This is a genomic window from Shewanella waksmanii ATCC BAA-643, assembly GCF_000518805.1.
Lineage (GTDB): Bacteria > Pseudomonadota > Gammaproteobacteria > Enterobacterales > Shewanellaceae > Shewanella > Shewanella waksmanii.
The window spans coordinates 127,739-185,409 of record NZ_KI912497.1; the positions used below are offsets into that span (position 1 = coordinate 127,739).

42 protein-coding genes and 2 pseudogenes (2 of these 44 running past the window's edge) are annotated in these 57,671 nt (G+C 45.5%); 16 read left to right on the top strand and 28 right to left on the bottom strand.

Annotated features, from left to right (window positions below; translation table 11 throughout):
* The 5 genes from L865_RS0120680 to L865_RS0120700 form a co-directional block, all read right to left on the bottom strand.
* Positions 1-359, bottom strand: partial view of a hypothetical protein gene (locus L865_RS0120680; RefSeq protein WP_028774968.1) — the 5' portion only. The gene continues 49 nt to the left of window position 1, outside the view; the window shows 359 of its 408 coding nt (coding positions 1-359); the start codon lies at positions 357-359; its stop codon lies off the left edge, out of view.
* A gap of 218 nt (positions 360-577) precedes the next feature.
* Positions 578-2,710: a bifunctional 2',3'-cyclic-nucleotide 2'-phosphodiesterase/3'-nucleotidase gene (locus L865_RS0120685; protein ID WP_028774969.1), complete on the bottom strand. Its 2,133-nt coding sequence runs from the start codon at positions 2,708-2,710 to the stop codon at positions 578-580.
* A gap of 1,039 nt (positions 2,711-3,749) precedes the next feature.
* On the bottom strand, positions 3,750-4,493 hold the full coding sequence (locus tag L865_RS0120690; RefSeq protein WP_028774970.1) for a pseudouridine synthase: 744 nt from the start codon (positions 4,491-4,493) through the stop codon (positions 3,750-3,752).
* A 74-nt stretch (positions 4,494-4,567) separates the two neighbouring features.
* Complete coding sequence (locus L865_RS25685; RefSeq protein ID WP_157577690.1) at positions 4,568-4,708, bottom strand: hypothetical protein; 141 nt, start codon at positions 4,706-4,708, stop codon at positions 4,568-4,570.
* A 262-nt stretch (positions 4,709-4,970) separates the two neighbouring features.
* The gene (locus L865_RS0120700; RefSeq protein ID WP_028774971.1) at positions 4,971-6,230 is read right to left on the bottom strand and encodes a serine hydrolase domain-containing protein; all 1,260 of its coding nucleotides are present in this window, start codon (positions 6,228-6,230) and stop codon (positions 4,971-4,973) included.
* Positions 6,231-6,445: 215 nt separating this feature from the next.
* Between L865_RS0120700 and L865_RS25950 the strand changes: the two genes are divergently transcribed.
* The 3 genes from L865_RS25950 (at position 6,446) to L865_RS0120715 (ending at position 11,185) form a co-directional block, all read left to right on the top strand.
* Entirely contained in the window at positions 6,446-8,725 is a 2,280-nt protein-coding gene (locus L865_RS25950) for a winged helix-turn-helix domain-containing protein (protein ID WP_028774972.1), read from the top strand.
* A 392-nt stretch (positions 8,726-9,117) separates the two neighbouring features.
* Positions 9,118-10,092 carry a DUF1852 domain-containing protein gene (locus tag L865_RS0120710; protein ID WP_028774973.1) on the top strand — a complete coding sequence of 325 codons (975 nt, stop codon included), beginning with the start codon at positions 9,118-9,120 and terminating at the stop codon, positions 10,090-10,092.
* A gap of 49 nt (positions 10,093-10,141) precedes the next feature.
* A complete protein-coding gene (locus L865_RS0120715; protein ID WP_028774974.1) occupies positions 10,142-11,185 on the top strand; it encodes a methionine synthase in 1,044 nt (347 codons plus the stop codon).
* Positions 11,186-11,315: 130 nt separating this feature from the next.
* Here L865_RS0120715 and L865_RS0120720 read toward each other — a convergent pair whose 3' ends face one another.
* On the bottom strand, positions 11,316-12,146 hold the full coding sequence (locus L865_RS0120720) for a sulfite exporter TauE/SafE family protein (RefSeq protein WP_028774975.1): 831 nt from the start codon (positions 12,144-12,146) through the stop codon (positions 11,316-11,318).
* A 283-nt stretch (positions 12,147-12,429) separates the two neighbouring features.
* On the opposite strand from L865_RS0120720, the gene L865_RS0120725 reads away from it, so the two are divergent.
* The 3 genes from L865_RS0120725 (at position 12,430) to L865_RS0120735 (ending at position 16,113) form a co-directional block, all read left to right on the top strand.
* Positions 12,430-13,314 carry a LysR family transcriptional regulator gene (locus tag L865_RS0120725; RefSeq protein ID WP_028774976.1) on the top strand — a complete coding sequence of 295 codons (885 nt, stop codon included), beginning with the start codon at positions 12,430-12,432 and terminating at the stop codon, positions 13,312-13,314.
* 144 nt (positions 13,315-13,458) lie between these two features.
* Positions 13,459-15,144: a SulP family inorganic anion transporter gene (locus tag L865_RS0120730; protein WP_028774977.1), complete on the top strand. Its 1,686-nt coding sequence runs from the start codon at positions 13,459-13,461 to the stop codon at positions 15,142-15,144.
* A 405-nt stretch (positions 15,145-15,549) separates the two neighbouring features.
* Positions 15,550-16,113, top strand: coding sequence for a lactoylglutathione lyase family protein (locus L865_RS0120735; RefSeq protein WP_211237715.1), 564 nt, complete (start codon positions 15,550-15,552; stop codon positions 16,111-16,113).
* Between the two features lie 62 nt (positions 16,114-16,175).
* Here the strand turns inward: L865_RS0120735 and L865_RS0120740 are convergent, their stop codons facing one another.
* Positions 16,176-16,433, bottom strand: coding sequence for a hypothetical protein (locus tag L865_RS0120740; RefSeq protein ID WP_028774979.1), 258 nt, complete (start codon positions 16,431-16,433; stop codon positions 16,176-16,178).
* Between the two features lie 382 nt (positions 16,434-16,815).
* Here L865_RS0120740 and L865_RS0120745 point away from each other — a divergent pair, with 382 nt between their 5' ends.
* The gene (locus tag L865_RS0120745) at positions 16,816-18,771 is read left to right on the top strand and encodes a methyl-accepting chemotaxis protein (RefSeq protein WP_028774980.1); all 1,956 of its coding nucleotides are present in this window, start codon (positions 16,816-16,818) and stop codon (positions 18,769-18,771) included.
* Between the two features lie 83 nt (positions 18,772-18,854).
* On the opposite strand, the gene L865_RS0120750 is transcribed toward L865_RS0120745, so the two are convergent.
* The 8 genes and pseudogenes from L865_RS0120750 to L865_RS0120795 form a co-directional block, all read right to left on the bottom strand.
* Positions 18,855-19,457 carry a DUF1240 domain-containing protein gene (locus L865_RS0120750; protein WP_028774981.1) on the bottom strand — a complete coding sequence of 201 codons (603 nt, stop codon included), beginning with the start codon at positions 19,455-19,457 and terminating at the stop codon, positions 18,855-18,857.
* Between the two features lie 5 nt (positions 19,458-19,462).
* A complete protein-coding gene (locus L865_RS0120755; protein WP_028774982.1) occupies positions 19,463-20,386 on the bottom strand; it encodes a hypothetical protein in 924 nt (307 codons plus the stop codon).
* Positions 20,387-20,871: 485 nt separating this feature from the next.
* Complete coding sequence (locus tag L865_RS0120770) at positions 20,872-21,561, bottom strand: zinc metallopeptidase (RefSeq protein ID WP_028774983.1); 690 nt, start codon at positions 21,559-21,561, stop codon at positions 20,872-20,874.
* Between the two features lie 265 nt (positions 21,562-21,826).
* Positions 21,827-21,970: pseudogene (locus L865_RS25315) on the bottom strand (IS4 family transposase); the annotation flags it as partial.
* 229 nt (positions 21,971-22,199) lie between these two features.
* Positions 22,200-23,690, bottom strand: coding sequence for a hypothetical protein (locus tag L865_RS0120775; RefSeq protein ID WP_028774984.1), 1,491 nt, complete (start codon positions 23,688-23,690; stop codon positions 22,200-22,202).
* A 183-nt stretch (positions 23,691-23,873) separates the two neighbouring features.
* Positions 23,874-25,024: pseudogene (locus L865_RS24295) on the bottom strand (IS3 family transposase).
* Positions 25,025-25,578: 554 nt separating this feature from the next.
* Complete coding sequence (gene groL, locus L865_RS0120790; RefSeq protein ID WP_028774986.1) at positions 25,579-27,234, bottom strand: chaperonin GroEL; 1,656 nt, start codon at positions 27,232-27,234, stop codon at positions 25,579-25,581.
* A 51-nt stretch (positions 27,235-27,285) separates the two neighbouring features.
* Positions 27,286-27,576, bottom strand: a complete 291-nt coding sequence (locus L865_RS0120795) for a co-chaperone GroES (protein WP_028774987.1) — start codon at positions 27,574-27,576, stop codon at positions 27,286-27,288.
* Between the two features lie 233 nt (positions 27,577-27,809).
* Between L865_RS0120795 and L865_RS0120800 the strand changes: the two genes are divergently transcribed.
* Together L865_RS0120800 and L865_RS0120805 are read left to right on the top strand one after the other, a co-directional pair.
* Positions 27,810-29,174, top strand: a complete 1,365-nt coding sequence (locus tag L865_RS0120800) for an MATE family efflux transporter (RefSeq protein WP_028774988.1) — start codon at positions 27,810-27,812, stop codon at positions 29,172-29,174.
* A gap of 30 nt (positions 29,175-29,204) precedes the next feature.
* On the top strand, positions 29,205-29,855 hold the full coding sequence (locus L865_RS0120805; RefSeq protein WP_028774989.1) for a Qnr family pentapeptide repeat protein: 651 nt from the start codon (positions 29,205-29,207) through the stop codon (positions 29,853-29,855).
* Positions 29,856-29,980: 125 nt separating this feature from the next.
* Here the strand turns inward: L865_RS0120805 and L865_RS24675 are convergent, their stop codons facing one another.
* Positions 29,981-30,883 (bottom strand): polysaccharide deacetylase family protein, encoded by a 903-nt coding sequence (locus L865_RS24675; RefSeq protein ID WP_051484724.1) that lies wholly within the window; start codon positions 30,881-30,883, stop codon positions 29,981-29,983.
* A 103-nt stretch (positions 30,884-30,986) separates the two neighbouring features.
* Positions 30,987-31,931 carry a LysR family transcriptional regulator gene (locus L865_RS0120815; RefSeq protein ID WP_028774990.1) on the bottom strand — a complete coding sequence of 315 codons (945 nt, stop codon included), beginning with the start codon at positions 31,929-31,931 and terminating at the stop codon, positions 30,987-30,989.
* Between the two features lie 200 nt (positions 31,932-32,131).
* On the opposite strand from L865_RS0120815, the gene L865_RS0120820 reads away from it, so the two are divergent.
* The 3 genes from L865_RS0120820 to L865_RS0120830 all read left to right on the top strand — a co-directional run bounded on the left by L865_RS0120820 (position 32,132) and on the right by L865_RS0120830 (position 36,974).
* Positions 32,132-33,214, top strand: a complete 1,083-nt coding sequence (locus tag L865_RS0120820; protein WP_028774991.1) for an efflux RND transporter periplasmic adaptor subunit — start codon at positions 32,132-32,134, stop codon at positions 33,212-33,214.
* Positions 33,215-33,341: 127 nt separating this feature from the next.
* Positions 33,342-36,416, top strand: coding sequence for an efflux RND transporter permease subunit (locus L865_RS0120825; protein WP_028774992.1), 3,075 nt, complete (start codon positions 33,342-33,344; stop codon positions 36,414-36,416).
* 201 nt (positions 36,417-36,617) lie between these two features.
* The gene (locus tag L865_RS0120830) at positions 36,618-36,974 is read left to right on the top strand and encodes a DUF6677 family protein (protein ID WP_037471711.1); all 357 of its coding nucleotides are present in this window, start codon (positions 36,618-36,620) and stop codon (positions 36,972-36,974) included.
* An 84-nt stretch (positions 36,975-37,058) separates the two neighbouring features.
* Here L865_RS0120830 and L865_RS0120835 read toward each other — a convergent pair whose 3' ends face one another.
* The 4 genes from L865_RS0120835 to L865_RS0120850 form a co-directional block, all read right to left on the bottom strand.
* The gene (locus tag L865_RS0120835) at positions 37,059-37,361 is read right to left on the bottom strand and encodes a hypothetical protein (protein ID WP_028774994.1); all 303 of its coding nucleotides are present in this window, start codon (positions 37,359-37,361) and stop codon (positions 37,059-37,061) included.
* Between the two features lie 352 nt (positions 37,362-37,713).
* Positions 37,714-40,116, bottom strand: coding sequence for a zinc-dependent metalloprotease (locus L865_RS0120840; protein WP_028774995.1), 2,403 nt, complete (start codon positions 40,114-40,116; stop codon positions 37,714-37,716).
* 219 nt (positions 40,117-40,335) lie between these two features.
* Positions 40,336-44,031 (bottom strand): response regulator, encoded by a 3,696-nt coding sequence (locus tag L865_RS0120845; protein WP_028774996.1) that lies wholly within the window; start codon positions 44,029-44,031, stop codon positions 40,336-40,338.
* A 361-nt stretch (positions 44,032-44,392) separates the two neighbouring features.
* Positions 44,393-45,787 (bottom strand): PhoH family protein, encoded by a 1,395-nt coding sequence (locus L865_RS0120850; RefSeq protein WP_028774997.1) that lies wholly within the window; start codon positions 45,785-45,787, stop codon positions 44,393-44,395.
* Between the two features lie 424 nt (positions 45,788-46,211).
* Here L865_RS0120850 and rapA point away from each other — a divergent pair, with 424 nt between their 5' ends.
* Both rapA and L865_RS0120860 read left to right on the top strand, forming a co-directional pair.
* Positions 46,212-49,118: an RNA polymerase-associated protein RapA gene (gene rapA, locus L865_RS0120855; protein WP_028774998.1), complete on the top strand. Its 2,907-nt coding sequence runs from the start codon at positions 46,212-46,214 to the stop codon at positions 49,116-49,118.
* Between the two features lie 123 nt (positions 49,119-49,241).
* A complete protein-coding gene (locus L865_RS0120860; RefSeq protein WP_028774999.1) occupies positions 49,242-50,093 on the top strand; it encodes a DUF3530 family protein in 852 nt (283 codons plus the stop codon).
* Positions 50,094-50,118: 25 nt separating this feature from the next.
* On the opposite strand, the gene L865_RS0120865 is transcribed toward L865_RS0120860, so the two are convergent.
* Positions 50,119-50,619, bottom strand: a complete 501-nt coding sequence (locus L865_RS0120865) for a YqhA family protein (RefSeq protein WP_028775000.1) — start codon at positions 50,617-50,619, stop codon at positions 50,119-50,121.
* Positions 50,620-50,754: 135 nt separating this feature from the next.
* Entirely contained in the window at positions 50,755-51,561 is an 807-nt protein-coding gene (locus L865_RS0120875; protein WP_028775001.1) for a crotonase/enoyl-CoA hydratase family protein, read from the bottom strand.
* Positions 51,562-51,923: 362 nt separating this feature from the next.
* Here L865_RS0120875 and L865_RS0120880 point away from each other — a divergent pair, with 362 nt between their 5' ends.
* Positions 51,924-52,919: a response regulator gene (locus L865_RS0120880; protein ID WP_028775002.1), complete on the top strand. Its 996-nt coding sequence runs from the start codon at positions 51,924-51,926 to the stop codon at positions 52,917-52,919.
* 13 nt (positions 52,920-52,932) lie between these two features.
* Entirely contained in the window at positions 52,933-53,895 is a 963-nt protein-coding gene (locus L865_RS0120885; RefSeq protein WP_028775003.1) for a GGDEF domain-containing protein, read from the top strand.
* 36 nt (positions 53,896-53,931) lie between these two features.
* Here L865_RS0120885 and rraB read toward each other — a convergent pair whose 3' ends face one another.
* The 5 genes from rraB to L865_RS0120910 form a co-directional block, all read right to left on the bottom strand.
* Complete coding sequence (gene rraB / locus L865_RS0120890) at positions 53,932-54,345, bottom strand: ribonuclease E inhibitor RraB (protein WP_028775004.1); 414 nt, start codon at positions 54,343-54,345, stop codon at positions 53,932-53,934.
* Between the two features lie 24 nt (positions 54,346-54,369).
* Positions 54,370-55,101: a 1-acylglycerol-3-phosphate O-acyltransferase gene (locus tag L865_RS0120895; RefSeq protein WP_028775005.1), complete on the bottom strand. Its 732-nt coding sequence runs from the start codon at positions 55,099-55,101 to the stop codon at positions 54,370-54,372.
* Between the two features lie 184 nt (positions 55,102-55,285).
* Positions 55,286-56,077: a metal ABC transporter permease gene (locus tag L865_RS0120900; RefSeq protein ID WP_028775006.1), complete on the bottom strand. Its 792-nt coding sequence runs from the start codon at positions 56,075-56,077 to the stop codon at positions 55,286-55,288.
* Between the two features lie 53 nt (positions 56,078-56,130).
* A complete protein-coding gene (locus L865_RS0120905; protein ID WP_028775007.1) occupies positions 56,131-57,045 on the bottom strand; it encodes a metal ABC transporter solute-binding protein, Zn/Mn family in 915 nt (304 codons plus the stop codon).
* Positions 57,029-57,671: the 3' portion of a membrane protein gene (locus tag L865_RS0120910; RefSeq protein ID WP_028775008.1), read on the bottom strand. 566 nt of this gene lie beyond the right edge of the window; only the last 643 of its 1,209 coding nucleotides appear in the window; its start codon lies beyond the right edge, outside the window; the stop codon is at positions 57,029-57,031. Before L865_RS0120910 ends, L865_RS0120905 begins: the two co-directional genes overlap by 17 nt.

Sequence of the window (57,671 nt, forward strand, 5' to 3'; positions counted from 1 at the left end):
TTACGCTCAACCAGATTGCCCTGTGGATCAAATAGCAACAACTCCGCCGAACCAGCGCGATGTTTCGCCATTAGCTCCTGCCCTTCTGGTGTGCCAATACGTGCCAACAAGAAGTGCACATTATCGCCCAAATGGGCTCTAGCCTCGTTCATCTGTTCGGTCTGACTGTTACTAATAGTCAACGCCGGGTCGTACACAAACACCAGTGCCGGTTTGCCCGTACCTATCTGCTCATGGGTTGCCTTAAAACCTTTTGGCATCACATTCATTAAAATGGTTAAAAACAACACAATTGAAGCGATAACAGCTAATGTAACCCAAGGCTTGCGACGAGTTGAAGTTGAATCAGGTGTCCCCATGGTGACAAATCCCTCTTAGTAACAGTTAAACAGCACGAATATGTATCTCATTGTAATCGTAAAGTCTGAGGATTAGCTTAAAAATTATTAAGCGCATTGGTTCAAGCAGTAGGTATCGATCTTGAGAGGCTAACGGCAGATAGAAAAAAGCCGACTTGATCAAATCAAGTCGGCTCTATAACACTCGGCTTACTTATCAGTTAGTGCACTGTGGTCGCTTATTTAGCTTCACAGTTAAATTCACCATTGTAATCAAAGTTGAAGTGGTACTCAGTGAATCCTTGAGTGCCTTCTTTGGTGGTTTCTTCGCCTTCAGTAGACAGGCCGGTGATTTGATTAGTTGCACAGCGGAAGCCTTCTTCAAGGGTTGCCGATGCAAAAGCCACGCTAGCGGTATTTGGCGCTTCTAGCTCAAACACTTTAGCATTTGGGAAACTCAATGTGGTTCCTTCCTGCTCAGCTAGGCGGTCAGCCAAATAGAACTGCACTAATTCACGGTTGTTGAATGCAAACTCTTCTTTAACCATAACCGCATTATCGACACCCGGCATACCTGAATTTGAAGCGCGGTAATTGTTGGTAATGACATAGATTTCAGCATCGTCAGCAATCTCAACACCGTTATAAGTCAGCTCAACTAACTGCTCATTGTCTGTTTCGGTATAACGGAAGCCATCAATGTCGGTAAATCTAGAGTCATTTTCAACATTGACCTTGTACTTCAGTAAACCTTCACCGCTATCGCTAAACCCACCGAAGAAAGCATCGAAGTTATAACCAGGGAACTCTTCAACTAAGAAAGTTTCACCTGCTGAAAGCGGCAGACTGCGATAGGCATTTGAATTGACCCACTCAATCCAACGCTTCATCTCAGTACCGGTCATCTTCAATACTGCTGGGGTGTTGTTATCAAATACATAGATATCAGCAACCGATGCGTTAGTTAGCTCACCTTCTTGAATGTTGGTGTAGTCTTGACCACCGTTACGACCCGATTTAAATGGCGCCGATACTGACAAGAAAATAGCATCGTCTGATGCGTCAGCAAACTCACCTTCAGCTTTCCATTTATTAAGTTGGTGCAACTGCGCTTCATTCACCACTTGGATTGATAAATCTGGCACCACTTGTGGGAAGAAGCTGTTCATGTTGACGTCGATATCGGCAATAGAATCTGCCATATATTCAACCGTACCGACGTGCTCGGTCTCAACTAAATCTTCAACTGCAGCATCAGAACCTTCAACCAATGAACGTAATTCAGCGGTTGATTGCGTGTGGTCAACGGTCCAAGTTTTACCGCCATCACTAGAGTTAAGTTTTAAATCGATAACCCCGAGTTTGGCGCCCCAGTAGCCAGGCATCACCGCAGGAATACCATTGATAAGCCCTTTTTCGGCATCAACATTAGGAATATCGCCATACTCACCGGTCGAGTTAGGGAAATCACGGTGATCATGACCAAACATAATGGCATCGATACCGTCAACATAACCTAGATGGAGTGAGGCATTTTCTGCAAACTCATCATCATTGTTGTTTAGGCCAGAATGTGGAATAGCCACAACGACATCTGCACCTTCTGCTTTCATAATAGGTACATAATGCTCAGCTGTTTTCTTAATATCCGACACAACCACATTACACACTAAGTGCGCAGCATCCCAGCCCATGATATCGGGTGGTGTAAATCCAATCACACCTACTTTTACAGTGTGAGCTTTGCCGTCATCACCGATAAACTCTCTCTCTAGAATCACATATGGGTCATACATATGCTCAGCGGTGTCGTAGAAATCTTCTGTGATACGCACTTCACACTCTTCGACCGCATCGCTCACTTTTTCCAAAGAATCGTCGGCTTTCCAAACATTGGCGCCAACGTAAGGAAATTCAGAACCTTTCAAGGCTTCATCTAGATACTCAAGCCCATAATTGAACTCGTGGTTACCTAAGTTGGCAGCATCATATTCAAGGTAGTTCATGGCTTTATATACAGGGTGAGTATCGCCTCTTAAGTGCTCAGCACCTAGCGCAGCCATATAGTCTCCCATTGGACTGCCTTGAATCAGGTCGCCATTATCAAACAGCATACTGTTGGCCACTTCTTTACGCGTTTGTGCAATAACTAAAGAGGTACGTGCTAGCCCCCAATCAGGTAGATTAACTTCATTGTGCTCAGCACTTTCGAAGTAATTGTAAGGCATGACATTGGTGTGAATATCAGTCGTTTCCATTAAACGAAGATCAATACTAATTGAATCATTCTTGTCGTCTGATGAGTTACTGCACCCAGCCAGTGCCGCCGCAATGCTCGATACCAGCAGCAGCTTTTTAGCATTAAATTTCATTCTTACTCCAAATGGATAGTGTTATTGCAATCACTTGCATCAATACCGCTCACTAGAGGCTCACCCTGAAAGCAGTAAAGTATTTAATTAAGTTTCATCACCTAAGAGGCGACGCCAAATTAATTAAAAGCAAACAATAAGTAAAGGCAGCAAGAAAACAAAAAAACACAATTAACAAATGCAAATAAATAAAACTTACGTAATTAAATTAAGAGGTAGTGAAACAAAACAACTTAACCGACTTATAAATGAGCAATTAAAAATCATGAAAATATGACAAGAATATGAAAGGCGAAGATATTTAACAGGAAAGACAAATTGAATTGAGTAAAAGCTAACTGAACATTAATCTAAGAACATGCGAGTAGAAAGGACAAAAAACCATTAAAGCTATTACTCTAAATTTTACAAAAAGAACAAGGGTGACCAACACCTGCAAAAATAATTAAAAATCAAAGCGGTAACACAAAACAATCACTAAAATACAAAACCACAAAAAGCACCCAAAACAGCATAATAAACTTAATCAAAACCAAGATACTGCAACATTAATCTGCATTGGGTGATAAAAACCTCTCATGTCACTCACTTTCAACTTTGATGAAAAACCACGCGCGATACAAGGCCAGCCAAGCCTAAAAACTATATACAACTTTACTTAACAGCTAAATTTAAGCAACTTTCAGCAAACATTGAGCGCCGCAAAAAAGTACAAAAACAAAACATAACACCAAAATAAAAAACACAGTAAAATAGCAGCCAGACAAAGCCTATCCACAGTGCTTATATAGCATCAATGGCTAACCCCATAGTATTACATTAATACTAAGTTATCATTAATAATTAAAGACAATTAATCTTAGAGAGCATATAAAATATATTAAGCAGGGATTTATCAGGACAAATCAATTAAACTGTGCTTTAGCATACCAATTAATAGAGGGGGGGATGTTGGCTATCCCCCTACCAATATCGATTAGCCTGCCGTATTGAGCTGGTCTATGCTGAACTGGTCTATGCTGAACTGGTCTAGGCTGAGCTAGTCTAGGCTGAGTTGTTCCACGGTAAACGAATTCACTTCATCGGCACTCAAATAGCGCCACTCACCAACCGGAATATCTAAAGTCACCGCACCAATTGATTCTCGATGCAGCCCATTGACCCGATTGCCTATGGCGGCAAACATCCGCTTTACTTGATGGTAGCGTCCTTCTTGTATGGTCAGATGCACTTCATTGATGCCACCAGCACCACAAGAAACGGCCTCCAGTTTGGCCGGTAAAGTCAGCTTAGCTTCCCCTGGTAAAGCAATCCCTTTGGCAAAACGTTCAACAAGTTGCTCAAATTGCGATAGGACTATCGCATCACGCAATGTCACTCGGTAACGTTTGCTGCAAAGATATTTAGGGTTGATGATATTAAATGACCAGCGCCCATCGTCGGTGATCAGCATTAACCCAGTCGTATCAGCATCTAAACGACCGGTAATGTGTAGGTCACACACCTTATCAAACCCAGCCTGAATAAGAATATTCATCACTGATGGGTAGTCACCATCCACATTTGAGCTCAAAGTGTGCAATGGTTTGTGCAGCATCATGTAACGAGATGGCCTTAGCGATAATGGGCTGCCAGCTAACAAGATGCTATTGTCTTCATGGACTTGAGTTGCAGGCTCCAAAATTACTACGCCATTAACCGTGACTTGTGCACTATCAATTTCAGCTATGGCTTGCTCGCGAGTTAAGTCCGTACTCTTACAGATGAATTTATCTAGGCGCATGACGTTCCAGAGCGATTACAGTGCGGCTATTATCGCAATTGAACTCGCCAAAGCAACTTAACCTTCTCATCAGTTCAGCGGCCATATTTATGAATAACGACATAGACCAAGGCTAAATATAGCCCGATTAAGCTTAACCATTTAACCCCATAATACACCCATTCCACTACATCTAGTGCCGCTGCAGTCTCTACCATCGCTTGCTGCCACCTCATTTAAGCTCACCAATTCACATCAGCAAAAACCATCATAATTAATGACTGAAATACTATAGGAAGCGACTAAGCAAGCCGATGAATTAGAGATATTCAAATTTGCTTTAGGCTACTGACACCAATCCAACTGGCGCTGTAGCTCTAAACAACCTTTATAGACGCTACGTGAACTGCGAAGTGCTTATTTGTTGCGATAGCGCAGGAAGATTTATGGCAACAAAGCCGGCAACTTATGCCGGCAGTTCATATTGTAATAGGTAACTTATTGGTTGCTCGCTAACCTGTTAGCTTGCCCAACAAAAGCGGGGAGAATTCGCTCAGCAATAAGCTGTTGTGTGGTGTTTTCCCTATCATGGGCGGTCACTACGACCATCAAATCTAGCTCCTTAATCAACAAGATATACATGCCGCCACCACCTTGGGCAGAGGTAGTCGCATAACTTTTGCCGTTATAAGTTAAATCGCTCCCCCACCAATAGTAGCCATAGCCCTGATTAGATACCGCATCACCGCCACCAAAAATCTCAGCTTCAGGGTAAATCAGCCTGTCGGTTGCTTGGGTAATAAAGTCGACGGGCACCAACTGCTCGCCATTCCATTTACCGTTATTCATCGCCAGCTTGCCAAACTTGAGCATCGCCCTCGATGTCATGCTGGCAGAGCCCGGTAGCCCGGTGACTTTATGGGTTTTCCAGCCGTAATTGCTGATCTCCAGCTTATCGAGCAGTTCTTGCTTAATGAACGCTTGTGCTGAACCTGGCACCACGGCCTCTATCACTTGCATCACCAACATAGGATCGTTTTGATACTTGAATGCTTGCGACTCAGCCGTTATTGGCGCACTTGCTTCAAGGTAGGCCTGTACTAAACCTTGACCTTTTAATGCGGGTGAGCTTTGCTCGAACCCTTGTGCATCCGCTTCGCTGATCCGAATGCCTGAGCGCATCATCATTGCTTTGCGCAGAGTAATTTTCTCCGCTCCTTTGGTGAAACGACTCTGATCTAACTCGGTGAGAAAGCTAACTAACGGCTTATCCAGATCAGCCATAGTAAGGTGGCCCAATTGAATCGCTCGGCCAAGTACGGTACTCACGTAAACCTTACTGGCTGACGATTGTGGGTGAGGTAAATCAATACGGCCCCGAGAGAAATAGGACTCGAATAGCAACTTGTCTTTATGGGCAATCAGTAGACTATCAAACTCGCCATGTTTTCCCGCGGCGATCTCTTTTGCCAATGCTACAATCAACTTTTCATTGCCAGCATCAACGCCTAGCTGACCCACATCAATGCCATCGTCATGTGCAGAAGGCGATGTATCAATATAAGCACTTTTCAATTCGCTGATATCGGTGAATCTAAGCTCGCTATTGGGCACCCGCCAGTGTTTTATCTTCGCTTCCGCTGCGGTGGCCTTGGGCGCGTTGTTTTCACTGGTTCCGGCATTTGCTATCGGTAAACTAACAATCGCGCCAAGCGTAGTGGTAAAAAGTAGTCTCTTTAATTGTGTATTTAAACCCATTGCTATTCTCCATGCTGTTGCGAGGGATCCTCGCTGCAATAACTCCTCGTAATCGAGTTCAAGGTTATCTCGCTTGGGGAAAAACACATGAAGTCATGCTGATTTTTTGCTGATTTCTCACTGAATCTTTAGCGAGTCATTAATTAGCAATTGGTAACTCGGCTTTTTTAGGTTTTAATAGAGATAGTTATCGACAGGGGGTGAGTGAGAAGTTAATGGAAGAGCAATATTGGGTTGGCGATTTTTTTATTGATTTAACCCGTAACCAACTCACCCAAAGACAACAAAGCCAAACGCTGCCACCAAAGGCCCTTGCGGTGCTGACCTGTTTAGCAAAAAGTAAAGGCAAAGTCGTCAGTCAGGATGAGCTGCTGGCAAATGTCTGGCCCAATACGGTGGTATCGCCAAACACATTGCAGCGCTGTATCGCCCAACTAAGAAAAGCCCTCGGCGATGATGGCAAAGTTCAGCACTATATCAAAACTCATGCTAAACAAGGCTATAGTCTTGAAGCTGATGTACAGTGGCAAGTGTCACCACAACATAGTACCGAACAGGCACAAGAGTACCGCGCCGAGCAAGCACTAGCGCAAACCGATAGCCACACCAAGCTGACAGACGCGGTAACGAAAACAGAGGCTAAAACAGCAGCTCACTCTGACATTCACACTGATACTGATACACGCAATAGTACTAATACGGCAACCAATCCATCGGTTGCCGACAAAGCAGAAGCGGGCAACGGAAAACAGCGCCAATACCTAGGCATCGCCGCCATTGTCGTATTACTGTTTGTTGTTGCTGTTATGGGCTACCAACCAAGTGACTCAGCCGGGCAAAAGCCACTGGTTATCAAAGCAATTAAACCTCTGACCTCAACGGATAATAGGGAGCTGGCCAGTATCTACTCCCCCCATGGCCAATACGTCATCTTCCAACGCTTTCCCGAGGTACTGTGCACCAGCAATCTTTGGGCTAAAAACCTCAACACACAACAAGAGTTCCAACTAAGTGATCAATTGGGTGCTTATGGCAATCTTGCCTTCTCTAACGATGGCAGCACCTTGGCCTATGTTCAGCAAGATAGCTGCGGACAAGCGGTGACACAAAAGTCGTGTTTTAAATTACAAAGTATCGACTTCCAACAAGCGCTCAAATCACCGCAAATACCCGATACCATCATGGAGTGTAATAACTCAGAGATCCGCTCAGTGAAATGGCTTAATAACGAAGAAATTACCTTAATGCAGAAGCACGAACAGCGATGGCAACTGATCCGCTACTCGATGACCGACCACAGCAGCGAGACGATTTTCTCCCTAGCCGACGGTAACATTTTTGCCTATGACTACTCACCGAGCCAAAATCTTATCGCACTCACCAGTATTCACAGTGATGGCGAACGCTACATCGAAACCCTCACTCCCCAAGGGAAATTACTTGGCAGCTACCCAATCACCTACCCCGATGGCATCCCTAAATATCGCCCTATTTATGCCAACTTTTCCTCAGTAGACAATCAGTTGATTTTCAGTACAGGTAAACAGCTTTACACCCTGTCCTACCAAGGCGAGATTCAACCTGTCAGCCTGCCATTGGTTGATGCGATTGGCTCGCCAGTATTTCATCCCGATGGTACCCGCATGCTAGCGATTAAAGGTCACTATGACAGCGACATTATTGCCGTACCACTATCGCAATTTGACGCCAATACCGCTGAAAAATACCAGCCTACAAGCCTTAACTATCAAGTCATTGCACGCTCAACTTTTGGCGAAAACCAACCCAAATTTCGCCCGTCTGTAACTGATAACTCGCCCGCTGCCGCAATCGCGTTTAGCTCTAAACGCTCTGGCAATTCGCAGCTTTGGTTAACGGATAATGCCACCACAAGGCTGAGTGATTTCACTCAAGGCAGTTATATTTATAATTTCGCTTGGGCAGAAGATGGCAATAGTCTACTGGTTAATGTGTCGTCAGAACTAAAGCAGATCTATCTCGATGGGCGCAGCGAGGATGTGAACCTTAGCTATCCGGTCACTAAGCTATTTCATTGGCATAGCAATCAACACGCTGTTTTGGCCATGGTGATGATTAACGGAGTAGAGAAGTTTGCCGAAATCAATCTTGCCAGCGCCGATATACGCATCCTTAACCACAAACGAGTGACTTGGGCACGTTACAGTGACAATGGTCAGTTAATCTATATGGATCATATGGATAGAATTTGGCAGCCCAAAGGAATCGAAGATCAGCTGATCACGCCGTTAGTCGGCCAAGGCAGCGACAAACGCTTCGTTATCAATAACAACATCATTTACGGCATCAATGATGATTTTCAGCTCTGGTCCTATGGGATTGAAAGCCAGCAATTTTCGCTTATGGCTCAACTTCCCGACACGGTTGATGACATCACCGATGCCAATCAACATACCCTGTTAATGACTATGCGCATCGCCGCCAGAAAAGATGTGGTTGAGCTAACGTTGCAATAAACAGTGCTAACGATAAGCAGTGCTAACGATAAGTTGATTTGCCTGCCCCTACCGAATAACTAACAACTAGCATCACTAGCAACACCGTTATCAGCGATAGCGGCGCCTTTTAGCTCAGTCTATCGTGACCATTCTCAAGCCTCTATATGCCCACTTGAAATCTAACTCATGAGCATTGTTCATCTATTGATGAAGTAATATCAATTTTTTTCATGAAACGATCCAAGTATAAATCATTCTAGGCATTCACTTTGGGCATTAGCGCAGTGAGCTTTTGATTTAACCACTAGGTAAATCAAAAACACCGCAGCAGGTGATTGGAATGATCACTCGCCTTGAAAGCGTCAATCATCACTTAAGGTTTATCTAACGGAATTGGATACGAGATCACTATGCAAAACGAATTCACATTTACCATCAAAAACATCAGTTTCGATGAGAACTATCATCCATCTGACAACACACGAGCAACCACCAATTTTGCAAACTTGGCCAGAGGTAACAGCCGTCAGCAAAACTTGCGCAATGCATTAAAAATGATTGATAACAGCTTTAATGCGTTAGCCCATTGGGATAACCCGAATGGCGATCGTTACTCGGTTGAGCTAGAAATTATCTCTGTGGATATGGATATCCAAGCCGATGGTCAATCATTCCCATCAATTGAAATACTCAAAACCAATATTGTCGACCATAAAACTGATAAGCGTATCGAAGGCATAGTGGGCAATAATTTCTCTTCTTACGTGCGAGATTACGATTTTAGTGTGCGCTTACTGGGTCATAACAAAGGCCAAGCCAAATTCACTATTCCTGAAGATTTTGGCGACCTGCACGGCAAGCTATTTAAGTATTTTGTTAATTCAGATACTTACAAGCAGCACTTCAAAAAGCTACCCGTTATCTGCCTCAGTGTGTCAGATAACAAGACCTATCACCGTACTGAAAACCAGCACCCAGTTTTGGGCACCGAATACCTGCCAAACGAATCTTCACTCACTGAGCAGTATTTTAAGAAAATGGGCTTACAGGTACGTTATTTTATGCCGCCTAACAGTGTGGCGCCGTTAGCTTTTTACTTCTTTGGCGATTTACTTTGTGATTGCACCAACCTAGAGCTGATCGGTACCATCAGCACTATGGAGACCTTCCAAAAAATCTATCGACCCGAGATCTACAATGCCAATGCGGCGGCAGGTAAATGTTATCAGCCAAACTTGAAAAACCTCGATCATTCGCTGACACAAATTGTCTATGACCGCGAAGAGCGCAGCAAACTAGCGGTTGAGCAAGGTAAATTTGCCGAAGAGCATTTTATTAAACCTTACCAAACTGTGCTTGATCAATGGGCAGCCAATTACGCCTAACCAAACATTAAGTTTAGCGAAAACATATTAAGTATAGGTAGCACAGCAAATGACAACCCCAGCACAAAAGAGATTATTACCCACATCGACCGCCGGTAGCTTGCCTAAGCCCTCTTGGCTGGCACAGCCAGAAACCCTATGGTCGCCTTGGAAATTACAAGATGATGAGCTGATAGCAGGTAAACAAGATGCCCTACGTATTGCACTGCAAGAACAACAGCAAACCGGCATTGATATCGTCAGCGATGGCGAGCAAACACGCCAACATTTTGTCACCACCTTTATTGAGCACCTTAGCGGTGTTGATTTTGAAAAACGTAAAACTGTTCGCATCCGCAATCGCTACGATGCCAGCGTCCCCACGGTGGTGGGGCCCGTTAGCCGTCAAAAGCCGGTATTTGTTGACGATGTGAAATTCCTGCGCCAGCAAACCAATCAACCCATTAAGTGGGCACTGCCCGGGCCCATGACCATGATAGACACCCTCTATGATGATCATTACCAGAGTCGAGAAAAACTGGCTTGGGAGTTTGCCAAAATTCTTAATCAAGAAGCCAAAGAATTAGAAGCGGCTGGCGTGGATATTATCCAGTTTGATGAGCCCGCATTTAACGTGTTTTTTGACGACGTAAATGATTGGGGCATCGCCTGCTTAGAACGAGCCATTGAGGGGCTCAAATGTGAGACCGCAGTGCATATTTGTTACGGCTATGGCATTAAAGCCAATACCGATTGGAAAAAGACCTTAGGCTCAGAGTGGCGCCAATACGAAGAGGCCTTTCCTAAACTGCAGCAATCTAACATCGATATTATTTCGCTAGAGTGCCATAACTCTCAGGTGCCAATTGAATTGCTTGAGCTGATCCGCGGTAAAAAAGTGATGGTAGGTGCCATTGATGTGGCTAGCGAAACCATCGAGACCCCTGAAGAAGTGGCGCAAACCCTCAGGCAGGCACTGCAGTTTGTTGATGCCGACAAGCTCTACCCTTGCACCAACTGCGGCATGGCACCACTGCCGCGTCACATTGCCAGAGGTAAATTAAATGCTTTGAGTGCGGGCGCGCAAATCGTCAGACAGGAGCTGTGCAGCTAAGGCTGATGGCCCTAAGGTGACTGATATTGATAAGTCAGTCACCTTCAACCTTCACCTTAGCCTTAGCCTTAACGCGACAATGTCATTATCCGCGGCAACCTTTTTATGTATTACGCAGATCTAACACTATCTAAAAGAAAACTTGCCCCAACATACGCAGCCCAGTCACTAATAGCACCAGCGCAAATACCTTTTTGAGCATAGCCGCATCCAGTCTTGCCGCCAAAGCCGCACCCACAGGGGCGAACAGCACCGTTAACGGCACAATACAGACAAAGCCAAGCAAATTCACCAGCCCAAATGTCCCCGCTGGCGCGTCCAATGGTGTGCTCCCCAGCATCAACATAGTAAATGCACCGGGCAATGAGATAATTAAACCGATTGCCGCAGCAGTGCCAACCGCTTTATGGGCAGGATAGTTGTACAAGGTCAACAAAGGCACCGAAATCGTGCCACCACCAATGCCGACCATGGCACTAAAAAAGCCTATTGATGTGCCCATCACGCTTTGTCCCGTACGCCCAGGTAACTGGTTAAACAGCGCTGACTTACCCGTTCTAAACAACATGTTTAATGCCGATAAGCTGGCGATCACGCCAAATAGTGTGGTGAGTATATTGCCGTTAATGCGGGTCACTAACCAGCTACCGACCAATACCCCCACCAGAATAAATACCCACCAACGCTTTAATAGCTCAACATCCACATTACCTTTTTGTTTATGGGCTCGGATCGAGCTGATTGATGTCGGTACTATAGTGGCCAATGAAGTCGCCGTCGCCACCAGCATGGCTGATTGCGCTGAAACGCCAAACCCCTGAAACAAGAAAAACAACACGGGCACAATGACAATGCCGCCTCCCACTCCCAGTAAGCCCGCTAAAATGCCAGCCAGTACGCCCGAGCTTGCCAATACCATAATGGTGAGCAAGTTATTGATTACAAATTCGATGATGTTCATTGATGGTGACTTCTATGTGTAAAATATTAAGGCCGTCTCGACCCGGCGAAGGTTACAACTAGCGCATGTTGGCCCATAAAACGTAACAGCGGCTTCTAAGCTATTGATGCTGGCATAAATCCAGTCTGTAATGGATTATCTAATCAGCTAATTTATATAACTTTTTAACCCTACAGATTCCCAAATGGTATTGTAATGAATCTTATTCCATGAATAAAAATGATATAATTTCATTATTCAATGAACGTCATTCATCAGTAACAAACACGACGGGAGTTAACGGGTGTTAGAAAGGATTCATTTAGAAATACTCACAGCCATTAAAGAACATGGAACGCTAACTAAAGCCGCTGATTCGCTGCATTTATCTCAATCTGCACTCAGTCACAGCATCAAAAAGTTAGAGGGCCAACTTGATACGCCGATATGGAAAAAAGAGGGCCGAACTCTGCGTTTGACCACAGCAGGTGAGCGTATTCAAACGCTAGCTAATCGGGTGTTACCGCAGTTTTTGCACACCGAACTGCTACTCAACCAAATTGCCCAAGGTGAACTAGGTTCGCTGCGCATTGGTATGGAGTGCCATCCCTGCTATCAATGGCTGCTTAGGGTTATCGCCCCCTATCTCGACCAGTGGGCCGATATTGATATCGACGTAAAGCAAGAGTTTCAGTTTGGCGCTTTAGGCGCGTTGCTGAGCTATGAGATTGACGTTCTCATTACCCCAGATCCGCTGTTTAAACCTAAAATCGACTACATCCCAGTGTTTGACTATGAGCACCGACTGGTGGTTTCAACCTCGCACAAACTAGCCGAACAAGGGTTTGTGCTGCCCGAACAGCTCAGTGAAGAAGTGCTATTTAGCTATCCGGTTGAACCGATGAGGCTGGATATTTTCAGCCAATTTCTTAACCCTGCAAAATGCGCCGTCAAGAAACACAAAATTATTGAAACCACCGAAATCATGCTGCAGATGGTCGCCGCAGGCCGTGGAGTCTGTGCCCTGCCCGGTTGGCTTGTGGATGAGTACGCTAAAACCATGCCAATTAAAAGCATTAGATTTGGACAACAAGGGATTAATAAACAAATATTTATTGGTATTCGCCGCGGCGAGCAGCAAATTGACTATTTGAACGATTTCATCGAACAAGCGAAGAAAACCAAATAATCAGTTTAGCTCGCTATTCACTGGCATCGCACTTAAATACACACTTAACAAACACAACTGCATTTGTGACATTGATCCCACCCGTATAAGCGCTATACAATGCTGCAAATTTTGTGTTGCAAACGTTTTAAGGTGGTAATCGCTTTGTTTAAACAACGCTTTCAAGATGTCAGTCTTAAGGGAGATATATTTGGTGGTGTCACCACTGCCATTATTTCATTGCCACTGGCCCTCGCCTTTGGTGTGGCATCCGGAGCCGGTGCAGAAGCGGGTTTATGGGGCGCTATTTTAGTTGGTTTTTTTGCCGCATTATTTGGCGGTTCTTCAACACTAATTTCAGAACCCACCGGTCCGATGACGGTGATCATGACCGCCATCTTAACTACCATGGTGGCCAAATACCCAGAATCTGGGGTCGCGATTTCCTTCACCATTGTGATGATGGCTGGAGCGTTCCAGTTTTTACTGGGTATGCTCAAACTCGGTAAATACGTCACGCTAATGCCCTATAGCGTTGTATCTGGCTTTATGTCAGGTATCGGGATTATCTTAATTATTTTGCAACTCTCGCCCTTGTTGGGTCACGCTGCACCCGCAGGTGGGGTAATGGGCACCCTAGGTGCCATACCCGACACTTTAGCCAATATCGATTTTAAAGAGCTGTTTTTAGGCATACTCACCTTAGTGACGCTATTTTTGTTCCCACAAAAATACCGCAAATACGTGCCCGCACAGCTCGTCGCGCTTATTGCCGTTACCTTGTTATCGGTCATCGTGTTCGATACTGATAGCATCCGTCGCATTGGCGAGATTCCAGCGGGTTTGCCTTCATTGGTTATCCCGCATATCAATGCCGAAATCTTTACCACCATGATTATTGATGCCTTGGTGCTGGGCACATTAGGTTGTATTGATACCTTACTCACCGCGGTAATTGGTGACTCGTTAATCCGAAAAGAACACGACTCCGACAAGGAGCTGCGTGGCCAAGGCCTAGCAAATATGATCTCTGGCTTGTTCGGCGCACTACCTGGTGCTGGTGCCACCATGGGCACAGTGACCAACATTCAAGTCGGTGCACGCTCGCCCGTATCAGGCATGACCCGCGCCCTGGTATTAGCGCTAGTGGTATTAGTCGCAGGCGGTTTGACCGAACCTATTCCTATGGCTGTACTTGCCGGTATTGCGGTATATGTTGGTTTTAACATTTTAGATTGGAGTTTTATTCAACGCGCCCACAAAGTCAGTGTATCTGGCATGGCCATTATGTACGGCGTCATGCTGCTCACGGTATTTGTTGACCTGATTGTTGCCGTTGGTTTAGGGGTATTTATCTCTAACATCATTATTATTGAACGCCTCAGCCGCGAGCAAGCTCGCCAAGTAAAAGCCATTAGTGATGCTGACCAAAATACGGTACCGCTGACCCAAAGCGAAAGTGACTTGCTGGACCAAGCCAAAGGTAAAGTGCTGTTTTTCTACTTATCAGGGCCAATGATCTTCAGCGTATCAAAAGCAATCTCACGCCAGCATAATAGTATTAACGATTACGAAGCGATGATTTTGGATTTAACCGACGTACCTATGATTGATGTCACCGTGGGCTTAGCGTTAGAAAATGCCATTAAAGATGCGCAAGATGCACACTGTGAAGTATTTTTACTCTGCCCTAATCAGCAAACTAAAGAGCAGCTGAAAAAGCTTCATGTGATTGACTCACTGCCACAAGAAAACACCTTCTTGTTCCGCTTTGAGGCACTACAAGCCGCGCTTTCCCATGTTGGGTTGAATAAACAGCCAAACACAGATCTTAAATTGCCGGGCCAATAACTGACAGCATTAGCTGAGATGCTAAAAGCTAATTCAAACATCAATAGAAAAGCCTCGATATAGCGACGTATCGAGGCTATTACCTAGCAAATTATAAAATTGCCGACACCTAGGCTAGGTGTATCGGGCAAGGTCACGCACATTGCTACTATTGACCCCAAAAGGGTTATCTCATACCGCCAACATAGATAAAACTTTATTATTAAAATTATAAATATTGATAATTTTTTATTTGCACACACTCGCTATAAACTTCGCTCCATCAAATGATGAAAGCTTGAGCTGGAGAGTGTCATGAGCAAGATTGAACAAAATATCGATTTAAATCTAGAACGTAGAAATGTACTTAAAACCGTTGGTATGGGCGTTGCGGCCGCAGTGGCGGCATCGACTGCACCGGCAGTAATGGGCGCCACTCGCGCACCAGCAGATAACGCCAATAATGTGGATGTTGAGCGATTCAACACCAACACCCCTTACCCACGTACTTTCTCACATATTGGTATTTCGGTACCTGATTTAGAAAAAGCCGTGAAGTTCTATACAGAAGTGCTTGGTTGGTATGTGATTATGGAGCCGACTGAGGTCATTGAAGATGACAGCCCAATTGGCGTGATGTGCACTGATGTATTTGGCCCGGGTTGGGAACGGTTTAAAATCGCCCACTTATCAACGGGTGACCGTATTGGGATTGAGTTATTTCAATTTAAAAATCAACAAAATCCGAAAGATAACTTTGAGTACTGGAAAACCGGAATATTCCACTTCTGCGTTCAAGACCCAAATGTTGAAGAGCTAGCAGAAAAAATTGTTGCTGCAGGTGGTAAAAAGCGTATGAAAGCACCGCGTTATTACTTCCCTGGTGAGAAGCCATTCCGTATGATCTATATGGAAGACCCATTTGGCAACATCCTTGAAATTTATAGCCACAGCTATGAACTCCAATATGCCAGCGGCGCTTATAGCTAAAGCGCTATAAGCAACTAGGGGCCAAATCTGGCCCCTAAAATGTTGACTCGTTCAGGCTGCCATTATCTGCGGTTGTTGGGGATATCCCTTGCACCAGCAAGCCTACCAAAAAATTGGCTAAGCCCAATCCCCTGCCTAATACGTTCTGCCCAAAAACCGCCAATAATAAAACCCACGACTCCCCAAGCTGCAATGCTAAGCGAATTTAGCTGACCAGATTGCAAACTCAACATCGCCCCAATAAAGATACCTAACAGCGTAGGTGATGCGGCAACCGCTAGCCACTGTAATGCATGTACAAATAGACTCACTACTCTCATCGGCTCTCCTTAACCTAAAAACGTCGCCATTTATAAATTACCGCTCAAACAGCCATGCGACATATTATGTCATACAGCTACTTATGTCGAACTAAACCTTAGCTATATGGCGCACACCTGCCTTAGCAATAACATTAAGAAACCCGAAACAGCGAGCTGTCTCGGGTTTGATATAGAAAATTAGTTGGGGACTTCAAAAGCGGTTTCGTTACGCACTACAGCGACTTATCCGATAAAGCGGCAAAAATTAAAGTTCTACTATACTGAGTATTACGACCAGATTTTTCCTACCACTAAGTATTAGCTCGGCTTACCTCCATACAGTTAACCAAAAGTCACTGTAGTAATAGCCAAATTCAATATAAAAACCAGGTATAACAGTATGTTACAAAAACTAAAACTCAATATGCAGCTGTATGTTTCTTTTGGCCTAATTCTAACATTACTTCTCATCTCATCGTTGATCGCCTACCAAGGCTTATCCAGCACTTATAGTGGATTTGTTGAATATCGTGGCCTAGCACGAGATACCAATTTGGCGGGCCGTGTGCAAGCTAACATGTTAATGATGCGGCTATCTGTCTTAAGTTTTTTAAATACTCGCTCCAATACTGCAGTTGAACAATTTACTGAACGTAAAGACAAGATGGAGACTTTTCTCGCTGAAGCGAAAGTAGAAATTCAAGCCCCGCAGCGAGCAGCGTTAATCAGTGAAGTAAATACCGAAGTCGGCGATTATATAGAGGGGTTCAAACAGGTTGTGTCGCTATTTGCTAAGCGCAACCAAATTGTATCAACAGAGTTAGATCCCTCAGGGTTAGCCATGCGCGAAGCAACGACAGCTATCATCAATGGCGCCTACAATGACGGTGACCCTGATACGGCTTATTATGCCGCGCAAGTTCAAGAGCACTTGTTACTGGGCAGGCTTTATGTCACCAAGTACTTAGTGACCAATGCCGAATCTGATGCGCAGCGAGCAAAGGAAGAACTCGGCGAGAAGATATCAATAGCGCTAGCGGATCTCGATAGCCATATTACCAATGCTAATCAACAATCATTGCTAACACAGGTTAAAAGTAACCTTACACAATACCTCGCCGCTTTCAACAATGTGCAAAGCACTATTACTGAGCGTAATACTCTAATAACAAACAACTTAAATACCCGTGGGCCATCGGTTGCGGGCAAAATTGAACAGGTCAAACTTTCAGTAAAAGATGACCAAGACTTGCTCGGCCCTCAAGTACAAACCCATGCCAACAGCGCCAAAACCTCTGTGGCAATCATCTCGCTCATATCCTTGCTTTTAGGCATCATCATCTCAGTCTTTATGGCTAAAATAATTCGCAAACCTATCGGCGGTGAGCCCGCAGAGATAGCAAAGATATCCAACCGGATTGCAGAAGGGGATTTGAGTACAGAGTTAACAATCAGCGAAGAAGACAGCGGTATCTATCGCTCTGTGGCTGAAATGTCTCAAAAACTGAGCCAACTAATCCGTTCAATCAAAGAAACCAGTACCAACCTAATAGATTCGGCAAATAACAGCTCAGAAATCGCCTTACAAAATACCGCTTCTATTATGGAACAAAAAGAGATGACCGATATGGTGGTCGTTGCTATCGAGGAGATGTCGATAAGTATTCAAGAAGTGGTGCGTTACGCCGCCGATTCTGCCGAAAAATCTGAAATCGGCCTTGAAGAAGCAAACAAAGGTCGCAGTGCGGTAGAGTCTACCGTCGAATCAGTCAACGAGTTGGCCGATGAGTTAAGTAACTCAATGTTAGTCATCAAAGAGCTAGAGCAACACAGTGAAAAGATAGGTTCAGTCATTGAAGTTATTCAAGGGATCTCAGAGCAAACCAACCTGCTGGCATTAAATGCCGCCATTGAAGCCGCCAGAGCTGGTGAGCAAGGACGCGGATTTGCGGTAGTTGCAGAGGAAGTAAGAACACTGGCGCAGCGAACACAAGATTCCACCACTGAGATTCAGTCTATCATCAACAATCTACAACAAGGCACAGCCAAAACGGTCTCTGTGATGGAAAGAAGCACCCTCAAAGCCAATGCCACCGTTGAGCAATCAACTGAAACGGACTCGGTGCTTGCCAACATTCATGGCGTCATCAATGAGATATCATCAATGAACATGCAGGTCGCTTCAGCACTGGAAGAGCAAGCGAGTGTGGCATCTGAAATTACCGCCAATATGTCATCGATTCAGGAGAGATTAGAAACCACCACCGCAGCCACTCAGCAAGCTCAAGAAGCCAGCGCGCAAGTCAATGATATGGCTGAGCAGCTCAATACCATGGCCGCAAGCTTCAAGGTTTAATCGCGAATTTCAAGGGGAATGGACTCCCCAAAATCTAACTTGCCATGCTCACTTTTTACAGGCCTATCACGGCCTCATGCCCTTTAGCGACCATTGATATAATCTTCCCGAGCTTGTTTGGTTTCAGAAATAAAGGTTTCAAGCTCTTCCAGTGATGGCTCTGTACCTTGTTGGTTAAAAGGCTCAAAAAAATTCGCAATATCACTCTGCATCAGTGAACCGGATTGCAAACACAGCGAATCATTCTTTAACCATACATCTGGAGCCCTAAACGACGCCCCTGTGTACCAATAACAATGGTTATAGCCTGCTTGTTTTAGTTTATGCTCAACATAAAAATTCGCGATAAAAATGCCTAGAAAGAACAGCGGCAACATCAAAGCTGCCCCTTTGATAAAGTACTCTGTAGCAAGTTTAGGGCAGAAATTAATTAACCTTTGAATCGATGCCAGTAAGAAAAAACTGAAAGGGAAAAAAAGAAAAATCAACGGGATTCTTCCGCTGTTCTCCTTAATGTAAACAGCCTCGCCAATACTTTTAAATACACCTAGCTCATTTAGAAAAACGTAGACAATAGCAACGCAAAAAGATGCAGGTAACAAAGGTGCCAAAACACATACAGCCAGTTCTTTCAGTTTAAGCTCTGAGAGTTTTTTATCAGCATGCTTCCATTCAATCAGTTTCATGTAAACTAATTCCCTAAATTCAGCCGTGGAATATTAAAGAAGCGGCTCAAAACTCCATAAGGGTCTTTTTGATACTCTTTACTGACTTCAATAAATTTATTTCTTTCAATGACAAAGTCCCGCTTTAAGTCATTCTCAATTCTAACCAGCTCGGCCACAAGTAAATTTTGATAACTAGACATATCAGAGAAGAAGTAAGCAAATGCTCCACCAACTATAACAACCACTAACAACGGTGTAACGGCTGCTCCAGCAACAGCTCCACCAACATAAACACTTATGATACCCATAGTAGCTTTACTTGTTACAATCGCTGCCCCAACCACCGCCATATCCACAGCAACCCCGGCAACAAAGTGATGCCAAGTAACATTATCGTTAAGCAGCTGCTCAGTAAAATGAAACGCAACGGAAATCACAATGCTAACGACAAAACCGCCTTTCATGGCTTTATTGGCGCTGAGTTTGCCTACACCAATGGTAAACAGTTTGGGATTGCTGGCGAGATAACGTGTGCCGCTTAGGTGAGCCTTTAAGCCCGGATAACTGTTAATAATCACCGCAGGAGCATTGCCATATACTTTGACTTTAAATTTACCAAACACATTGCCTTGTCGCTGCATTTCTACGGCCAATAACGTCAGCGCCTTCACGTCATCTAACACTGGGAACCAGCTGCCCAGTGTTTTAAGGCCTTCTTTATGCCGATTCCAGCTAGCTGGAAGGCAGTCATTCCGCACTAGCAGCTCATCAATTGAGTCGACGGCCTCAGCGCGTGTCATCCCCTGCTTCATTTTCACTGAGATGATGTAATCGACAAATTCCGCTGAGCTCATTTGAATTAGAGTGTGATTATTGCCTGACAATAGGCTTTTGATCTGATGCTGACGTTGCCGCTCGGCAATCGCCCGACGGGCATAGGCTGACATAATAAAATCCTTTTATATATTCATTCCGTTGAAGTAAGCAGTTTATTTTACCGATCCAAACGCATTTGTATATTATCTATAAGAGTAGTTTTCAACCATTAATAACTCTCTTGGTTGATTGGCAGGTATCAACTTATGTTGAATAACCTTAATTGCTATATTGCTTTAGCTGAGCAGTATTTAACCAATATGATTACTAAGACTTTTATCAAACTGCTAGCTTGAAAAAATTGCCCAACTAGCAGTGAATGGATGCGACTGATAGATGATTCTCAAGACTAAATTCCGCAAAAATCAGCAGGCACAAACTGCGCTTACACCGCAAGCCGCAAGCCGCAAGCCGCAAGCCGCAAGCCGCAAGCCAAAATACAAAAACGAAAGGAAACCTACACACTTAATTGTTTGGAGTGTGGGTGTGGGCAACAGCTAACGTAAGAACAGAAAAGAAAGTTAACTCCACCCCCATTTTTATCAGCAAAAGCTGATTAACGACGCAGCACCGCTATCCAGCGCCCAAGGTTGAGCAAGCTTGCAAGCGAACCCGCTACGTAGGTTAGCGCAGCTGCTTTGAGGATCTTTTCTGCGTGTTTAAGGTCGCCGTCGTGCAGGTAATGACCCTCTTTAAGCATAGGCAACGCCTTGCGATAGCTTGCATCGAACTCTACTGGCAATGTCACCAGGTGCACTAGGGTGCTAAGCCCCATCGACAGCACACCGATCAAAATGATCAACGCGCCAGCCTGTGGTATGCGTGTCAGCATTAGCACTACTGGCGCCGCAACCATCATAATTCCAGCAATACGCTCACCTGCCATTGCTGCTCTAGCAAGCTTCTGCCGCGCGATAAATAAAGACTCACCGCGAGAATCCTGTAACGCATGCCCAACTTCATGGGCGGCTACCGTCACTGCCGTTAGCGAGTAACCTGAAAAGTTATCCGGCGAGAGGCGAACAGCCTTAGCGGCTGGGTCATAATGATCACCACCGTTAGTCTCTTCAACCTTAACGTCTTTCAGCTCACAACGATCCAGAAGGTGACGCGCAAGCTCACCACCGTTACCTTGACCACGATAACGATCCGTAGGCTGCTGATACTTGCTCATAACGTGGTTAACCCACCAACTAGGCAGGAATACACAGCAAGCAATAACGAGAATTAGAATTATCCAAAGCATGAAACCAGTATGCCATAAACGGGGAGTTAGCTCGCATACAATAATTATAAGGCCTGCGAATCTAGCGTTTTAGAGGACCCCAATTACTTCTTCAGCAGCTGTCTTAAAATTGTTTCTAGTTATAAAAACATCAAAAAACATAGAGTAACAAACATAGCCAGCCATTATTAATCACCTGCCCACTAATAACCAGATAAGGCAGGGAAAGGGCTCTGACCCCTTTATTCCCTGACCCCTTTATTCCCTGACCCCTTTATTCCCTATTAATCTCACGTCCTAACCCTGTGATAGAAAGTGCAGCCCCATTCATCGAGCTTTGTATTGCGGCAAATAGGCTCTGTCGACGAGTTTTGTGCATTGATGGGGTGACAAGGGAAAGGCATTTTGATAAAACTTGGTTCGCATTCATGGCATTGACTCGTGATGATTTTTGTTTGGCGATAAATTTGATCACCCAATGCCATGAATGTTCCTCAAATATTTTATCTCATTATTTTAACTTATCTTTTTGTGGGGATTCGTCAGGCTCTGACCCCTTTATCCTATCCTATCCTGATCCCTTTACCCTATCCTATCCTGTTCGCTATACACCTCCACCTGCGATATTCGCTATAGGTGGAGGGACTTACATTTAATCGTTAAATTTCATCTGTTGGTTCAGGCGTCCATGGAGGGTAAATAATAATATCACCTTCCCCCTTATTACTCCCCGTTGATGATGTTACTGTACACAGTACTTTCACCTCAATAGCAGAATTGTTAACCCTCCCCATAGCATTCATATAGATCTCGCCAGATGTTTCAGTGCTATAGTTAAAAATGACTTTTTCCATTTTATTCATTAGATTATAAATAGAAAAAAGTCTTCTTGAAGAATTGTTATTGCCACCCGTTGCCACTACCCATAAATCATCAGCAAAGCTAAATGCGTCAATTTTGAATAATAAATTAACGCCTTCGCCATAATTAAACGGATTTTTTTCAAACCAAGTTCGATTCTTAAATGGCATATCAAATCTTATATGTCTTTCAGGTACCGTACATCTACCAGGCTTTTTGATAGGCTCTCTATTGCAAGAATCCTGAATATTATGCCGATTAGGATCTTTTAAATAAACTGAGGCATAATTACTTCCTCGGTTAACTAGAGCATTATCAATGCTCCCACCAACAGTGCCTATAATCGCTGCGGCAGAGCTACTTCCAGCAACTTTTGCTGCTGCACCAACCATAAACGAGTATTGCTCCTTATTGTTACTATATCTATTAGCCACTAAAAAAGCTGTTGATGCTAAAGCTGCTTTATTTCCATATTTTTGTTCAGCGCCCCCTTGGAAAAATATATCAATACCTTTTTGAAGGGCAGGGTCATCAGAGTAATAACTTCCCTTTTGTCCTTCTAGAATTGAAAGTGAAGCATTAACTGGTTTAACCCTGTTGATGTTTGCAGGGGGTAAGCTGTTAACAGGGCAATTTCCTACGTTACTTCCTTGTGTACCATAAAAAAGGGCGCTGTTAACGCCCGATGATACCCCTTCAATATTAAGTAATGCCGGAATTGAAGCACTAGTCCTTGGCTCAGAAATGGAGGAGGGAACTTCATCTTTATTTGGAACATACCTCATAGGATCGTCTGTTGTAACTCCTACGGTTAAAGCAAATGAACCTTGACTTGTCAGCTCATATCCAAAAATGATTTCTCTATCTTGTGTTGAAACTTCGGTACTAAATCGCGGGTATAAGATTTGATCTTGTCTTGTCGCATTAAATGAGTCTGACAAGTTAAATATTTCACGACTTACCGTCTGCATTGGCAACGATAGCTGCTCTTCATAAGGCCCTTTTTCAACTGTAATTTTATCATTATTAGTTACAGCGGTACGAACAACCAACAACCCTACGTCATCTGAATGACCAGTCAACTTGAAACACTTTGTGAATTTTTCCCCTTTTGGGATTTCATACTTTTTAAATTTGGGTATATCAAACTCTGCCTCAAGTTCAATGATATTATCAACAGAGCACTCTGAGTATAATATTGGGTTACCAGGTATTGATGGTGGGGGGGGGCTGGCACATACATAAAAACTAATTAACAGCGACCATATTCCAATTATTATTTTTTTCATAAAATATCCTTTTATTATTTAACGACGTTGAATAATTCCCTCTAGATACCTAACAACTAACATAATAAGAAAATAACTACAATATAAAAGTGGCTATTTATCGCTCTACTTTAGCAATTCACGAATTCAACTCCGAAGTGCACCACTCGCTAATTTAGGCTGCCTTGGTAAGCCCCTAATTTCTTAGACACTTAACTGTTTCTCAAAGTACTGTTTTTCGAACTGCACAGGAGACAGACCATTATTACTACCATGACGACGCACTGGATTATAGAAATATTCGATATAGTTAAATATTTCTGAGCGAGCCTCATCTCTATTTTTATAGATTTTTCTCTTAACTCTATCTTTCTTCAGTAACGAGAAAAAGCTTTCCGCGACAGCATTATCATGACAGTTTCCTCGTCGACTCATACTGGCTTCTAAATTGTGCTCTTTTAAGAAGCCACGCCAATCAGAACAGGTATATTGCACTCCTTGGTCGGAATGTATCAAAACCTTATCTTTCGGTGAACGTCGCCAAATAGCCATTAATAGTGCATCAATTACTAAGTCTGCTTTTGGCGTGTTTTTCATCGTCCAACCCACGACCTAGCGAGAGAATAGGTCAATAACTACAGTCAGATATAGCCACCCTTCATGCGTACGGATATAGGTAAAGTCGGTCACCCAAACCTTGTTGGGTTCTGCGACATCAAAGCTACGATTTAACGTATTTGGTACAGTGTGACTAACATTCCCACCTCCAAAGCTTGGATTGCGTTTGTAACCACGTATGGCCTTTATTTGGGCTTCCTTCATTATCCGATAAACACGATTCTTCCCGATACTTTCACCATCATCTTTCAAGTCTAAAGTCAGGTTTCGATAACCGTAGACACAACCGCTCTCCAGCCAGAATTGCTTAATCTTGCCCAGAAGACGCTTATCTTCAATGGTACGATTACTACAAGGCTGTTTTAGCCAAGCATAAAAACCACTACGGTGAACATTGAGCACTCGGCACAGTACTGCTATTGGATATTGGTCGAGTCGAGACTTTATGAACGTGTACTTTTCTTTGACTCGCTTGCAAAGTACACGGCGGCCTCCTTTAGTATATTTCGCTCTTCCGTGACTCGCCGAAGCTCTGCTTTTAGTTTACGAATTTCGTCTTGCTGATTATCGATGGTGATGTGTTGCTTCTCTGGTTTATCGAACTTGTTAATCCAGTTGTGCAAGCTTTTGGTTGTGATGCCTAACCTTTCTGCCACATCAGCGATTTTATAGCCACGTTCTAGCACTTGCTTAACGGCTTCTTCTTTAAATTCTGGGGTATATCGTTGTCCACTCATAAACATATCTCCTATGCAAAAAGCTTAGGTGAAATTTGTCCATAAGACTCGGGGCAGTCCATATAACTCTATGAAGTGTCTACTATTCTAGGGGCTTACCACTAAGTTTTATCAACATGTCTCTCATTTCCCTTCCCACTGATACATAAGAACAAATCGTTTTAGTCAATTTTCAGCGATTGGAAACTCCATGTGCTGCGGTTCTTTATCCATTGTGGACAATAGCTAAGGCCGACAATCAGCCGATGAAATAACATAAGGTTAATCGTGTATACAGGTTAAGTTCTTACCGACCAATCTGGAGTTCAACCCCGACTTATTTGAATTCCTCCGCATCCATTCTTAGTTAACCATTTAACTTAAAAACAAAAAAACCTGATATCGCTAGATATCAGGGTTTTTACTATTTAACAGGTTCTAAGCTTTTGAGCTAAGACCAGCATCTGTACATAGCGCAGGAAAAATTCCTTTAGAGCAAGGCGCTGTGAGCGACGTGTAGTACGCCTACACGAGCGAGCAGCAACACCGCTATAAAGAATTTTAACCAGCTAAGATTACATCATGCCGCCCATTCCACCCATGCCACCCATACCACCCATGCCACCCATATCAGGTGCGCCTGCAGCAGCTTCTTGTGGAATCTCGCCAACCATTGCTTCGGTAGTGATCATTAGACCGGCTACTGATGCAGCAAATTGTAGTGCACTACGGGTGACTTTAGTTGGGTCTAAGATACCCATCTCTAGCATGTCACCATAGGTGTCGTTACCGGCGTTGTAACCGTAGTTACCAGAACCGTTCTTGACGTTGTTAGCTACAACTGACGCTTCTTCACCGGCGTTAGTTGAGATTTGACGTAGTGGCGCTTCCATAGCACGTAGTGCAATAACTACACCGTGCTTTTGGTCTTCATTGATGACATCAACATCAGCAATTTTGCTAGCTACGCGAACCAGTGCAACACCACCACCGGCAACCACACCTTCTTCAACCGCTGCGCGAGTTGCGTGTAGTGCATCTTCTACGCGGGCTTTTTTCTCTTTCATTTCAACTTCAGTCGCTGCACCCACTTTGATCACTGCAACACCGCCGGCCAATTTTGCCATGCGCTCTTGTAGTTTCTCTTTGTCGTAGTCAGAGGTTGACTCTTCAGCTTGAATCTTGATTTGTGCAACGCGTGCTTCAATCTGTGCTTGCTCGCCAGTACCGTCGATGATGGTAGTGTCATCTTTAGTGATCACAACGCGCTTAGCCGTACCTAGGTCTTCTAACGTGGCTTTTTCAAGCTCTAGACCAATCTCTTCAGCAATCACAGTACCGCCAGTTAGGATAGCGATATCTTGCAGCATTGCTTTACGACGGTCACCAAAACCAGGGGCTTTAACAGCAGCAACTTTAACGATGCCGCGCATGTTGTTCACAACAAGTGTTGCAAGTGCTTCACCTTCAACATCTTCAGCGATGATAAGTAGTGGCTTACCGGTTTTTGCTAGACCTTCAAGGATAGGCAGCAATTCACGGATGTTAGACACTTTCTTGTCAACAAGTAGGATGAATGGGCTTTCTAGCTCAACGCTGCCAGTTTCTGGCTTGTTGATGAAGTATGGAGATAGGTAACCGCGGTCAAACTGCATACCTTCAACCACGTCTAATTCGTTTTCTAGCGCTTGACCTTCTTCAACAGTGATAACGCCTTCTTTACCTACGCGCTCCATTGCAGTGGCAATGATTTCACCGATTGACTCGTCAGAGTTAGCAGAGATAGTACCGACCTGAGCAATCGCTTTAGTGTCGCTACACTCTTGAGATAGGGTTTTAAGCTCGGCAACAGCAGCGATAACCGCTTTGTTGATACCACGCTTAAGATCCATTGGGTTCATGCCAGCGGCGACGGCTTTTAGGCCTTCATTAACGATAGCTTGAGCAAGTACAGTTGCGGTAGTGGTACCGTCACCGGCTGCGTCATTGGCTTTAGAAGCAACTTCTTTCACCATTTGCGCGCCCATGTTTTCGAACTTATCTTCAAGTTCAATCTCTTTGGCTACTGATACACCATCTTTAGTGATAAGTGGTGCGCCGAAGCTTTTATCTAAAACAACGTTACGACCTTTAGGGCCAAGCGTTACTTTAACTGCGTTAGCCAATACGTTTACACCAGCAAGCATTTTTACGCGTGCGTCGTTACCAAATAGGACTTCTTTAGCTGACATGTTCTTTTATCCTTTAAAAATTAAAATGAGAAAATGAATTGCAGTGGATAATTATTCCACGACAGCCATCAAATCTGACTCAGACAAGATCAGTACTTCTTCGCCGTCAATCTTCTCTTTCTTTACGCCGTAACCTTCGTTAAAAATAACGGTGTCACCCACTTTAACGTCCAGTGGTTGTACGCTGCCATTTTCAAGAATTCGGCCATTGCCTACAGCAAGTACTTCACCGCGAGTTGACTGCTCTGCCGCACTACCTGTTAGTACGATGCCACCGGCAGATTTTGACTCAACTTCTGAACGCTTAACGATGACGCGGTCATGTAATGGACGAATATTCATCTATGGATTCTCCTAATGATTTTTTGGTCCAACAAACGTTGGCGGGTTTATCAATGAATGCGACCAGCTTTTTCAGCCAATAATCGCCGCAAGATGTTCGATATATGGGGGTCATACCATGCAGATCCAAGGGCTTTACAAAAAAAATCTCAAAAATTTTAGCTGGGCTTTAAAAATATGTCGGGAATCCTGATAGAATTGCCGTCCCGCAGTAGACTAGGCAACACATTCCCATGAAAGACAGACACGGGCTGCTTACCCAGCCAATTGGTCGTGTACTGCTAAATATGAGCCTACCCAACCTGATTGGTATTTTGACCATTCTCGGGTTCAGTCTCGTTGACACTTTTTTTATCAGTCAGCTAGGTACAGAAGCCTTAGCGGCAATCAGTTTTACCTTTCCGGTTACCTTAATTATTTCTAGCGTGGCAATTGGTATTGGCGCCGGCGTATCAACCAATTTAGGCCGCTTAATTGGTGGCGGTAACGCCCCCAAAGCCAAAGTATTTTTACACGATGCTTTGCTACTGACTTTTTTACTCATTGCCCTGCTGGCCATCTTGGGCAGCTTATTTATCAACCCACTGTTTAGCTTGCTGGGCGCCAATGCAGGCAGCTTGCCGCTGATCAGCGATTACATGTTGATTTGGTATTTAGGCGCGCCCATATTAGTGCTACTGATGGTGGGAAATCAGGGGTTGCGAGCTACTGGTGACACCCGCTCGCCGGCTAAAATTATGGCCTTGGCGGCGATCATCAATGTGATCCTCGATCCGTTACTGATTTTTGGTATTGGCCCGTTTCCACGTTTAGAGATCCAAGGCGCTGCCATTGCCAGCGTGATCTCTTGGTTAGTGGCGCTGTCGTTGTCGAGTTATTTGCTCATTTTCAAACGCCATTTGGTGGAGTTTGCCGGTATTTGTCGTAAGCGGTTAATTTGCAATTGGAAACAACTGGCACATATTGCCCAGCCTGCGGCATTAATGAACCTACTTAACCCGTTAGCGAATGCCATGATCATGGCGATGCTGGCGCGTATTGACCATAGCGCAGTGGCCGCGTTTGGTGCCGGAATTCGCTTAGAATCGGTCCTACTAATACCTGTGATGGCGTTGTCATCAAGCTTAGTGCCTTTTGTGGCGCAAAACTTAGGTGCCGGCCAAACCCAGCGGGCTCACCACGCGCTGATGCTTTCGCTCAAGTTTGTATTTGTATTCCAAAGCTTACTGTATTTACCGCTATTTTTTGCGGCGCAACCCATTGCAGAGTTGTTTAGCAATGATGCCCAAGTAATTGATTGGCTAAGCTTTTACATTTGGGTGCTACCGGTGGCTTATGGTCCGCTTGGGATCATCATTTTAGTGGCCACCAGCCTCAATGCTTACCATCGCCCTATGGCATCACTGACATTAAACGTATGCCGACTGTTTTTGGTCATGTTGCCACTGGCCGCACTGGGCTCAAAACTTGGCGGTGTTGAAGGCTTACTGCTCGCTTTACCCATCAGCAATGCACTGATGGGCTTGGCGTGCTATCTGCTTGCCATGCGAATTTCTGAACCCGAAAAGAGCTCAATTGTGGCTCAACTGCGGGAATAAAATCGACTCATAATAGCCACAGGAGCGGCGATGTTAGTTAGGCAACACACCTATGTTGACCATGATTTTAGCAGCGAAGATCTACAAGGAGCACGCTTCGAGCATTGTCACTTTTATCGTTGCCGCTTTAGTCGTTGCGACTTAACTGACGCACAATTTAGCCACTGCCGCTTTAGCGAAACTGGTGACAATAGTGGCTGCCAATTCGACTATGCCCAGCTAGAAAACGTCCGTTTCGAACACTGCCATTTGGCGATGAGCCGCTTTGTGGGTGCCCAGTGCAATGACATCCATTTAAGTCATTGTAATTTACAAGGTGCGGACTTTGATCGCTGCAGCTTTGGCAATCAATTGGGTATCGACACCTATGTTTGTAGCGCTCGCATCGAACACTGCAACTTGCGTTATGCCAACTTTGAAGATGTCCGCTTGAATCAATGCCATCTCAGTCACAACAATTGGCAGGGGGCTAATTTGGTGGCGGCGGATATGAGCGGTGCCGACCTCAGTGGTGGCCAATTCAGTGCCGAGCAATGGGGCAGTTTTACCCTGCGTTATGCTAATCTCGCCGATGTCGACTTAACCGGACTCGACCCACGTAAAGTCGACTTAGAAGGCGTGATGATTCAAGCTTGGCAACAACCACAACTGCTGGCCAGCTTGGGTATTGTGGTTAGCTAAACCTATGATCAACTAAAATTATAGTCAGCTAAATTTATAGTCAGCTAAATTTGCAGTCAGCTAAATTTGCTGCCAGCCAAATTTGCAGCCAGCTAAATAACTTTCCAAAGCCTAAAGGGGTTACCCTAATCACTGGCTACCGCGCTGCCCGTTGGCTGCGGCGCTTTTAACAGTGTATCTAGGCTGACCAATTGATAACCCAGCGCTTGATAGTGTTCGATAATCACCGGTAATGCTTGCACCGTGGCACTGCGATTGCCGCCATCATCATGCATCAAGGCAATCATTTCTGGATGCGCTTGGCTTATCACTGTCTGACTGATGTGCTTCGCGGTGATGGCTTGTTCATCCCAGTCGCGGGTATCTACCGACCACAGTACCGTTCGCATCCCCTTTTGCGCCAGCATTAACACCTGCTCATCGCTGATTTCACCAAACGGTGGCCGGTAAAATGCTGGCTGGTCGCCAGTAACTTTTGCTAAGGCTTGGTTGGTGGGGGCGATTTGTTGCTGCCACAACTGTTTAGCGCTCAATGCAGCGCCATGGGGATGCGACCAGCTATGATTGGCCACGGTGTGCCCGGCTTGCAGTGCACGGGTGACAATCGCGTGATTAGCAGCAATTTTATTACCCATCCAAAAGAAGCTGGCTTTGGCTTGATGTCGGTCCAAAATATCTAAAATAGCGCTGGTGTACTGTGACGGCCCATCGTCAAAGGTAAGTGCAATTTGTCGCTGCTGACCCCAGCCTTCAACAAAATACACATCCACAAATTGATTGGCTTGACGGGTCAGCTCACTCTGATTGACGGCCACACCCGTAACAGAGTCACGCAGATAGACGCGTTGCTTGTGGGTATGCAATGCTGAGGAGCTAGCATCGGTTGACTGAGTGTCAGCCAGCGTATGCCCTGCGGGTGCAAGCAACGCTAATAATAGCAGTGTACCCTTAGCCAATTGGCTTATCTTTGTCGCTGTAACTGCAGCTAAATGTGTTGCGATTCCATGTCCTTGACTCAGTAGTTTCATCAATATCCCTTTGTTTTTATTAAGGCTAAACACTCGCCAGCCAGCTTAACAAATTGACAGTATCGACACGGGATTTATTGGTGGAGATTTTAAAAAAGTGTTTTTATTTCCAGGCTTTAATGGAGCCGCCAAGATACGCATCTTCCTGGCACAGCTGGGTTTTCTCACACTCTTCAATGGCGTTCATCACATGGTCAATAAAGCGCTGGCTGGCCATGCTGATAAAGCGCCGAGATGGATAAACTAAAAAGCATTTGCCTTCATAGGGTTCGACGTCAGGGAACAGCATTTCTATTTGACCATCATCCACAAAAGGTTGGGCAAAAGGCAGTGGCATCATGGCAATACCGCGCCCAGCAATGGTGGCTTCAAGGCAAGTTTCAAGAATATTAACGCACAGGTTGCCCTTAACACTGATGATGCGATCTTTGCCAAAAGGCACTTCATTAAAAATTTGGCCATTGGGGTAGCGAAATAAAATACTGTTGTGTTCTGGCAAGTCGTCGGGACTTTGCGGTCTGCCTGCCCGTGCAAGATACGCTGGGCTGGCATAGAAATGCACGGTTTCGCTAAATAGGTGCCGCGCCACCATCTCATTTTCGTTAAACGAGTCTTCGAGCATAAATGCCAAATCGATATTGTTGCGGATCATATCTTTTGGCTCACCACTGACAATAATCTCCACCGTGAGCTCGGGATGCAGATCCATAAATTCAAAAATGGCCTGGGTGATCATCAGCAGTTCTGGGATTGGGAAAATTAAAATGCGTAAATGGCCAGACACCTCTGTTTGCTCACCAGTCAATTCAGACATGGTGCGCTCTAGTTCCGCCAGCATCACTGTGGTTTTGTCATAGAAGTGGCTACCTGATGCGGTTAATGTCATCGCTCGACTTTGTCGATGAAATAGCTTTACCCCCAGCTCTTCTTCCAGGGCATGCAACCGGCGGCTAAGCGTTGATTTAGGCAAGTTAAGGATATCAGCAGCCTCAACTAAACTGCCGGTTTCAACGATACGGTGAAACAGCGCGACATCTTCGGTTTTCATAACAATCCACTACCTATTTTCGAACAAACCCTCAACCTTCATTATACACATTGCACACGATACGCCGATGAGATCAAGGGATTATAGTTTCATTATTTGGAATTCATGATTCCATATAATTCCATTTTATACAACTCTGGTTACTGTTATTGTAGCGCCTAATTAATACACACTGTTACACCTGACACGGGATTCAACTTATGAAGCACTTGCCCACTACCCTATCACTTATCGTTCTTGCCTCAGTATTAGCGGGTTGTAGCGCCGAATCTATTGAAACTCCAGCGCCGACAGTGCGGCCAGTTAAACTGGTTGAAATCGCCGATGCCCATGCGGGCGCTATCAGACAGTTCCCCGCAAAAGTCGCCGCGACTAAACAGGCCGATCTGGCTTTTAGGTTATCGGGTCATTTAGTGGAATTTGCCTACCTTGAAGGCCAACATGTTAAAAAAGGCACGGTATTGGCCAGATTGGACAGCCGTGATGCCAGCAACACTTTGCTTAACCGTGAGGCCGATTATGAATTAGCCGCCGCCGACTTTGAGCGTAAAGGAGAGTTACTGCGCCGTGAGCTAATCTCTCAAGCTGAATACGATACCGCACAAGCACAATTAAAATCGTCACAAGCTAACCTTGCCAGCGCGCAAGATCAGCTTAGCTATACCGAACTCAAGGCACCGTTTGATGGCACGATTGCTAAAATTTCCATTGATAACTATCAGATGGTACAAGCCAATCAGACTATTTTGGTCCTGCAAAAAGACCGTAACATTGACGTAGTGATTCAAGTGCCTGAGTCACTGGCGAGCACGATTACCCGCTTTAACCCTAACGCGAGTAGTCAACCTACCGTGCGCTTTGCTACCAAGCCTGAGTTGTCATTCCCAGTAAAGCTTAAAGAGCATGCCACCCAGGTCACACCAGGTACGCAAAGCTACGAAGTGGTATTTACCCTGCCACAACCCACTGACATTAACATCTTACCGGGAATGAGTGCTGAGCTTAGCTTAGATGTCTCTAACCGCAATGCGAATGGCATGACCTCAGTATTACCGGCCAGTGCGATTATTAAACGCGACACTGACGGCGAAAACATTGTTTGGACCTACAACGCAGATAGCGGCAAGGTTCACGCTCAAATAGTGACCTTAGGTAAGGTGACTACCCAAGGCATTGAAATCACTCAAGGTGTAAAAGCTGGCGATCAAGTCGTGGTGGCTGGCGTGCAATACCTTGCAGAAGAGCAGAAAGTTAAGCCACTTCGTTGGCAGCGAGGGGTCTAGGACTCAACCCCACTTTTTAACTCCCCGTGACTCACACTTTATCTGCTGCTGTTGCTAGTACAATCGCAGCCAGATAAGGCGTGGGTGCTGCCAGCCAAGTTGGCGTTTTGACTAAGAGATTTTTTCAATGAATTTTGCAGAATATTCTATCACTCACAAAGTGATCAGCTGGATGTTTGCCCTGCTTTTACTGGTAGGCGGTTCAGTGTCATTTTTCAATTTAGGACAACTGGAGTTTCCTGAATTTACCATCAAACAGGCGTTGGTCGTTACCGCCTACCCTGGGGCATCGCCAGAGCAAGTTGAAGAAGAGGTCACCCTGCCCTTAGAGGATGCCTTACAACAACTTGAGGGCATTAAACATATCACGTCCGTTAACAGTGCGGGTTTGTCGCAAATTGAAATCGAGATGGATGACACCTTTGACGGTGAGCAGTTACCGCAGGTATGGGATGAGGTGCGCCGTAAAGTCAGCGACAAAACCATCGAGCTGCCACCCGGGGTATTAACCCCCAAAGTGATTGATGACTTTGGTGATGTGTACGGTATTTTGCTTAATGTCAGTGGCGATGGTTATAGCGACCGTGAGCTGCAAAACTACGCCGACTTTTTACGCCGCGAATTAGTGTTAGTTGATGGTATTAAAAAGGTCACCATTGCTGGCAAAGTGATGGATCAAGTCGTTGTGGAAATGTCTCAGCAAAAGCTCAACGCGCTAGGGCTCGACCAAGACTATATCTATAGCCTGATCCAGAGCCAAAACGTGGTATCTAATGCCGGCAGCATTCTCGTGGGTGACAATCGTATTCGCATTCACCCAACGGGTGAGTTCAACAAAGTTGAGCAGATGGAGCGCTTGCTTATTAGCCCACCGGGCAGTGCTAAATTAATCTACCTAGGTGATATTGCTACCATCTACAAAGACGTTGAAGAAACCCCAGAGAGTATTTACCACGCAGATGGTAAGTCAGCGCTGTCTATTGGGATTGCATTTGCCAGCGGCGTAAATGTGGTTAACGTGGGTGCGGCGGTAAATGCCCGCATGGATGAGCTACATAGCGAGCTGCCAATCGGCATGTCATTAGACACCGTTTATGATCAAAGCCAAATGGTTGATGATACGGTCAGTGGCTTTTTGGTTAACTTGGCCGAATCTATCGCGATCGTCATTGGCGTGCTGTTGATTTTCATGGGCGTGCGCTCAGGCTTGTTAATGGGACTGGTGTTACTGCTGACCATTCTTGGCACTTTTATCGTGATGAATGTGCTCAACATCGAGCTGCAAATTATCTCACTTGGGGCACTGATCATTGCATTGGGGATGCTAGTCGATAACGCCATTGTGGTCACCGAAGGTATTTTGATTGGCATTAAACGGGGTAAAACCCGCTTAGAAACCGCTAAAAGCGTGGTGTCACAAACCCAATGGCCACTCCTTGGCGCCACCATTATCGCCATTATCGCTTTTGCGCCCATTGGCTTATCTGGCGACTCCACGGGTGAGTTCTGTGTGTCACTGTTTCAGGTGTTGCTGATTTCACTGTTTATCAGTTGGATCACCGCAATGACGCTCACGCCGTTTTTCTGCAACCTGATGTTTAAAGATGGCGAAGTGACTGCGGATGAAGATGAGAAAGATCCTTATCAAGGTTGGCTATTTACCCTTTATCGCCACACGTTAAACTTGGCAATGCGTTTTCGTTCGGTCACGCTGCTACTGATCATCGCTGCGCTAGTCACTGCCATCATTGGCTTTGGCCAAGTGAAGAATGTGTTCTTCCCAGCCTCAAATACGCCAATGTTCTTCGTGGATGTTTGGATGCCAGAAGGGTCTGATATTAAAGCTACCGAAAAACTGCTATCACGAATTGAAGCAGACATAATGCAGCAGCAAGTGGACCATGATATCGGCCTGACTAACTTAACCACAGTCGTCGGCCAAGGTGCACAGCGATTTGTGTTGTCTTATGTCCCAGAAAAGGGCTACAGCGCGTACGGTCAGTTACTGATTGAGATGCGAGATTTAGCCACCCTTAATCAATATATGCGTAAACTGGAAGTGGAGCTTAGCCGTCGCTACCCAGAAGCAGAATACCGCTTCAAATATATGGAGAACGGCCCTAGCCCCGCGGCTAAAATTGAAGCGCGCTTTTATGGCGAAGATCCACAGGTGCTGCGTCAACTTGCCGCCCAAGCAACCGCAGTACTCAATGATGAACCGACCGCAGTGAGTGTGCGTCACAACTGGCGCAATCAGGTCAATCTAATAAGACCGCAGCTAGCATTGGCCCAGGCCAGAGAAACCGGTATCAGTAAGACCGATCTGGATAACTCATTGTTAGTTAACTTTAGCGGTAAACAAATTGGCACTTATCGTGAAAACAGCCATCTGTTGCCGATTATTGCCCGTGCACCTGCCAGTGAACGACTCGATGCTGAGAGTATTTGGAAGCTGCAAGTGTGGAGTTCAGATAACAATACGTTTGTGCCTGTGACACAAGTGGTCACTGACTTTACTACCGAGTGGGAAGATCCGCTGATTATGCGCCGCGATCGTAAACGCGTGATTTCAGTGTTAGCCGATCCGGTTAATGGCACCAACGAGACCGCTGATTCGGTGTTTAGAAAAGTCAGAGCCGATATTGAGGCGATAGCACTGCCAGCAGGTTATGAGCTGGAATGGGGTGGCGAATACCAAACATCCCTTGAAGCACAGGAGTCAGTGTTTAGCTCGATTCCTATGGGTTACCTGGCGATGTTTATCATCACGGTACTGCTATTTAACTCAGTCAGACAACCTTTGGTCATTTGGTTTACGGTTCCGCTGGCGGTCATTGGTGTTGTTGCAGGCCTACTGTTATTTGATGCACCGTTTAGCTTTATGGCTATGCTCGGCATGCTTAGCTTAACCGGGATGATCATTAAAAATGGCATTGTATTGGTGGATCAAATTAACCTTGAACTCAGTGAAGGGAAAGCGCCTTATCAGGCTGTGGTTGACTCGTCAGTGAGCCGTGTTAGGCCGGTATTGATGGCAGCCATCACCACCATGCTGGGCATGATCCCCCTACTGTCGGATGCCTTCTTTGGTTCAATGGCCATTACCATCATATTTGGTTTAGGTTTCGCGTCAGTACTTACACTGATTGTGCTACCTGTGACCTACACCTTAGCCTTTAGGATCCCTTATTCTAAGGCGTAACCCGTTGCTTCCCGGCAAGCCCAGTCCCAATGTTCTCATTGGGTTGGGCAGCTTAAGCTACCAGTGACCACATCTGTGCTTAAACACACTATGAAACACTTCAGTGAACATATGTTCACTGAAGTGATATAATTTACTTTCAGCTTATCGTAAAATAAGCCAGATCGATGGTATTTTGTTTTGTCTAGTGGGAAGGAACCTATGCATCGCGCTGCTAAAGCTGCACTTTTATCCGCTTTTATCTGCCCAGGCTCGGGGCACTTCTATTTAAGGCGTTACAACAGAGGAACGCTGATCTCTTGCTGCGCCTTGTTAGGCTTAGGCTTTTTGTTAGTACAAGCCGTACACCAAGCAAGAAACATTATCAGCGAATTTACCAAAGGTAATATCAAGCTAGATCTCAGTGAAATATATGCCTTAGTGTCGCAATCGAGCAACGTCACCAACGATATGTGGGTTAATGTCGCCACCGTTATGTTTGCGGGCGCATGGCTATACGGCATTGTAGATGCCTACCGCATCGGCCGTAAAGATGAGCAATCACTATCATCTATCTAGCCCCGAAAAACCGGCTTGTTGTTGCCACGATCAAAAAAGCATGCCTAGGCATGCTTTTTTAGATTTGTTGGCAATGATACTGAATTAACTTTGTTTTTTATGTGCTGCTGTTTTAGAAAAGTCATGTTCAATGGTAGTGACTGTGTTCACCACAGGCGCGGCATCGTTTTGCTCAAACTGATACTGCTGATTTGCCGCTGTCGTTTTAGAAAAGTCATGACGGGTTGAAGCTTGCTTAACAAAATTCTGCTTCGCTGCCGCATTTTGACTAAATTGATAGCTTGATTTCGCCGCTGAGGTTTTAGAAAAATCAGGAATATCCGCCAATGTAGGGCTAGAGATCACGGCGAGTGTTACTGCTAGGGTCGCGCTGGTTAACAACTTCATATACAACTCCAATCTTATTGACCACAAGTAATTAACAACCACTTTAAAGTAATTGACAAGCGCTGTGAAGATTTTCTGCACAAATCATGCAAATTGATACATCTGTTGCTAATATACCGCGAACTGCCAAAGCCAAAAATACTGCATAAAGTAATAAAAAAGACACCACAGCAATCACTTAAACTAGTCAGCACACATAGTTTAGATAAAAACACCAACTGAATAGCTTTTAGACAAAAATGCAAGCAGACGTGTCAAAGGGCTATTTATTGTTAACAACTGCGCCATTATTGGTCAAATTAGTACAAAAAAGGCTCCAAAATGGAGCCTTTAACGTCATGACACTAAACCGCTAAATAGGTGAACCCGGTGGTAAGGCCAGCGGTTTATCAATCATTGTCACTTTGCTGTCAGCCAAGGCTTTGGTTAACCGTTTCTCCAACCAAGCAAAATGGGCAGCCTCATAAGCACTGCTACGTTTCACTTTACGCGATAGCTGTTTTAACGCGTATTTGAGTCTGTCATAGAGCTGTGCTTTAACCTCGCTACTCGTGTCTGCATGATGATAGCTAGCCAATAACTGCTCTAACACCACAGCGTTCACTCGCATCCATACGCCCAACTCGCGGCCTGTGGGAATATCTTCATACAAGGTGGCGCCTAGCACTTGGTTAACGAGCTTAGGTACTGACAGCTGCTCTTTATCGTTCAGATAACCTTGATTAACACGATTAAGACGGCTCGGCGCCAGCATCTGAGTTAATGTATGGCGACTTAATACTTCTGCCATGCCAATGGGGTCGTTAACTACACCGACGCCAGAGTCAAAACTCTCCCGCGTAGCGTAGTAGTTACCCGATTTAGGCACTAAGCTTTCGCTGAGACCTTGGGGCAACACCAATTGCGCTGGGCTTAAGGTGGCAATCAGCGCATCGGCAGCCCCTTGTTGTAACTCTGGTGCCAAATAATGCCACTCTTTACCGTCTTCACCTTCTGCATATTGATAATCGACACCACCAATAAACTTGGCAGCGGCGGCGATCTGATAACGGGTCAGCAGATAAATCGGTACGAAGCTGTCTCTGAGTTCACCATAGGGTTGGCCTTGCAGTAACACGCTATCGGAGAAGTTGCTGATGGCTTGCTGACGTACTTCACCTAAACGTTGCAGTTCGGCAACGGGATCGCTGCCGTTATCCCACAAGCTGGCATAGGCATGGCTAGCGCCCAAGGCACGTGAATCAGCTTCTCCGATATAACGTAACCCTTGGCGCTGAGCACTTTGACGTAGCTCAGCCAAATGCGCTTGCTGTGCATCGCTATCAGCCATTTCGCTATAGCCGTAAGCCACGGTATAAAGATCCCAAGCACCTAGCCCTTCATCATAGGGCTGACTGATATCAATTTGCTGGCCATTGAGGCTCACTTTAGGGTGAGGATAATCCATCACTGATGCATTGTTGTTACTGGATGCGGCAAAGTTATGATCTAGGCCTAGGGTATGGCCAATTTCATGGGCGGAAAGTTGACGTATACGTGCTAGGGCTAGCGCGCTCGCGGCTTGCTCTGCCGCTTCACGATCTTGCCAACCTGCGGTTAATCCTCGGGCAATAAGATGATCTTGGCGCACTCGTTGGCTACCTAAAGTCACATGACCTTTAATGATCTCACCGGTGCGAGGATCGGTAATCGCGCTGCCGTAAGACCAGCCGCGTGTTGCCCTGTGTACCCATTGAATCATGTTATAACGAATATCTTGCGGATCGGCATCTTCCGGTAACAGCTCGACCTTAAAACCATCAATAAAGCCTGCTTCGGTGAAAGCTTGCTCCCACCAGCGTGCGCCATCGAGCAGTGCTGTTCTTATCGGCTCAGGCACCCCCGGATCTAAATAATAGGTGATCGGTTTAACGACTTCGCCTGGGGCATCGCCTGGGGTAACTTTTTGCAAACGATGTCGTAGCAGGTGACGCTGCACTATGTCTTGGTTAACCAAGGTGGCATAGTCAAGGTAGCTGTCGGACAGATAGCCACTCATAGGATGATAAGCGCGCGGGGTAAAGTTATCATCGGGCAACTCAATGAAGGAGTAGCGCATACGGATAGACATAAACTGGCCATCTGGCGTCACTTGCTTAACATATTTACCTGACTTATCAGCATTAAATGTCAGCAGTACATCTACATCACTGTTTTTCTCAAACGACTTCACTCCTTCAGGCAGGATCAATGAGCGCTCAGTGTCTAAACGATATTGCCCTTGATCACGTGCCGCCAGCATTTGGGTTACGCCGTGCAGATCATTAATGACTAAATCATTGATAGCCACGAGTGCACGTTTACCTTCTACCAGTTTTCCACGCCACAACACCGACTCGGCAAAAGCTTCTTTCACCGCCCGTTGTTCAGCCAGATTGTCTGTGGTCGCACGATACTGGGTATTGAGTTGCTTAAGTACCAAATAGGGACCATGGCGTTCAAACTGCACCAGACGGGTATAACCCAATTGACCACGGTCTAAGCCGATATCATTGGATCCTACGCCGTGTGGCAAGCTGGTCAGCATAAGGAAAGGTTGATTGAGTTTGTTTGCTTCGAGATATAACTGGCCGTCAGCTTTAGCATAAAAGAGGTTGATAAACCCGGTAGCCGCTTGGCTTTGCTTGATAATCTTGCTGCTTGAGGTTGCCGCAAAGGCATCGACACAGGGCGCCGTGGCCAGCACAACGGCTAGCGCAACAGTTGAGAGCTTCATTTATTCTCCTTGTAAGGGCACGGCAATTTGCGAGTAGCTTTTTCTGTTGTGGTTGTCACTACATGGGACGGCAAATTGCTTGATCAAAATGGCTTTAACACAATCAGTTTCAGGTAGAGTTGTTGCGCTAAATTTAACCACTAGCTTAAACAGCTAATGGCCAAGCCTCAAGTGTAAATGTTTCATCTTTGCTTGAGGCGGCCATACATTAGGCTGGGGCTAGCTTTTTTGGTTGATCCAATGGGTTAAGGTGTCGAACAATTCATTGAGAACGATCGGTTTGGTGATGTGAGCGTTCATGCCTGCTGCCAAGCTTTTCTCGCGGTCACCTGACATCGCGTGGGCGGTCATGGCAATGATCGGTAGCTCTGTGGCGCTGTATTGCTTACGCAGCTCTTGCGTGGCGGTTAAACCATCCATAACCGGCATTTGAATATCCATCAATACCGCATCATATTTTCGCTTAGCAATCATATTGATAGCAATTTGGCCATTGTCAGCTACATCGACTTCATAACCGGCACTCTTAAGCAGTTCAGTGGCGACCTGTTGGTTGATAAAGTTGTCTTCCACCAGCAAGATATCACCGCTTTGCTCGGTTTCACTCTCTTTTGGCAGCTCTTTGACCGGATTCAATGCCGGTTTATCAATGAACGCAGAGATGATTTCATCAAACAGTGCCGATGCTTTAAATGGTTTTTGCAACATGGCAAAGATGTTGGCCTTGTCGGCATCTTCTTTGAGTGGCTCAGAAGCATACGCGGTCATCATGATGATCACAGGGCGCTTGTCTAAACGACCATCGGCAACCATCGCATCAAGCTCGCGAATCACTTCAATACCGTCCATTTCTGGCACCATCCAGTCTAGCAACAGCAAATCGACCGGCTTTTTACTTAGCTTAAACAGGGCTTCTGCGCCCGTGGCTGCAGTATCAACATCAAAATGGAAGTCACGCATAACCGTCGAATAAATTTGCAGCGCTGTCGGGTTATCGTCGACCACTAAGGTGGTGAGGTTATCGAGCACTTCCGGCACCACTAAAGGTTTAATCTCTGCTTCTTCTGCAATCTCAAAGCTGATGGTAAAGCTAAAGGTACTGCCCACGCCAATCTCACTTTGCACCTGCATGGTGCCGCCCATCATGGACACTAAGTGCTTACTGATTGACAAGCCTAACCCTGTACCGCCGTACTTACGTGTGGTTGAGCCATCGGCCTGGGCAAAGGCATCAAACAGGTTCATTTGCTGTTCTTTACTGATACCAATACCGGTATCACGCACCCAGAACTTCAAAGTAATGCGGTGATCGCGCTCACCGACATCTTCACAACCCAGTTCAATCTCACCGGTTTGGGTGAACTTGACCGCATTAGACAGCATGTTAATCAGGACTTGCCCTAAACGCAGTGGATCGCCTTCTAGGATCAAACCTGCGGTGACCGGAGCATACAATAACAGTTCAACGCCTTTCTCTTGCGCCTTCAGCGCGTTGAGATCGAGCGCATGATCAAGCACTTTGCCCAGCGGGAATGACACCCGCTCTAGCTCAAGCTTACCAGCTTCAATTTTAGAGAAGTCGAGAATATCGTTAATGATCCGCAGCAGTGACTGCGCCGAGAAACCGGCTTTATCAAGGTAGTCTTGCTGTTGTTGGGTCAGCGATGTGCGCTGAGCCAGCTGCAACATCCCAATGATGGCGTTCATTGGCGTGCGAATTTCATGACTCATGTTAGCCAGGAATTCACTCTTATATAAGTTCGCCGATTCAGCATCTTGCTTAGCTTCTAACAGCGCCACCTCGTTACTCTTATGGCGGGTAATATCTTTATGGGTACCAACCATACGCTTAGGTTGTTTTTCCGCGGTAAACTCAACCACACGACCACGGGAAAGCAACCAATGGTATTGACCGGTTTTGCCGCGCATTCTAAATTCAATATCGTAAGCGCCAATGGGGTCGGCAAGATACGCTTCACGGTACTCTTCTACGCGAATCCGATCATCTGGGTGTATCAGATCGTCCAAGGTTGAGACCAAGGCGGGGAACTCATTGCTCTTGTAGCCCAACATTGAGTAATAAGCTGGATTACAGATGATCTGCTCTGAATCCAAGTACCAATCCCACAGACCATCTTCTACCGCATCCATCGCTAAATGGTAGCGCTCTTCTGAAAGGCGCAGCTGCTCAGCCGACTCATATTCTCGGGTGACATCACGCCATACGGCAATCAAACCCAACAACTCACCACGACGGTTGTAGAATGGCAGCTTGAGAATATCGAGCAACACTGGCTTACCGGCCAACTCGACTTTTTCTTGATAGCGCAGCGGAGTACGCTCCAACAATACCCGTTCATCTTCCGCACGAATTCGTGCCGATTGCTCATCACTGGTCAGCTTGATTGAGTCTTGACCAATCATCTCGCTTTCGCTGTAACCCAGCATGCGTTCAGCGGACTTGTTGCAACCTAAGTACTTACCTTCTTTGTCCTTAAACACAATCGCTTCGGGAATAGAATCAAGTAACGATCGCAGCAAAGCGTATTCTCGTTCACGGCGTTCCGTGGTCTCTTTTAGCCGCTCGGTACGCCGGGCAACCAGCTTATCCAAGCGCCTATTTTGCTCTGCAAGGTGTCGGGTATATTGCTGGTTCTCTTCAAAAATCCGACTCACCAACTGGAACCACGGCTCCCAGCCTGGAGTGATCTTCTCCGGCGGTTTACGCGGCGTTTGTGAGCAGCTTTCTAGGTGCGTCAGCAACCTCGATGCCGGGCTTACAAAAGAGCGGCGAGTTTGCCAATGCACAATGGTCACCAATACCGATAAGGCAATCACCACTAAGATAAAGGTCAGCTCTAACTTGTCCCAAGACTCACTAAAAAGATCGCTCTCTTTTTGCAGATACAATAAGCGCCACGGGGCATTTTGTAGCGCCACTGAGTGAATGTAGTAACCGTTGCGAATAATGCCTTCATGGGCTGAATACAGCTCAGATTCGGGCACCGAGTGCAGCTCTGATGGGATCTTTTGGCTGATGTGATATACCCGATTAATGTCATCGGTATCTGTGCCGCTGTGCGACAGAATATTGTTGCGCTGATCGAGCAAAATAACCGTGCCGGGCATTTTAAAGTACAAGCGCATCTGCTTGGCCAGCGAGGCTAACGTCATATCCAAATTGATAGAGCCGATAGACTCATCTTCAAGATAAATAGGCACACCAAGCGTGGTTAATAGACCTTTGTCAGTTGGCTCCACATATGCTGGGCTCCAAAAAACGGTGCGCTGTGGATTCATTGCTGGGGTAGCCAGTTGGAACTGGTTTTTATTCAGTAACTCTTCTCTAAATCGCTGCTCATCTGAGGGCCAAGGGTAATAGGACATGATGCGGCGCTTAGAGATATAGTAGATCGAAGAGGCTTTCGGCGCGGCTTCGGTCGCGACCGGAAACGATAGCGACAACTCAAATAGCATCTCTAATTCTTGATAAAACTTATCACTGCGACCATTAAGCGATCCAGAGCCTGTGATGCGTCCCATATTGGTAAACGGCTCACCACTTTGGGCATAACTCGGTTCTAGGGTAAAAAACTGACCGCTTTCATTAAACTTTTCATATTGCGGCAGCCGCTCACTGCGCACTAACTCACCTAAGCGAAGATGATCTACAGCCACATTACGCAAGCTTTTTACCGCACGAATGCTGGATTCTAATAACAGATCGATCTGCAATACATGGCGCTCGACCAACTCCTCACGCTGCTCCATCATGGTGGTCTTTTGGCGTTCAAAGAAAAACCATGCGGTTAGCAATGCCATAATGATCACACCTATATAGGTGTAGAACACGGCGCGGTTGTAGTTTTTCTGTATCGGCGACTTCAGTTGAAGATCCGGCTCAGTTGATTTCATCAATTACCCTTGAGAACAGCTATGAATACACGGCTGGTCCATGCCGTGTCTTAATCAATTCCTCATATAGTATCAGGAACATAGATCAATGGAATACTCTATATTACCCCACAACAACAATTATCAATCTACGACAAAGGCCGCAAAAACAAGCACACCGAACCAAAATTGCAGCTTAGCAAAATCAACTTAGCGAAGCGGAACTGATAATCTGTGATATCAAAGACACGTAAACTGTGGGATTAGTTCAATATCTGCCTGACAGATATTAGTATAAAAAACTGAAAAACCGGAAATAAAAGGCCACGAATAACGTGGCCTAAGTCAAAAACTATACGAAATACGGACGGAAACGTAGCGGTTATAGATTTTCCTCGGCAAACTCTGCCAAGCGTGAGCGCACAACCCCGTTTAGGTAGACGTTGGCACTGCCTTCAAAGTCTTTAAATCGTTCGACAATATAGGTCAATCCCGAGGTCACTGGCGTCAAGTAATTAGAATCGATTTGCGCCAGATTACCGCCGCATATCAGCTTAGTGCCCTCACCCATGCGGGTGATCATGGTTTTGATTTGCGATGCGGTCAGGTTTTGACACTCATCGAGAATCACCACCGAATTTTGAATCGAGCGGCCGCGCATAAAGTTAATCGACTTAAACTGAATATTGGCCTTATCCATGATGTAATTCATACTGCCACTCGGGTTAACATCATTTTTATGCAGCACTTCTAGAGTATCGGTGATCGCCGCTAACCAAGGCGCCATTTTCTCCTCTTCGGTGCCCGGTAAGAAACCAATCGACTCTGCAATCTCGGGGGTGTTTCGCGTGACAATGACTTTGTCATACAGGCCCCTCTCCACCACCATTTCCAACGCCGCAGCCATCGCTAATAGGGTTTTACCACAGCCTGCTGGGCCGGTTAAAATGACCAAATCAATATCTGGATCCAGTAAGGCTTGCAGCGCCATGCCTTGGTAGATATTTTTTGGCCTAATTCCCCACGCATCGAGGTTAAGCAATCTATCTTTGCCTAAATCGAGAATTTTGACATCTTCGGTCGGCGGCGCCATCACTCGACCACAAAAATTAGATTCTTCGTCAATTAAATACTGATTGGTATAAAAGTGCTCTTCTCCCACCTCGTCAGTGGGCACCGTATGAATGGTTTGTCTGCCATGACTTTCGGTCGATACATGCTCTTTACGTGCCCAAAAGTCGCCTTCAAATTGATGAAAACCTTTGGTTAAAAAACGAATATCGTCAATTAACTGATCGGTTCGGTAGTCCTCTACATGTTGGATACCTGCCCCTTTGGCTTTGAGGCGCATGTTGATATCTTTAGTGACGAGTACGACTTTGCGAGGTTGGTGCTGAAGCTGCAAATGTAAGGCTGTGTTGATGATGCAGTTATCGTTATTGTCACCGGGTAGCGATGCTTGCGTATTATCGATTTGGTGATCGGGGAAAATAGAAAGTGTGCCGTTGGCATCACTGTGGTCTTCACGGCGTGGCAGCGGTACGCCTTGAACAATTTGTTCGGGTGTGGTCTTGCCCCCTAAAATATCTTCTAATGCACGGATGGCGACCCGGGCATCTCGGCTTACATCTCGTTTTCTATCTTTAATTACATCCAGTTCTTCTAGAACCGTCATTGGCACGACTACATCATGTTCCTTAAAAGAATAAATCGCTAAAGGTTCATGCAGTAGCACGTTGGTATCCAGTACAAACAACTTTCTGTCGTCTTGTTCCATGGCGCCTCCAAATTGTGCAATATTTTTAATTTAACGAAATAAAACGAACTCCTATTTTGAAAAGTGGAAATGACTTATGCCTAATCTCATACTGCCAGCATATTTCCAACTCATCAATGCTCCAATTAAGTTTTTCACTCGTAGGCAAATCATAAATAGCCTGCCTAGATGACAAACAGATGACTACGGCCCTGATGGGCTTATGCCCGCTCAAATAACCAACAAGTCGTACAATATCTGTCACCCAAGGTAGTACCAAAACCTGCCAACGACAAAGCAGCAAGCCAATAAATATCAATTGCTGAATTTGTAATCTATCGTGTTGGCCATTACGCTAATATTAGCGGGTTCAATTTTCAAAATGCTCGCGATTGGTATAACATACGCGCCCCCTTGTGATTCACCCAGTAAATGAGAAATATTGATGCCCTTTTCTTTAGGTCAACGTTGGATAAGTGATACCGAATCAGAGCTTGGTTTAGGTACGGTAGTTGGAATTGAAGGCCGTATGGTCACACTTATGTTTCCTGCCACGGATGAGAACCGCATGTTCTCACGTAACGATGCCCCATTAACCCGTGTTATCTACAACCCGGGAGACAGTATTGAGAGCCATGAAGGTTGGAGCTTAACTGTCAGTGAAGTTGAAGAAAAAGATCAATTAATCATTTACCACGGTAGCCACAATGACACCGGTGAGGCTGTGAGTCTGCGAGAGACCTTGCTTAACCACAACATCCGTTTTAATAAGCCGCAAGACCGTCTGTTTGCTGGGCAGATCGATCGCCTTGACCGTTTCGGTGTGCGTTACCAATGCCAGTTACTGCGCCATAAATTGGCAACATCAGACTTACTTGGCTTGCAGGGCCCACGAGTTGGACTGATCCCACACCAACAATGGATTGCCCATGAAGTTGGACAGCGATTTGCTCCGCGGGTGTTACTGGCCGATGAAGTTGGTCTAGGTAAAACCATTGAAGCCGGTTTAATTATTCATCAGCAGCTACTCACCGGCCGTGCTGAACGCATCTTAGTGATTGTGCCAGACACTTTGCGTCATCAATGGCTAGTGGAAATGCTTCGCCGCTTCAATTTACGTTTTTCCGTGTTTGATGAAGATCGCTGCGTTGAAGCCTATGCCGATAACGACAACCCATTTTACACCGAACAACTGGTCATCTGCTCACTTGAACTGCTGCGTAAGAAAAAGCGCCTCGATCAAGCACTCGATGCAGACTGGGACTTAATGGTGGTTGATGAAGCCCACCATTTAGAGTGGACCGAAGAGGCACCAAGTCGTGCCTATCGTGTTGTTGAAGCCTTAAGTGAAGTGGTACCTGGAGTATTACTGCTTACCGCAACACCGGATCAATTAGGTCATCAAAGCCACTTTGCGCGCTTACGCTTGCTCGATCCTGATCGCTTCTACGACTACCAAGCATTTTTAAATGAAGAGCAAAGCTACAAAGAAGTTGCCAGTGCGGCCGATGCGCTCAGCAGCGGTAAGCAACTCAGTGACGAAGCCGTCAACAGCCTTACAGAACTACTGAGTGAAAAAGACATCACACCAACGCTGCGTCTGATTGAAGATGACAGCTTAGATATCGACCTGCGCAACAGCGCCCGTGATGAGTTGCTACAAGAATTGCTCGACCGCCATGGCACCGGCCGCGTGTTGTTCCGTAATAGCCGTGCATCAGTAAAAGGCTTCCCGGTTCGCCATTTCCATCCACACCCTCAGGCTATGCCGCAGCAATATGTGACTGCTGCGAAAGTCGGCGCAATGATGAATGGCCACTTAGATACCCAAGGCAAAGTTAAACAGGCCCTTAGCCCTGAGAAAATTTACCAAGAATTTGAAAGTTCTAGCGCCAGCTGGTGGAAGTTCGATCCGCGAGTTGATTGGTTGATTGATTTCCTTAAAAACCATCGCAGCAAGAAAGTGCTGATTATCGCTAGCCAAGCAGAAACGGCATTGAGCTTAGAAGAAGCCCTGCGTACCCGTGAAGGGATTCAAACCACGGTATTCCACGAAGGCATGTCGATTATTGAGCGAGATAAAGCCGGCGCCTACTTTGCACAAGAGTCTGGTGGTGCTCAAGCACTTATCTGTAGTGAAATTGGCTCTGAAGGTCGTAACTTCCAGTTTGCCAGTCACTTGGTATTGTTCGATCTACCACTGAACCCTGATTTGCTTGAGCAGCGTATTGGTCGCTTAGACCGGATTGGGCAAAACAACGACGTTGAAATTCATTTGCCTTACCTCGCGGGTACTGCGCAAGAGTCATTAATGCAGTGGTATCACCAAGGCCTTAACGCCTTTGAGCAAACCTGCCCCAGTGGCCACATCTTATTTAATGAATTTGCTGAAGAGTTATTAAGTCAACTCGTGGCGCCAGATAGCGACAACATGACTTTGCTACTCAACCATACTCAGACGCGCTACAAAGAGCTAAAGCTCGCAATGGAACAAGGCCGCGATAAACTGCTAGAGATTAATTCTCACGGTGGTGAGCGCGCCAATAAGTTGGTTAACGAGTTAGCTGCCAAAGATGAAGATACTCACTTAATTGGCTCAGTGATCCGGCTATGGGATATTATTGGTGTAGAGCAAGAAGATAGCGGTGAAAATGCCATCGTACTGCACCCTAGCGAACATATGATGTTCCCAACCTACCCAGGGTTGCCAGAAGATGGCATCACGGTGACTTTCGATCGTAATGTGGCACTATCTCGAGACGATATCGCTTTGATCACCCAAGAGCATCCGCTAGTACAAACCGGCCTGGATTTAATTACTTCTTCTGAAACCGGCACCACGAGTGTGGCAGTGCTGAAAAACAAAGCGCTACCCGCAGGCACCATATTTCTAGAGTTGATCTACATGGCCGATGCCTCTGCACCTAAATCGAGCCAGCTGTATCGTTACTTGCCGCCTACACCAGTACGTATCTTGCTGGACAAAAACGGCAATAACCTATCGGACAATGTCAGCTATGACAGTTTTGATAAGCAGCTTAGTGCGGTCAATCGTCATATTGCCAGCAAACTAGTCAATGCTTCACAAGCCTTATTGCATCCACTGCTCAGCACCGCGGCCGAGTTTGCAGATAAAGAGCTAACCCTACTTGCAGAAGGGGCACGAGCTAAAATGACCGAGCAGTTAACCGGTGAATTGGAGCGACTGGAAGCATTAAAAGCTGTGAACCCCAATATTCGTGATGAAGAGTTGAGCCATTTAACCGAGCAGATGGCTGAGCTAAACGGCTATATTGATAACTGCCAACTGCAACTTGATGCCATTCGACTTGTACTGGTTAGCCACGCTTAACCTACGCTAGCTTGATAACCAATTAAGCCTCAGTTTCTACTGGGGCTTTTTATTTTTTGCGCTACAACTAATCGGCGTTGATTGCTATTATACTTGCTCTATATTCATTCAGTATTGTCGACTATGCCACATCTCTTGACCGCTACGCTTGTGCTACTCAGTTTGCTGTTCAGCCACTCATTAAGCGCTGAATCATCTCGGTATGATTATCTTGATGCCAAAGAAGTGGTGAGCCTAGGCAATGATGACAGCGGCCAAGCATTGGTGAGGTCGTGGCGTGGTAAGCATCAATTTGGCGCGGCAATTCTAGTGGCTGATTTTGGCGCCCATGCTGATGAAGCTGGTGTGGTGCAGTATATACGTCGCCACATTAATCCTCAGGGGTGGGCCAGCATTGCTATCACACCACCAGCTGCAATTTCGCCGGCAAACTATGCCACTGAGGCGAGTGAAGTCGCCAAGGCTGGCAAAAAGCAGCTCAGTGAACAAAATAATAAACCACTAAAAAAATACTCTGACGAGCAGTGGCAAAAACTCACCGACACCCAAGTTAACCAACTAACAGCCACGTTAGATCAGCTCGACAGTGTCGGGGCAGCTTATCCGGGCAAGCGCATGCTGATCACCTTAGATCGCAGCGCAGGAGTGGTGATTAGCTTGCTCAGCGAGAGCAAGTTGCCTAAGCCAGATATCTTAGTAGTGATAAATCCTTACCGATTTCGCGATCAGGAAAACCAGCTCATCCCTGAGCAACTCGCTCAGCTCGACATTCCTATTTTAGACATTCAATCTAACGACGGTCACAGCGCCTCACAAGCCACTGCCACCCAGCGCAAAGCATTAGCGCCGATGGCAGCACCACTGCGCTATGAGCAGCAATATTTGTCGTTAAATATTAATCAAAGTGCCAGTTGGCCAGATGTGATGACATTGATAGCAGGCTTTGGTCGTCGTATCGACAAAGCCTACCCATAAGCTTCAATGTTGTTGGCTTTGCGCTTTAGCTCGGCTTATCTTTACTGAGCATCAGTGCTAATGCTACCAGCACCACAATGATGCCCATATAAAGTAACTCTAGCATCGACTCTGGCTTCATTTCAGTAAAGTAGGAGAACACTTTGATGATTAACATCATCAAAATCACTTTGCCTAATTTGCTCTTGAGTGAATCAATGCTGCTAATTTGCAATATTTTACCGCCGGTCTCACTTTCTTCTGCGGCATTGAGCTTACTGATAAACAGCTCATACAAACCAAAGGCAAATATCAGTAACACAGAACCTAATAGGAAAGTATCGAGGATCTCTACCACCACCATCACTAGCTCATTGCGCACATCATGACTGCCTGACATGAGATAGTGCCATAGCAGCTCAACCATGTGCACCACATCTTTAACGCCCATGATAAACACCACAAACGCGCCAGCAATACAGGCAAATACCCCTAACATTACGGATAAACGGCTACCCCATAAAAACCGTTCAAACAAATTTTGCATTATCTAAAGTCCTTGATATTCAACATTAAGCTGCATAATAGCAATCCCTTGTGACAACGTCATTTTTGCCTTGAGATTAGGCGCTAAACCAACAAAGCCAAAATTTAGCCACATCGCTTGGCCGCACTCTGAGACTTACCACCAAGACTGGCGCTGCTTATAGGGTTTATCGGGATGTTTACCTTGCCGCTGAGCTGCCACCACGCGATTTTTGCCTGCAAGTAAACCAACCTGAAACCGTGACTCACGGCTTAATAGACGGCGGATACTGTTAGTCCAATTGCGATTGATACTGTGCTTAATCGCCGCATTGGCATCAGGCGAGGTACGCATTAATTCTGTCGCCAGTTGCTTGGCCGCTTCAATGGGTGCCGCTTCTACTCGAGTCACTAAGCCTAATGCCTTGGCCTCATTGCCAGAGTATATTGCAGCTGTCATCGTCATCAGCATCGCCTGATCTTTACCAACCAGCTCGCGCAAACCAACTAGCCCCGCCATGTCAGGCACTAAGCCCCACTTAGCTTCCATAACCGATAGTTGGCTATCAGGACTGGCAATACGGTAGTCACATCCCAGCGCAATCTGCATCCCGCCGCCGTAACAGATGCCGTCAATCGCACAAATCACCGGCACCGGTAAACAGCGCCAACCAATGGACACTCGCTGCGCTAGATTGGCGTTGCCAGGCAACCATTTAAATAGCAATTTAACTGCCTGCATCGCCGATGACATTACGCTTTTGACATCGAGACCGGAGCAAAAGTTGTCACCATGGCCAAATAACACCACCGCCTGCACATCGCGCCGCTGACTGATCTGCTTGATCGTTTGATCGATGCGAGTAAACATCTCAAAGCTCAGCGCGTTGTATTTGTCAGTACGATTAAGCCCCACCATGGCTAATCCCTGATGGATATCTAAGGTTACGAGTGTTTGCGTCATTGTTTTCCCTATAACTGGTCTGTCCACTCTTTGAGGTTAACATATTTGGCTTCATTGGCTAAAAGTTATAACATTGCGTAATAAATTTGACTGACGTCAAAATACCGTCTCTAGGATTTGTGCAGAGGTTTCAATCTGATAGTCAGGCGATTAACATTATGTTCACGCTATATCGATACACTTTACGATATAAAAATCGACAACATATAGCACAAAAAAGGGAGCCTCAATGCGCCATTGATGGGCATTAGGTCGTAAAGTTAAACAAATAAAATATTTGCCCATCACAGCAAATCGACATACGAAATGTTGATTTAAGTGTTATCTTCAATATATGGGTAAATTAGGATGTTGATAAGAAAATGTCGATCCCAGTGCTAATTTGTGATGATTCTGCGCTAGCAAGAAAGCAGATGGCCAGAACCCTGCCTAAAGAGTGGGACGTGGATATTACCTTTGCCAATAACGGTGCAGAAGGGATTGATGCGATCCGCGCTGGTAAAGGTGAAGTGGTGTTTCTCGACCTTAATATGCCGGTCATGGACGGCTACGAAGTACTTGAAACGATTCAAAAAGAAGATCTGCCTGCACTGGTAATTGTGGTGTCTGGCGATATTCAAATCAAAGCCCATGAGCGCGTCAAAGCAATGGGCGCACTCGATTTCATCCAAAAACCAGTCAGTGCCGATGCCATTAGCAATATCCTCCAAGAGTACGGCATATTAACCATCGCATTAGGCGAAGACAGCAACGAGAGCCCAATGATCGAAGTCGATCTTCGTGACGCTTGCCAAGAGGTTGCCAATGTTGCCATGGGACGGGCTGCCGACTTACTCGCAAAGCTACTTGATGTCTTTGTGCTCCTGCCCATCCCTAACGTTAACGTATTGGAAGTCAGTGAACTAACAATGACGTTAAAAGCCACTGAAGAGAGCGGCACGGTATCAGCGTTATGCCAAGGCTTTATCGGTGCTGGTGTTGCTGGCGAAGCCTTACTGCTATTTCATGATTCATCATTTCAAGATATGGCTAAACTCATGGGCCTCGCTAACCCGGAAGATACCAATACTGAAACTGAAGTGATGATAGATACTGGCAATGTGCTGATTGGCGCGTTTCTCAGTGGTATTTCTGAACAGTTGCATATGAAATTTAGTCAAAGCCACCCAGTAGTGATTGGCAGACATTGCACTGTGAACGATCTCATTCATGATAATTCGGAAAAATGGGCGCGTACCTTAGCCATGGAGATCAACTACCGAATCGAAGACCATGATGTGCAATGCGACCTGTTGCTACTATTTACTGAAGACTCATTACCTACGCTGAATTTTAAGCTAGGTTACCTGTTAGATTAGGCTGGATATCCGCATGGCTCATGATCAAAGCGCAATGAACGAACTGCACTGGCTCATCGATATGGTGCAAACCATTGAGGTTGGCTTAGTGGTGTTAGATCGTAATTATAATATCCAGCTGTGGAATGGTTTTATGGAAAACCACAGCGGTGTTTCGCCTAACTCAATTAAAGGTAAAAACCTGTTTGAACAGTTCGACTACCTGCCAGATGAATGGCTTAAACAGAAAATGGAATCGGTTTTTCTATTAAAAAACCGTGCCTTTATTAGTTGGGAGCAACGACCCTACGTATTTAAGTTTGGTAACTATCGACCCATTACTGGTCGAGCCGACTTTATGTACCAAAATGTCACTCTTTTGCCGCTGTCATCGCTCACTGGGCAGATCACTCACATCAGCATGATTGTCTACGATGTCACCGACGTTGCCATCAATAAACTGCAATTAAAATCCGCCAATGAGCGCTTAGAACACCTCAGCCAAACCGATGGCCTAACTCAATTACATAACCGCCGTTATTGGCAGCTATGCATGCAGCGAGAATTTGAGCGCCATAGCCGTTACGGAGATGATACCAGCTTGGTCATGTTTGATATTGACCATTTTAAACGTATCAACGACACCTTTGGTCATATCGCGGGGGATAAAGTGATTCAACATATCAGTCATATCCTCAAACAGTCGCTGCGTGAGACCGATTGTGCTGGACGTTATGGCGGTGAGGAGTTCTCGGTGGTACTGGCCAACACTTCAGCTAAAGATGCACTGACCTTTGCTAACCGCTTAAGAGAGCAAATTGCCGAGTCGGAAATGCGCTATGAAAGCGCCGTTATAAAAATCACTGTCAGTATGGGGATTTGCGATCTCAGCACTAGCTTAAATAACAGTGGTGAATGGCTATCTCGGGCTGATCAAGCTTTATATGATGCCAAAGAAGCTGGCCGTAACTGCTGCATGATATACCAACAAAAATAGCCATAAAAAAAGCCCCTTACGGGGCTTTTTTAACGATTAATGAAACTGATTTTGCTCGTCATCATCGTCTTCATCTTCACGATACTCTTCACCATTTTCATCGATGAAATAAGTACCCCAGCCATCGTAATCGACCTTTAATTTAGCCGCTAGATTGATGAGCTCCTCGCAGGCCTTATCAAGTAAAGCCACTTCAAGGTTGTGGTAAGCAATCGCATCAAAGCAATAAATCACTTTACCATCTTCAAGTTCTAGCTCTTCGGCGTCATTGACTTCGAAACCCAGCTTAAACAACTCAACAGCCGCTTTCTCAAGGGCATCGAATTTCGCTGAAGAAAAGTGATGTTCAATGGTGTACTCCGCTTCAGGGTTTGACCCATCAGCCAATACCGCTTCAACAATCTCTTTATTTTCTTGCTGTTGCTGTTGCAACAGATGCGCTACGGACATACTTGCTCCACAAAAAGGTGTAAATTAAACCGCCGGTTTGGCCATCAAAGCTTGGGCCTCTTGGTTTAATTGTGCCAATTTATCGGCCATTAAACCATGAATACGTGTCGACAGCTCTTTAACCTGTGACTTAGCTAAGCCTTTAGTTTCAATCGGCTCCATCATTTCAATGATGACCACACCGTTATTCCAACGGTTAAGGCGAATGTGTTCTTGGTTCGATGCCAAAACTGGCACCATCGCCACACCCGCTTCTATGGCCGTATGAAAAGCACCGGACTTAAAGGGCAATAAACCTTTGCCACGAGAACGTGTTCCCTCTGGAAATATCCAGATAGACAAACATTTATCTTTAATTTTCCGCGCAGTATTCGCCATTGTCTCAAATGCACGACTACGGTTCTTACGGTCAATTAAGATATTGCCTGATAACCAATACATCTGCCCAAAAAACGGTATCCAAGCTAAGCTCTTCTTACCTAAACTCACCGTACCTTTAGGTACTGCAGCGGTATGGGTAAACATATCAAAGTTATTTTGATGATTTGCCAGAAAAATACACGGTTCTTTGGTTTCTTGCTTAGGGCGTCTAACAATGACTTTAATCCCTAAAACTGGCGCGGCCCATGAAAATATTTTGGCGAACATATGTACGTTATTACGGTGGCGTGGTCTGATTAAACAGAACAAGCAACCAAACACAAATGCCAGTACTAGCATAATAGCTAAGATCAGAGATCTGAGAATTAATAGCACAACATACTCCTGTGAAATCGGTGGCCGTATTATAGCAGCAAGCCAAAACGACTTACACCTGTAGCCTGAGTTAATCGCTAACACTTTGACTTTAAGCGTAAAGCCTAACTATGAAATGCGGATGACATCATAGCCAACACCAGCAACTTCACCAGTTAATTTGTGTTAATTAACCCTATTATCGCTAATTTGGTGCATTTTTCGCTGCTAAATCTAACTGATCAGACCTTTTCAGCAAAAACCGAAACGACACCGCACTCACTGCAAGCGTAGCCACAATCGCCGCACCACTAGGTAGATCCCATATCGCAGAAGCCAACAAACCGGCAATATAACCAATCAACCCCACCCCATAAGCAATGGCCAACTTGCCACGACCAGCGTACTTGTTGACCGCCAAGGCAGGCAAAATTAAGGTACTAAAGACTAAATACACCCCAACAAGCTCTACCGACAAGGTGATGACAATGGCAAACAGTAGATAGAATCCCATACCATCTAGGATTGATGGACGCAGCACAACCAAGGACAACACCGCAATCGACACTATGGCGGGAATGACTAATTGTGACCAACTGACCCACAAAATTTGACCTGACATCAGTTGCTTGAGCATCTCTGCGCCGTGGGGATCATTAGCCAGCAATAACATCGCTGCCACCGCCGCCAACACATAAAAGCAGCCTATCACCGCCTCAAGCTCATCGCGCATGCGTTGTGACAGCCACGCAATCACTGCAGCACCGGCCAGTGCGAACAAAGCTGGCATCCAGAAATTAACGTATGGCAGATGCTCTAAATCATGATTCGTATGGGCAAAAATCGCCCCTAGTGCTGCAACCTGCGCAATAGCGAGATCGATAAAGATAATGCCGCGTTTGAGTACTTGGCGGCCTAGAACTACATGGGTAGAAATAACTAAAATACCTGCAGCAAGTGCAGGTAATAGAATAGAGAGCAGATCCCAATCAAACATAATGTTATCCCAAAACGGGCTTAGGCAAGCCAGGCTCACCTAAGCCGCTAGGTTTATTTTGACATTGTCGTCAACATCATTGTAATGACACTATCATAAAACGAGAATAGATCTTGGCTTTGCTTGTTACCACCAACAGACATAGGTAGCTGCAACACGGGAATGTTAGCTCGCTCACCCAGCCATTGTGCACCACGATCATCTTGGTAAGAAGTGATAATCACTGCAGCAATATCACCTTGATTAGCCCTTGATAACAGCTGACTTAAATGACTAGTGCTTGGAGGTAATCCAGGTTTTGGCTCTAAGTCGCCTACCTGCTCCATACCCAACCAGTTAAATAGATAACGATAACTGGTATGGTAGGCAATCACCTTTTTACCTTTTAGCTTGGCAGCCTGTGCTTCCCACTGGGGAATTTTTGCTTGCCAGCGCTCGGCAAAATCAGCATAAGCTTGGCGATATTGCTGAGCATTATCCGCATCAACTTGCGCCATTTTTTCACTTAAAGCTTCACCAACCTTAAGCAAGCGATAAGGATCTAAATGCAAATGCGGGTTACCTTTGGCATGAACATCGCCCATCGAGCGATCCACTTCCTTAAGCTGATCTAATGTCTCTACATGGTCTGCTGCGAAAAACAATCCTTGATCGGTCGAGCGCACCTTAGCGTTAGATGACTTCATTTGCAGCATAGGTAGCCAACCAATCTCTAAATCAGCTCCGGCACACACAGCGATATCCGCTTGGCGCATTTTGGCAATCAGGCTTGGCCTCGCTTGCACTTGATGTGGGTCTTGCATTGCCGTAGTGGCAGAGTAAACCTTAGCATCTGGCGCAATCTCTTGCGCTAGTGCGGCATATTCTGGTTCACAGGCAAAGACGTTCAAACCCGCGTGGGCCATTGAGCTTACACTCAATGCCGCCGCCGGAATGACCGCTAATAACCATTTAGTATTGATGCGCACCGTGAGCCCCCAATGTCATGACATATTGAAGTGTGATGATATTGTCATCTTCGAAACCTTCAAAGTTAGTCCCTTGCTGGTTAGTGTATTGTAGACGCACTGTCGAAAAGTGACTGTGATGCCACGCCAAACTCACCTCGGTTTCTTTCAACTTTTGGCCGTGGAAATGATCCTCATGTAGCTCTTGAGTATCAACTTCGCCATAACGCAGACCTGCAGACCAGTTAGGGCTGAACTGATACACACCACTTAGGTACCAACCAGTTAGGTCATCTGGGCCGTGATCATCGTGACCGGCTTCATGTTCATCATGGTCATGATCGTGCTCATCTAATGGAGCAAAGTCAGTGACCTTGAAGTACTCACCACTTAATGTGAAGTGTTGATATTTGTAGTTGCCGTCAGGTGCCCACTTATAGACAAAATCAGCAATATAGGTGTTCTCACCGGTATAGCGGGCAGCATGGCTATGGTCGTGACCATGGTCATCATCGCCATGCTCTTCATGCTCATCTTCTTCATGTGCAGTTAAACGGCCATTTTCATTACGTAGATAACTTAGGCCAACCTGCCATGAGCTACTGACACCAATATCACCGCCAAACTTAGTGTAGGCAGAATACACA

What these genes read in the sequence shown, in the direction of transcription:
- L865_RS0120880 (WP_028775002.1), top strand. Translation starts at nt 51,924, where the DNA reads ATGTCGATCCCAGTGCTAATTTGTGATGATTCTGCGCTAGCAAGAAAG.
- L865_RS0120740 (WP_028774979.1), bottom strand. Translation starts at nt 16,433, where the DNA reads ATGAGAGTAGTGAGTCTATTTGTACATGCATTACAGTGGCTAGCGGTT.
- L865_RS24675 (WP_051484724.1), bottom strand. Translation starts at nt 30,883, where the DNA reads ATGAAACTACTGAGTCAAGGACATGGAATCGCAACACATTTAGCTGCA.
- L865_RS0120860 (WP_028774999.1), top strand. Translation starts at nt 49,242, where the DNA reads ATGCCACATCTCTTGACCGCTACGCTTGTGCTACTCAGTTTGCTGTTC.
- L865_RS0120840 (WP_028774995.1), bottom strand. Translation starts at nt 40,116, where the DNA reads ATGAAGCTCTCAACTGTTGCGCTAGCCGTTGTGCTGGCCACGGCGCCC.
- L865_RS0120735 (WP_211237715.1), top strand. Translation starts at nt 15,550, where the DNA reads ATGGGCGCCACTCGCGCACCAGCAGATAACGCCAATAATGTGGATGTT.
- L865_RS0120770 (WP_028774983.1), bottom strand. Translation starts at nt 21,561, where the DNA reads ATGCTTTGGATAATTCTAATTCTCGTTATTGCTTGCTGTGTATTCCTG.
- L865_RS0120690 (WP_028774970.1), bottom strand. Translation starts at nt 4,493, where the DNA reads ATGCGCCTAGATAAATTCATCTGTAAGAGTACGGACTTAACTCGCGAG.
- L865_RS0120875 (WP_028775001.1), bottom strand. Translation starts at nt 51,561, where the DNA reads ATGACGCAAACACTCGTAACCTTAGATATCCATCAGGGATTAGCCATG.
- L865_RS0120755 (WP_028774982.1), bottom strand. Translation starts at nt 20,386, where the DNA reads ATGTCAGCCTATGCCCGTCGGGCGATTGCCGAGCGGCAACGTCAGCAT.
- L865_RS0120885 (WP_028775003.1), top strand. Translation starts at nt 52,933, where the DNA reads ATGGCTCATGATCAAAGCGCAATGAACGAACTGCACTGGCTCATCGAT.
- L865_RS0120800 (WP_028774988.1), top strand. Translation starts at nt 27,810, where the DNA reads ATGAAAGACAGACACGGGCTGCTTACCCAGCCAATTGGTCGTGTACTG.
- L865_RS0120795 (WP_028774987.1), bottom strand. Translation starts at nt 27,576, where the DNA reads ATGAATATTCGTCCATTACATGACCGCGTCATCGTTAAGCGTTCAGAA.
- L865_RS25685 (WP_157577690.1), bottom strand. Translation starts at nt 4,708, where the DNA reads ATGAGGTGGCAGCAAGCGATGGTAGAGACTGCAGCGGCACTAGATGTA.
- L865_RS0120720 (WP_028774975.1), bottom strand. Translation starts at nt 12,146, where the DNA reads ATGAACATCATCGAATTTGTAATCAATAACTTGCTCACCATTATGGTA.
- L865_RS0120830 (WP_037471711.1), top strand. Translation starts at nt 36,618, where the DNA reads ATGCATCGCGCTGCTAAAGCTGCACTTTTATCCGCTTTTATCTGCCCA.
- L865_RS0120710 (WP_028774973.1), top strand. Translation starts at nt 9,118, where the DNA reads ATGCAAAACGAATTCACATTTACCATCAAAAACATCAGTTTCGATGAG.
- rapA (WP_028774998.1), top strand. Translation starts at nt 46,212, where the DNA reads ATGCCCTTTTCTTTAGGTCAACGTTGGATAAGTGATACCGAATCAGAG.
- L865_RS0120865 (WP_028775000.1), bottom strand. Translation starts at nt 50,619, where the DNA reads ATGCAAAATTTGTTTGAACGGTTTTTATGGGGTAGCCGTTTATCCGTA.
- L865_RS0120745 (WP_028774980.1), top strand. Translation starts at nt 16,816, where the DNA reads ATGTTACAAAAACTAAAACTCAATATGCAGCTGTATGTTTCTTTTGGC.
- L865_RS0120750 (WP_028774981.1), bottom strand. Translation starts at nt 19,457, where the DNA reads ATGAAACTGATTGAATGGAAGCATGCTGATAAAAAACTCTCAGAGCTT.
- L865_RS0120820 (WP_028774991.1), top strand. Translation starts at nt 32,132, where the DNA reads ATGAAGCACTTGCCCACTACCCTATCACTTATCGTTCTTGCCTCAGTA.
- L865_RS0120775 (WP_028774984.1), bottom strand. Translation starts at nt 23,690, where the DNA reads ATGAAAAAAATAATAATTGGAATATGGTCGCTGTTAATTAGTTTTTAT.
- groL (WP_028774986.1), bottom strand. Translation starts at nt 27,234, where the DNA reads ATGTCAGCTAAAGAAGTCCTATTTGGTAACGACGCACGCGTAAAAATG.
- L865_RS25950 (WP_028774972.1), top strand. Translation starts at nt 6,446, where the DNA reads ATGGAAGAGCAATATTGGGTTGGCGATTTTTTTATTGATTTAACCCGT.
- L865_RS0120825 (WP_028774992.1), top strand. Translation starts at nt 33,342, where the DNA reads ATGAATTTTGCAGAATATTCTATCACTCACAAAGTGATCAGCTGGATG.
- L865_RS0120835 (WP_028774994.1), bottom strand. Translation starts at nt 37,361, where the DNA reads ATGAAGTTGTTAACCAGCGCGACCCTAGCAGTAACACTCGCCGTGATC.
- rraB (WP_028775004.1), bottom strand. Translation starts at nt 54,345, where the DNA reads ATGTCCGTAGCGCATCTGTTGCAACAGCAACAGCAAGAAAATAAAGAG.
- L865_RS0120900 (WP_028775006.1), bottom strand. Translation starts at nt 56,077, where the DNA reads ATGTTTGATTGGGATCTGCTCTCTATTCTATTACCTGCACTTGCTGCA.
- L865_RS0120845 (WP_028774996.1), bottom strand. Translation starts at nt 44,031, where the DNA reads ATGAAATCAACTGAGCCGGATCTTCAACTGAAGTCGCCGATACAGAAA.
- L865_RS0120685 (WP_028774969.1), bottom strand. Translation starts at nt 2,710, where the DNA reads ATGAAATTTAATGCTAAAAAGCTGCTGCTGGTATCGAGCATTGCGGCG.
- L865_RS0120715 (WP_028774974.1), top strand. Translation starts at nt 10,142, where the DNA reads ATGACAACCCCAGCACAAAAGAGATTATTACCCACATCGACCGCCGGT.
- L865_RS0120700 (WP_028774971.1), bottom strand. Translation starts at nt 6,230, where the DNA reads ATGGGTTTAAATACACAATTAAAGAGACTACTTTTTACCACTACGCTT.
- L865_RS0120805 (WP_028774989.1), top strand. Translation starts at nt 29,205, where the DNA reads ATGTTAGTTAGGCAACACACCTATGTTGACCATGATTTTAGCAGCGAA.
- L865_RS0120850 (WP_028774997.1), bottom strand. Translation starts at nt 45,787, where the DNA reads ATGGAACAAGACGACAGAAAGTTGTTTGTACTGGATACCAACGTGCTA.
- L865_RS0120815 (WP_028774990.1), bottom strand. Translation starts at nt 31,931, where the DNA reads ATGAAAACCGAAGATGTCGCGCTGTTTCACCGTATCGTTGAAACCGGC.